The sequence below is a fragment of the uncultured Sphingomonas sp. genome (assembly GCF_964250165.1).
Classification (GTDB): domain Bacteria; phylum Pseudomonadota; class Alphaproteobacteria; order Sphingomonadales; family Sphingomonadaceae; genus Sphingomonas.
This window is the reverse complement of the sequence record NZ_CAXUEK010000005.1, coordinates 1-55,091: the sequence shown is the minus strand read 5'-3', so window position 1 is coordinate 55,091 and position 55,091 is coordinate 1. Positions and strand designations below refer to the sequence as shown.

Here is a 55,091-nt window from a genome sequence, read left to right as displayed (position 1 = left end):
AATGGGTGAAGCCGTGGCGGACGGTCGCGTCTAGCAGCCGCCAGTCGGCGGGGGCGGGCGCGCCGGCCAGGCCGGGCGGTGCGTCGATCCACGGCCCGGTCGGCAGCGCGCGCATTCCACCGAGCAGGCCCTTGGCGGGCCGGCGGACGAGCAGGACCTCGCGCCCGGCGGGATGGGCGGTCGGGCGCGTCAGCCAGAAGATCGTCCCATGACGCTGCCGCCGCGCCTTCTTCGCCGCTTTGACCGGCAGCCGCTCCGGCGCGCCTTCCGCATAGCCGCGGCACCGCTCGCGCAGCGGGCACAACAGGCAGCGGGGGGCACGCGGCGTGCAGATCGTCGCGCCCAGGTCCATCATGGCTTGCGCGAAGTCCCCCGCCCGCGCCGTCGGCGTGATCGCCGCCGCCGCCGCCCGGATCGCCGCGCGCGCGCCCGGCAGCGGCGCGGCAATCTCGGCGAGCCGCGCCACCACGCGCTCGACATTGGCGTCCACCACCACCGCGGCCTCGCCGAACGCGATCGCCGCCACCGCCGCTGCGGTATACTCGCCCAGCCCGGGCAGCCGCCGCAGCTCGGCCTCCGTTTGCGGAAAAGCGCCGCCATGCTCGGCCGTCACCGCCCGCGCCGTCTTCAGCAGGTTGCGGGCGCGGGCATAATAGCCCAGTCCTGCCCAGGCGGCCATCACGTCAGACTCGTTCGCTGCCGCCAGGCTGGCGACGTCGGGCCAGCGCGCCACCCAGGCCGCGAAGCGCGGCCGAACCGTCGCGACCGTGGTCTGCTGCAGCATCACTTCGGACAGCCACACCCGATACGGGTCGGCGGTCCCGTCCGGGACGCGCCACGGCAGCGCGCGGGCATGCGCGTCGTACCATGGCAGCAGTCGGTCTGCGACCGACGGGGCGGGCAGGCGATCGGCGGCCGATGAGCGCTTGGCGGGCACGGCCGCGCTATGGCATGAGCCGTCGGGTGAGCAAGCGCCCGCGTCCCCCCCAGCCTGAGCCGCAGCGCGCGAATCGCTCCCGCGCGGTCGCCGAGCTGCTGCCCGCGATCGGCGGCGCCGCCTTTCGCCGCTTCGGCTTCGTCCAGTCGGCGATCGTCAGCCGCTGGCCGGAGATCGTCGGCGAGCGCTGGGCCGGCATCAGCGCACCCGAATCGCTGCGCTTCCCGCCCGGCAAGAAAGCCGAGGGGGTGCTCAGCCTGCTGGTGAAGGGCGCGCACGCGTCGACCATGCAGCACATCACGCCCGAGATCACCGAGCGGGTGAACCGCTTCTTCGGCTACGCCGCGGTCGCGCGCGTGCAGATCCGGCAGGGCGAAGTGGCAGCGCGCGAGTCGCGTCGCGCGCCGCTCTCGCTCAAGCCCGCGCCCGCCGAGATGGGGCAGGGGCTGAAGGCGATTGTCGACCCGGAGCTGCGGGCCGTGCTCGAGTCGCTCGCCGCCGGCGTCGCCGCCACGGCCGGCCTCCCGCGGATCGGCTGACGCACATGCGCATGATCGCCGCCGTCGCCGCGCTGCTCGCGCTCGCCGCCGCCACCCCGGCGCGCGACTGGCGCGAGGCGGCGGTGAAGACGCCCGCCAGCGCCTACCTGATCGGCAACCCGGCCGCGCGCGTGAAGCTGGTCGAATATGCCAGCTACACCTGCCCGCACTGCGCCGCCTTCTCCGCCGAATCAGCGCCGGTGCTGAAGGACCAGATGGTGCGCTCCGGCGCGGTCAGCCTGGAGTATCGCCACCTGATCCGCGACGGGCTCGATCTCGGCGCGGCGATCCTGGCGCGCTGCACGGGGCCGCGCAACTTCGCGGCCACCACCGCCTATATCTTCGCCGCGCAGGACCAGTGGCTGACGCGCGGCATCGCCTTCCAGGAAACGAATGGGCAGCGCATCGTGCTCTACCCGCGCCTTGCGCAGCTGCGTGCGCTGGCGGACGGCGCGGGGCTGACCGCGATGATCCAGGCGCGCGGCCTTTCGCCCACCGCGACCGACGCCTGCTTCGCCGACGGGGCGGAGGTCGATCGCGTCCTGCGCCTGACGACGAGCGCGCCGGCAGGGGTCAACTCGACGCCGACCTTCTTCATCAACGGCAGGCAGACGCCCAATGTCGATTGGGCCAGGCTGGAGCCGCTGCTCCGCGCCGCCGGCGCGCGCTGACTTCCTTTGCGCGCGCCATCAGGATAGCGGGAGTATGAACATGGAGTGCCGCGTCCGATGAAAGCCTTTGCCCCCGCCCTCATGCTCGCCGTCTCGCTCGCCGCCTGCGGGAGCAAGGACGCCGGCCAGACCCAGGCCGCCCCGGTCAAGGCTGTCCTGGCGCCCGCCGGGCAGGACTGGACGCAGACGGTCAGCAAGACCGCCGAGGGCTATGTGATGGGCAACCCCAACGCGCCGATCAAGCTCGTGGAATACGGCTCGCGGCTGTGCCCCGTCTGCAAGGCGCTGGCCACTGACGGCTATCAGCCGCTCACCGACACTTATGTGAAGTCGGGCAAGGTCTCGTTCGAGTTCCGCGAGTTCCTGGTCCACGGCGCGCCCGACATGCCGCCGGCGCTGCTCGGCACCTGCGTCGGCCCGCAACCCTTTTTCCCGCTGCTGGAGCAGATGTTCGCCAACCAGGAGGCGTTCGAGGACGCGCTCCAGAAAGCCACCCCCGCGCAGCAGCAGGCGATCCAGGCGGCGCCGCCGGCGCAGCGCTTCCGGGTGATGGCCGAGGTCATGGGGCTGATCGACTTCGTCAAGCAGCGCGGCGTCCCCGCCCCGCAGGCCGACGGCTGCCTGACCAACATGGCCGAGATCGATCGCCTGACCAAGCAGACCCAGGACAAGGGCCCTGAGCAGGGCGGCGGCGACGGCACCGTCAGCGGCACGCCGACGCTGATCCTCAATGGTCGCAATCTCGGCACGCTAAGTTGGAACCAGCTGCAGCAGGCGCTGAAAACCGCGGGCGCCTGATCGATTCGCGCGTCAGCCGGCTGGTCTGGGTCGATCGCCGCACCGCGGAACATCTGCTGGCGGTCGAATAGGTCCGTCTTGGCTCAGTATGGCCGTTACGTTCGCCCGTTCACCGGCCATGTGGGTGCGGATGCGTGCGATCATCGTGTGTGCGGCCTGCTGATATTCGTCCCACTGCCCGCCGACGTCCGTTGCGCTCCATTTCTGAACGTACAGCCGGAATGCCTCGCCCATCGCGGTGCAGGTGCGCTTCATCTCGGCCAGCCGGTGCGCCTCCGCCGGTCGTGCCTTGGCGAGCATCGGATCGAAGACTTCGCGGTGCTTGAACAGCTGATAGGCGGTCAACGCGCGCACCAGCGCCCACCGGGCCCGTGCCAGGCCCGGCACGTCGCGCACATCATGTGCCAGCATCGCCTCGGACCGTCGAATGATGCCGAGAATCTCGGCTTGGTGCTGGAGCAAACGTTCAAGCGCCCGCCGGGATGTTATGCCTGTCACTGCGCTCTAATCTCGTAATCTATGTTACGCGTTAAACAGACAAGTGTCGGGAAGGCAATGCAATTTCACTCAGCGTTGCCTTTGGGCGGCAGGGTCGCTTGCCGGTCCAGGCGGCGGAACGTATATCGAACACATGGCGCAGCTCGACGTCCGTCGGAAATTGGCGATCCTGGCCGACGCGGCGAAATATGATGCGTCGTGCGCATCGTCCGGCACGGCGAAGCGCAACAGCCGCGACGGCACGGGGCTCGGCTCGACCGAGGGGATGGGCATCTGTCACGCCTATGCACCCGACGGACGCTGCATCAGCCTGCTGAAGATCCTTCTGACGAACAGCTGTGTCTTCGACTGCCACTATTGCATCAACCGCAAGAGCTCCAACGTCCGCCGCGCACGCTTCACCGCCGCGGAGGTCGTGCAGCTGACGCTCTCCTTCTACCGTCGCAACTACATCGAGGGTCTGTTTCTCTCGTCCGGCATCATCCACTCCTCGAATTACACGATGGAGCAGCTGGTGGAGGTCGCGCGCGCGTTGCGCGAAGATCACCAGTTCCGCGGCTATATCCACCTCAAGACCATCCCCGACGCCGACCCGGAGCTGGTTCACCAGGCCGGCCTCTTCGCCGATCGCGTGTCGATCAACGTCGAGCTACCCACGGTCGCCGGCCTGGCGCGGCTCGCCCCCGAAAAGTCCGCGCCGCGGATCGAAGGCGCGATGGCAGCGAACAAGGTAGCGATCGCGGACAATGCCGACGCGGCGAAGCGCTACAGATCGGCCCCGCGCTTCGCCCCCGCCGGGCAGTCGACGCAGATGATCGTCGGCGCGGACGCGGCGACCGACGGCGACATCATCGGCCGCGCCGCCTCGCTCTACGACCGGTTCGGGCTGCGTCGCGTCTATTATTCCGCCTTCAGCCCGATCCCCGACGCGTCGGCGGTGCTGCCGCTCCAGCGCCCGCCGCTGATGCGCGAGCATCGGCTCTACCAGTCCGACTGGCTGATGCGCTTTTATGATTATCAGCCCGCGGAGGTCGCCGCCGCCGCCGATCCGGGCACCGGCATGCTGCCGCTCGACATCGATCCGAAGCTCGCCTGGGCGCTCCGGTTCCGCGAGCGCTTTCCCGTCGACGTCAACCGCGCGCCGCGCGAGGCGCTGCTGCGCGTGCCCGGCCTGGGGGTGAAGGCGGTGAACGCGATCTTGGCGAGCCGCCGCTGGCGTCGCCTGCGCCTCGCCGACGTGGCGCGGCTGACGGTCTCGATCGCCAAGCTGCGCCCGTTCATCGTCGCCGAGGACTGGCGGCCGGTGGCGTTGGCCGATAAGCTCGACGTGAAGCCGTTGGCAGCGCCGAAGCAGGAGCAGATGGAGCTGTTCGCCGCGTGACGCACTTGAGCGTAGGATGGGGGTGACATGAACGTCGTTACCCTCCCGGCTCCCGACGATTTCGACGCCTGGCGGGACGCCGCCCGCGCGCTGGCCGCCGCCGAGGTACCATCCGACGCCGTGATCTGGCAGGTCGGCGACGCGCCGGCTGACCTGTTCGCCGCGGCAGACGTGCTTGCCTCGCCTGCCGCTGCGCTCTCCTCGCCCGGCTTTTCGGTTCCCCGCGCGTTCCTGGACCTGGCCCGCGACGTCGTCCTTGCCGCCGATCCGGAGCGCTTCTCGCTGCTCTACCTGCTCCTCACCCGCTTGCGCCGCGAGCCGAAGCTGCTGGAGGATCGCGCCGACCCGCTCGTCCGCCGCCTCGAAACCATCGCCAAGGCTGTCCGCCGCGACATCCACAAGATGCGCGCGTTCCTGCGCTTCCGCGAAGTGACCGACGACGGGGGCAGCCGCTACGTCGCCTGGTTCGAGCCCGAACACCACATCGTCCGCGCCAACGCCGCCTTCTTCGTCAACCGCTTTGCGTCGATGCGCTGGTCGATCCTGACGCCCGAGGTGTCGCTGCACTGGGACGGCAAGGCGCTCAGCGAGGGTCCCGGTGCCGCCCGCGCCGATGCACCCAGCGGCGATCCGATCGAGGAGGTGTGGAAGACCTACTACGCCAGCATCTTCAATCCCGCCCGCGTCAAGGTCGGCGCGATGCTGAAGGAGATGCCGCGGAAATACTGGAAAAACATGCCCGAGACCGCGTTGGTCCCGCAGCTGATCGCAGGGGCGCAGGCGCGGGAGACAGGCATGATCGAGACGGCGCGCGCCAAGGATCACGGGGCAGTCGGCGGCAACAGCGCGATGGCGTGGGACGCGCTGCGCGAGGAGGCGGCCGCCTGCACCCGCTGCCCGCTCTACAAGCCCGCCACGCAGACCGTGTTCGGCGAAGGCCCGGTCAACGCGCAGCTGATGTTCGTCGGCGAGCAGCCCGGCGACCAGGAGGACCTGGCCGGCAAGCCGTTCGTCGGACCCGCCGGACAGGTGTTCAACCGCGCGCTCGCGGCCGCCGCGATCGATCGCAGCCGTGTCTACGTCACCAATGCCGTCAAGCACTTCAAGTTCGAGCAGCGCGGCAAGCGGCGCATCCACGCCAAGCCCGGTGCGGGCGAGATCGAGACGTGCCGCTGGTGGATCGAGCAGGAGCAGCTGCTGGTCAAGCCGGAGGTCTCGGTCGCGCTCGGCGCCACCGCCGCGCGCTCGCTGTTCAACCGGGTCGTGACGATCGGCCGCGAGCGCGGCCGCCCGCTACCCCTGCCCGAAGGCGGCCAGGCCTTCATCACCGTCCACCCCAGCTATCTGCTCCGCCTCCAGGACAAGGCGCAGGCGGAGGACGAGTTCGGCCGCTTCGTCGAGGATCTGAAGGCGGCGCAGGCGCTGCTGGGTGAGCCCGTCCGGCCCTTGAGCGACTAGCCGCCGACGATAGGGTTTGGAAACGCTCGGCTTTGGGATAACAGGCCGTTCACCCTCTGGGGGGGGAGCACAGCGCGGGGCTGGCGCATGACGAAGAGGCTTCACCATGATTCGCACCGTTTGGATCGGGGCGCTGATCGCGCTCGCCACGACGACATCGGCTCACGCGGCCACGACCCTGAGTTGGTCGTTCGCGGGGACCAACACCGGCTCCGGCCAACTCACCTATGATGATCCGACGGACGTAGTGACTGCGTTCTCGGGCGCCTATGCCGGCGGCAGCGTAGCATTGGTGAGCTTCACCAGCGACCCGAACAATCCCGGCGCGCAGATCGAGCCCAATGGCGGCGGCCTCTACACCTATCGGGCAGTCCCGAACACGGGCGGGGCCAACTACACGTTCGATGGCCTGTTCCACCAGACCTACGCCAATCGGGGCTATCTCGTGAGCACGGGTACGGGCGCGAACGAGCGCGTCTATGTGTTGAATGTCGACCACAACAGCGACGGCGCCGATCAGTTCAACTTCTTCAGCATCAATCCGGACGGCTCGTATCGTCAGGATTTCGGCACCTTCGCGACGTCCACGGTCACCGCCACGGGAGGCGTGCCGGAGGCGGCGACGTGGACGATGATGATCGCGGGCTTCGGCGTCATCGGCTTCTCCATGCGTCGTCGCACGACGCGGACGGTGGCTGCGGCCTGATCCGATCGGGGAGAGCCGTGAGTCTGACGCCAGCGGCTCTCCCACTCAGGCGGCTCTGCCGGCCATCTTGCTGTCGCTAGATCACATGGCCTGCGGATCAGGTCCGATCCGTGCTCCCGCATCCAATCCGTCGAGCGCGGCGATATCGTCCTCGTGCAGGGTCATCTCCTGCGCCGCGACATTCTCGCGCAGATGCTCCGGGCTCGACGCCTTGGGGATCACCGAATAGCCCTTCGCCAGATGCCAGGCGATCACCACCTGTGCGGGCGAGCGGCCGTGCTTGGCGGCCAGGCGCGTGATCGTCGCGTCGGTCAGCAGGCCCTTGCCCTGACCGATCGGGCTCCAGCTCTGCGTCACGATGCCGTGCGTCTCGTGATAGGCGACCTCGGCGCGGCGCTGGTGGCGCGGGTGCAGCTCGATCTGGTTGACCGCCGGGACCACGCCGGTCGCGTCGATGATGCGGTCGAGATGCTCGGGCAGGAAGTTGGACACGCCGATCGAGCGCGCCTTGCCGGCCGCGCGCAGGTCGATCAGCGCCTTCCATGCGTCTAGATACCGATCCTGCGCCGGCGACGGCCAGTGGATGAGGTAGAGGTCGACCGCGTCGACGCCGAGCAGCGCCAGGCTCTCGTCCAGCGCCGCCTCGGCGTCGCCTTGGCGGTCGTTCCACAATTTGGTGGTCAGGAACGCGCCGCTCGCCTTCACGCCCGCGCCGACGCCGCGCTCGTTGCCGTAGATCGCGGCGGTGTCGACAAGCCGGAAGCCGGCGTCCAGCCCGTCGCGCACGATCGCAGGCGCCTGAGCGTCCGCAATCTGCCAGGTGCCCATGCCGAGCTGCGGCATCGTGAAATCGTCGTTGAGCGTCAGGTCGGCCATGCCGCGCCCAACCGCCGGCCGTATCCGCCGGTTCCGACCGTCGCCGAGCATAGGAGCGCGCTGCCGGTTCGGCTATGGCCGGGACCGGGCGCCGGCAGGAGGGGCGGGTGATGGAAGAGCGTGAGGGTGAGTTGAGCCAGGCCGAGATGATGATCCGCCGCGTGTCGCCTGAAGGCCGCGCGGCCGCCCGGCGCGAAGCGGCGGCGCGGGCGCGGGCGCGGCGGCCGGCGACGCTCGCGGCGATGGTCTCGATCGTCCTGCTGATCGGGGCCGCGCTGGGCGGCGCGCCGCTCGCGGCGATCCTGCTCTCGGCGGCGGTGCTGGTTGCGCTGACGCTGCTGGTTCTGCATCAGACCCGGCCGGCGCGCGTCACCACCGAAGTGCTGGTCCGGCGCACGCCGCTGCCCGAGCTGCCCGCCCGCGCCGGCGCGTGGCTCGCCGACCAGCGCCGCGCGCTGCCCGCGCCCGCCGTGCAGCTGACGGACGCGCTCGCCCGTCGGCTCGACGAGCTCCAGCCTCAGCTCGCGCGCCTGTCGCCCGACGAGCCGGCGGGGGAGGCGGTGCGCAAGCTGCTGGCGACCGAGCTGCCCGGCCTGGTCGACGGCTGGCGCGCCATCCCGCCGAGCCTGCGCGCGCAGCCCCGCCCCGACGGCCGCACCGCCGACACCCATCTGGTCGACGGCCTCAAGCTGATCGACGGCGAGGTCGCGCGCATGACCGAGCAGCTCGCCCGCGGTGCGGTGGACGAGGTCGCGACCCAACGACGGTATCTGGAACTGAAATACAGCGGCGACGGATCTCTCTAACTCCTCCCCGCAAGCGGGGAGGAGTCAAGAATTGACCGACAGCACCAGCTTGGGGTCCGGCAGGTCCTCCGGCGTGTGCCCCTCGATCGGCGTCACCGCGGTGCCGATCGCGAAGAACTCGATCACGTGCGTCGACCAGCCGTGGCTGCCCTCGTGCAGGTCCGCGCCGACGACACCCTCCGCGCCCGCCTGCGTCGCCTCCATCTGCATCCGCTCCATCGCGATCTCGCGCGCCTCGTAGAGCGCGACCGAGAAGTTGGTCAGCTCCAGATTCTGTCCGATCGAGCCCAGCGAGGCGAACGGGCCCCGCCTCGCGACGTGGAACACGCAGGAGCCCATCACCATCTCCAGCGGCCGGTAGCCGGCCTGGAGCAGCGTCCAGAAATCCTGGCCGGACAGGGCACTGGTGAACGGCTCGCCGCGCGGGCCCTTGAAGCCCGGATGCCCGGCGGCGTGGACGATGCCGGTGCCGATCGCGACGAACTCCAGCACCTTGGAGTCCCACTCCATCCGCTTCACGGTCAGCCGCACGCCGACGATGCCGTCGGCGCCCATCTGCTTGGCCTCCGCGCGCATCCGCTCCATCGCCAGCGCGCGCGCCTCGTACATCGCGGTCGAGAGCACATCGAGCTCCACCGACGACGACCAGCCCGCCATCTGGAAACCGAGATGGTAGATGCACGACCCGACGCAGAGCCCGACCGGCTCGAACCCCGCCTTCCTGACCAGCAGGAACTCGTTGACCGAGAAATCGGAGGTGAACACCCCGTCCGGATGGCCGGCGCGGCGCAGCCCCGCGAGGCGCTGCAGCGCGTGTTCCGGTACCGGCATGCTGTTGTCGGCCATCAGATCGCTCCTTCCTCGTCCATGCCGTCGCCGTCGTAGACCGAATGGCGGTGCCCCGCGCCGCCGTTCAGCGGCGACAGCGCGTCGCGCATGTCGACCACCGGCTCGATCGCATGCGGCACCGGTGCGCCGCGTTGCGTGTCCACCACCGTGCCGATGACGATGTGCCGGCCCAGATAGGCGGGCGGCTGCTTGTCGCGCTCGCGGCGGATCAGCTGGCCGAACTGGGTGTGCGCCAGCACGCCGTTCCCCTGCCGCGCCGCCGCCTCGCGCAGGTCGGCGTGCGCGGCACGGCGGATCGCGTTCCAGAAGTCCATCAGGTCGGTGAGCGGCTGGTTGCCGCTGAACGCCTGCGTCGCCCATTGCGTCCGCCGGAGCGCGCCGGCGTCCGCCCACCCATAGCCGCCCCAGCCGCCGCCGCCCGACCACGGGTTGCCCAGCCACTCGTAGCGCGCGCCGACCGCCAGCCCGACCGGCACGATGTCCGCCTCCAGCAGGCGCACGAACTCCAGCGCCGGCACGGTCGCGATCACCGGGTGCGGCGCGGGCTTGAGGCCGTCGACCTTCACCGCCGTGCCGATCAGCGTGAAGTCCATGCTCGCGCCGATCCGGTGGCGCAGCGTCCGCAGCCGCACGTCGACCACTGCGTTCGCGCCCGCCGCCGCCGCCTCCAGCCCGATCCGGTGGAGCGCGTCGTGCCAGCCCTGCGCGTGGCCTTCCGTCCAGCTGCGGCCGTAGAAGAACCAGCAGGTGCCCGACACCGTCGCGACCGGCCGGATGCCGTGCGTCCTCGCCAGCAGCAGCTCGGCCGGCGTCATCGTCGCCACCCACGCGCCCCCACCCGCTTGAACGCCGGCCGCCGCACCGGCGAGCCGCGCGGTCACGAACCGCGGCAGCCCGTCATGCTCCAGCGCCACCGTCCAGGCGTCGGCGCGCGCGGCGTGGTCGATCCGGGCGGGCGGCTGCGGCATCGCTGCGGTGCTTGCCGCATCGCCGGCGGAAACGCCAGCACGCCCGCGCGTTGCCCCGTCCATGAGTAAATCTCCTGCAAGCCGACGTGTCGTCATCACCGGCGCGTCGAGCGGCATCGGCGCCGCGACCGCGGCAGCCTTCGCGGTCAGCGGCGCGCACCTCGTCCTCGCCGCGCGCGGGGCGGACGGGCTGGAGGCGGTGGCGGCGCGCTGCCGGGCCGCGGGCGGCGAGGCCTGGGTCTTTCCCGCCGACGTCACCGACGCCGCGCAGAGCCTGGCGCTCGCGCATGAGGCCGAGGCGCGGCTGGGCGGCATCGACCTGTGGTTCAGCGACGTCGGCATCGGCGCGGTGGGCAAGTATCAGGACGTGCCGATCGCGGCGCACGCCCGCGTGATCGAAGCCAATCTGCTGGGCCACATGAACGACGCGCACGCGGCGCTGCCCGTCTTCCTCCGGCAGGGCCACGGCATCTTCGTCAACATGATCTCGGTCGGCGGCTTCGTCGCGACGCCGTTCGCGGCCGCCTACGCCGCCAGCAAGTTCGGCCTGCGCGGCTTCTCGCAGGCGTTGCGCGGCGAACTGTCGCTGCATCCGCGCATCCATGTCTGCGACGTCTATCCCACCTTCGTCGACACGCCGGGGCTCGATCATGCCGGCAACTATGCGGGCCGGCGGCTGACCACGCCGCCCGGCACGCTTGCGCCCGAGACGGTGGCGAGGGCGGTGGTCCGCCTTGCCGACCGGCCGCGCAACACTACGGTAGTGGGCGCGCCCGCGCCGCTGTTCGTGCTGGCGCAGGCGTTCGCGCCCAACCTGTCTGCGGCGATCATCAACAGCTTCTTCGGGACGTATTTCGCGTCCGCCGAGCGGGTGCAGCCGACCGCGGGCGCGCTGTTCGCGCCCGGCGAACCGGCCGGCGAAGCGGCGGGCGGGCTGCGCCGGCCGGATCAGCGGGTGAAGGCGGCGGTTGCGGGCGGGCTCGGCGCGGCGGCGGTGGCTGCGCTCGGCCTGGCCTGGTGGGCGACGCGCCGACCCCGGGCGTGAGGATCGCCACCTTCAACGTCAACGGCGTCAACGGCCGGTTGCCCGTCCTGCTCCGCTGGCTGGCGGAAACGCAGCCCGACGCGGCCGTGCTGCAGGAGCTGAAGGCGCCCGACGACAAGTTCCCCGAAGCGGCCATCCGCGCCGCCGGCTACGATCCGATCTGGCATGGCCAGCCGCGCTGGAACGGCGTCGCGCTGCTCTCGCGCGTCGGCGCGCCGGTCGAGACCCGCCGCGAGCTGCCGGGCGATCCCGATCCGACGCAGAGCCGCTACATCGAGGCGGCGGTGAACGGCATCCTGATCGCCGGGCTGTATCTGCCCAACGGCAACCCGCGCCCGGGGCCGAAGTTCGCCTACAAGATCGCCTGGTTCGACGCCCTCCTCGCGCACGCCGCCGATCTCGTCGCGAGCGGCGCGCCGGTGATCCTGCTGGGTGATTTCAACGTGATGCCGACCGACCTCGACGTCTACAAGCCCGAGCGCTGGAAGGACGACGCGCTGTTCGCCCCCGAGGTCCGCGAACGCTACGCCCGGCTGCTCGCGCAGGGCTGGACCGACGCGATCCGCGCGCTGCATCCCGGCGAGCGGGTCTACACCTTCTGGGATTATTTCCGGAACGCCTGGGGCCGCGACGCGGGCCTCCGGCTCGATCACCTGCTGCTCAGCCCGTCGCTCGCGCCCCGGCTGCGTGCTGCCGGCGTCGATCGGGCCGTGCGCGGGCAGGACAAGACGAGCGACCACGCGCCCGCCTGGGTGGAGCTCGGGCCGGGATAGCGCTCCAGCGATCTGGGCGGTCATCGTGCGGAACGGATGTCGGACCGAGGGTCCGGGGGAAGTTGGGGGACGTATCATGAAGGCCATTCATCGGTGGAGCGCGCTCGCGCTCGTCGCACCGATCGCGCCCGCCGCGGCGACGACGGTGATCGTCGACGCCAAGCTACAAGGCCGACGGCAGCACCTCAGACGGTTTGGCGCCGCTGGTCATCGACCTCGGCAATGCGACGTCGATCACCTTCAGCGTGGTGGCAACCGACGTCAGCGTCAATAGCCGCGGTAATCCCAACGACGCCGACGGCGTGGGCAATCCCAATGGTGAGATCAACAGCGGCACGACGAACTTCTCGGGCATCAAGGCGTCCAATGCGGGATTCCTCGCCGGCGTGTTCACGTCGAGCGCACAGCGGGCAACGCAGCAGACCGGCCTGGACTTCACGAACGCGGGCGTGGGCACCAATTTTGCCAGCCTGAGTCCGCTGAATTATCAGGTGTTCTTCATCGGCGACGGTAGCACCAACACCGGGGTGACGCAGGTGTTCACCATTCCGACCGCCGGGCGTGCCGGCTCGCACCAGCTGGTGCTCGGCCTGACCGACGCGTGCGGCTATAACGGCGCGCCTGGCTGCTATGGCGATAACACCGGGTTCTTCACCATCAACTACACGCTGAACGCGCCCACGGCCGCGGGCGTGCCCGAGCCGGCAAGCTGGGCGATGATGCTGGCGGGCTTCGGCGCGGTCGGCGTCGCGATGCGGCGTCGCAAGGTGAGCGCGGCCGTCAAGCTCGCCTGAAGCACGGCGTCTGATGCAGCAATGGCCGTCGCTCCCGGGAGCGACGGCGGTCGGCCCATGCGCCCGGTTGCGCGGTGCGCGCCGTCCTGTGCGCGCCGCCGCTTCCCACCCCGTCCGGAAAACGGGATCGGGCCCGGCGCTAACCTTCGGCAAGTGCCCTCAGCTCACGATCCACGAGGGCCGTGAGCGCCTGGAGCACCGGCGCGATGTCGCGCTCGGGCGCGATGAAGCCGTACTGGAACATGCCCAACGACAGCGCCATCAGCGCCTCGACCGCCACCACCCGCCGGCCCGCGCGCTCGGGGCCTGGCGCGAGCAGCGCCAGCGCGGCGCGCAGGTGCTCGCGCAGCTGGTCATGCAGCGTGCGGAAGATCGCCGCGATGCGCGGGTTGCGCCCCGATTCGGCGACGATCTCCGCGAACAGCCGCGCATCGTCGCGCTCGTCGCCGGGATCGAGGAAGTCGCCCAGCCACGCCCGCACCGCGCCCGAGTCGCCGGCGCGGATCGCCGACTCCAGCTCCTCATACATCATCAGCCGCCCGCAATCGGCCGTCACCAGCGCCGCGACGATTTCTTCCTTGGAGTCGAAATCACGATAGATCTGGCCGATCGCGACGCCGGATTCGCGTGCCAGCTGCGCCATCCCGGTCGCGTGGAAACCATTTAGGACGAATAGTTTGCGCGCCGCGTCGGTGATCCGCCGCCGACGCTGCTCCGCTCGGCTGAATCCATCCTGCGTCTCGATCGCGACCGTGGCCATCCGCTCCGCTCCATTCCGCCGCTTGACCGTCCGCCCGGTTCGGCGCTACTTGATATGTGAGTGAGCGTTCACTCCCACTTTCAGCCGGCGGATTCAAGTATGATATCAACGCGCCTTGTTGTCGCGGCGCTACTGATTGCGCTGGCGGGATGCGGTGGCAAGAGCGACCAGCCGGCGGCGCCGCCGCCGACGCCGGTGTCGTTCATCGTCCTCCGCGAGCAACCGGTGAGCCTGTCGACCGAGCTACCCGGCCGCACCGCACCATTCGAGACGTCGGACGTCAGGCCGCAGGTCGACGGGCTGATCCAGGCGCGGTTGTTCACCGAGGGCGACATGGTGCGCGCCGGCCAGCCGCTTTATCGGATCGATGCCGCCCCCTATCAGGCGCGGGTGGCGAGCGCGCGCGCGGCGCTGGCCCGGGCGCGCGCCGCGATCGCCTCGTCGGCGGCGCTGGCGCGGCGCTACGGCGAGTTGGTCAAGATCAACGCCATCGCGCGCCAGGAATATGAGAATTCGCAGACCTCGGCCGCCCAGGCGCGTGCCGACGTGGCGGCACAGATAGCGGCGCTGCGCTCGGCGGAGATCGACCTGGCGCGCACCACCATCCGCGCCCCGATCGCGGGGCGGATCGGCCGTTCGGTGTTCACCACCGGCGCGCTGGTCACCGCATCCCAGACCGACGCGCTCGCCACCATCCAGCGGCTGGACCCGATCTATGTCGACATCCAGCAGCCGAGCGCCGACCTGCTGCGGCTGCGCGAGCAGATGATGGCGGGTCAGGTGACCGGCGGCGGGACGGCGCGGGTGCGCCTGCTGCTCGAATCCGGCTCGGCCTATCCGCAGGAGGCGACGCTGCGCTTCGCCGACGTGACGGTTGACCCCACCACCGGTACCCAGACGATCCGCGCGGTCGCGCCCAACCCGGCGGGGCTGCTGCTGCCCGGCATGTTCGTGCGCGCGGTGCTGCCGCAGGGCACGCAGGCGCGCGCGCTGCTGGTCCCGCAGCGTGCGGTCGGGCGCGACGATCGCGGCCACGCCACGGCGATGGTAGTGGGCGCGGGCAACAAGGCGGAGCAGCGCGTGCTCACCACCGTCCGGACCCAAGGCGACGACTGGATCGTCACCGCGGGCGTCAAGCCGGGCGACCGGGTGATCGTGGAGGGCGGCATGCTGCTGCGCCCCGGCAGTCAGGTGAACCCCCAGCCGCTCGGCGCGAAGCCGGCGCCGGCGTCTGCCCAGCAGCAGGGGCGCTGAGCCACCCATGTCCCGCTATTTCATCGAGCGCCCGATCTTCGCCTGGGTCTTGGCGACGCTGGTGATGATCGCCGGCGCGCTGGCGATCCGCACGCTGCCGATCGCGCAGTTTCCCGCCATCGCGCCCCCCGCGGTGGCGATCACGGCCACGTATCCGGGCGCCGATGCCGAGACGCTGGAACGCACCACCACGCAGATCATCGAGCAGCAGCTCAAGGGCATCGACCACCTGCGCTATTTCTCCTCCTCGTCCAGCGCGGCGGGAACGGCGACGATCACGCTCACCTTCGAGCAGGGCACCGATCCCGATACCGCGCAGGTGCAGGTGCAGAACAAGCTACAATCGGCGACGCCGCTCCTGCCGCAGGAGGTCCAGCGCCAGGGCGTGCTGGTCGCCAAGGCGACGCAGAACTTCCTGCTCGTCATCGGCCTCTACTCGGCCGACGGCAGCCACGACGGCGTCGACATGGCCGATTACCTCGTGTCGAAGATCCAGGACCCGCTCAGCCGGGTCAGCGGCGTCGGCGATACACAGGTGTTCGGCTCGCAATACGCGATGCGCATCTGGGTCGATCCGCTGAAGCTCACCGGCTACCAATTGACGCTGGCCGACGTGACGGCCGCGGTGCAGGCGCAGAATGCGCAGGTATCCGCCGGGCAGATCGGCGCTCTTCCGGCGCCGGCCGGTCAGATGCTCAACGCCACCGTCTCGGTCCAGTCGCGGCTGCAGACGCCGGCCGAGTTTGCGGCGATCCGGCTGAAGAGCAACACCGACGGCTCGGTGGTACGGCTGGGCGATGTCGCGCGCGTCGAACTCGGCGCCGAGAATTACGGCTATTCGTCGCTCTGGAACGGCAAGCCCGCCGCCGGCATGGCCATCAAGCTCGCGCCGGGCGCCAACGCGCTCACCACCGTCAAGCTGGTCAAGGACAGGGTGGCCGAGATCGCTCGCCAGTTCCCGCCCGACGTGAAGGTCGTCTATCCCTACGACACCACCCCCTTCGTGCGCCTGTCGGTGCGGCAGGTGGTGGAGACGCTCCTCGAAGCGATCGTGCTCGTCTTCCTGGTCATGTTCCTGTTCCTGCAGAATTTTCGCGCGACGCTGATTCCCACCATCGCCGTGCCCGTCGTGCTGCTGGGCACCTTCGCGGTGCTGGCGGTCGCGGGCTATTCGATCAACACGCTGACCCTGTTCGGCATGGTGCTGGCAATCGGCCTGCTGGTCGACGACGCCATCGTCGTCGTCGAGAATGTCGAACGGCTGATCGCGACCGAGCACCTCACGCCGCGCCAGGCCGCGCGCAAGTCGATGGACGAGATCACCGGCGCGCTGGTCGGCATCGCGCTGGTGCTGACCGCGGTGTTCCTGCCGATGGCGTTCTTCGGCGGGTCGACCGGCGTCATCTATCGCCAGTTCTCGATCACCATCGTCTCGGCGATGATCCTGTCGATCATCGTCGCGCTGATCCTCACCCCGGCGCTCGCCGCCACCATCCTGAAGCCGCACGATCCGGCCAAGGCGGAGGGCAAAGGCCCGCTGGCGCGCTTCTTCCGCTGGTTCAACGAGCGCTTCGAGCGCGGCCGCGAGCGCTACGGGAACGGCATCCAGCGCGTCGCCCGATCGCGCGGGCGCTCGATGGGGGTGTATCTGCTGATCGTGCTGCTGCTCGGGGTCCTGTTCTACCGGCTGCCGACCGGCTTCCTGCCCGACGAGGACCAGGGATTCGCGGTCGCCGTGGTGCAGGCGCCGGCCGGGGCGACGGCGTCGCGCACGGAAAAGGCGCTGACGCAGGTCCGCGACCACTTCCTGCAGCAGGAGGGCGGCAACGTCCGCGGCGTGTTCACCGTCAACGGGTTCAGCTTCGCCGGCGTCGGCCAGAACAGCGGCATCGCCTTTATCCCGTTGAAGGACTGGGCGGACCGCAAGGGCAAGGACAACCGCGCCTTCGCGATCACCGGCCGCGCCTTCGGCGCCTTCCAGCAGTTCCACGACGCGCTGATCTTCGCGATCGTGCCGCCGGCGGTGCAGGAACTGGGCAATGCGACGGGCTTCGACCTGCAGCTGGTCGACACCGGTGGCATCGGCCATGCGGCGCTGGTCGCCGCGCGCAACCAGCTGATGGGCATGGCAGCGCAGGACAAGCGCGTCGCGGGCGTGCGGCCCAATTCGCTCGACGACGCGCCCGCGCTCAGGATCATCGTCGATCAGGACAAGGCGCGCGCGCTCGGGCTCGATCTCGGCCAGGTCAACCAGATCATCTCCGGCGCCTGGGGCGGGCAGTACATCAACGACTTCATCGATCGTGGCCGGGTGAAGCGCGTCTATGTTCAGGCCGATGCGCCCTTCCGCCTGCGGCCCGAGGACCTGGGCAAGTTCTACGTCCGCGGTGCGAACGGCGCGATGGCGCCGTACACCGCCTTCACCACGCTGGCCTGGGATCAGGCGCCGGTGCAGCTGACCCGCTACAACGGCCAGCCGGCGATGGAGCTGCTCGGCGTGCCCGCGCCCGGCCAGTCGTCCGGCACCGCGCTCCAGGCGATGCAGGAGCTGCAGGCCAAGCTGCCGCCCGGCACATCGCTGGAGTGGACCGGCCTTTCCTACGAGGAGAAGCTGTCGGGCGGCCAGGCGCCGGCGCTGTTCGGGCTGTCGCTGCTGATCGTCTTCCTGTGCCTGGCGGCGCTGTACGAGAGCTGGTCGATCCCGATCTCGGTCATGCTGGTGGTGCCGCTCGGCGTAGTCGGCGCGGTGCTGGCGGCGACGCTGACCGGGCTGAACAACGACATCTACCTGCAGGTCGGGCTCATCACCACGATCGGCGTCTCCGCCAAGAACGCGATCCTGATCGTCGAGTTCGCGGAGGAGCGCATCCGCGAGGGCATGGCGCCGTTCGAGGCGGCGGTGGCGGCGGCGAAGCTCCGGCTGCGCCCGATCCTGATGACCAGCCTCGCCTTCATCTTCGGCGTCTTCCCGCTCGCGATCGCCACCGGGGCGGGTGCGGGGGGGCAGAACGCGATCGGGCGCGCGGTGATCGGCGGCATGCTCTCGGCGACGGTGCTGGCGATCTTCTTCGTGCCGCTGTTCTTCGTGCTGGTCGTCGGGCTGTTCGGACAGCGCGGCAAGCCCGCGGGTGAGCCTGCGTCCGAAGGCGCCCCGGCGGGGAAGGCGGCATGATGGCCCGCACCCTCCCGCTCGCGGCCGCGCTCCTGCTCGCCGGCTGCAACTTCGCCCCTGATTACGACCGTCCGACGGGCGAGGTGCCGCCGGCGTTGCCGCAGGGCGGCGTCTACCCGCCCGCCGTCACCGACGCGCCGGACGTGACCGCGATCGGCTGGCGCGATTTCTTCACCGACCCGCGGCTGCGCGAGGTGATCGCGGCGGGGCTGGAGAACAACCGCGACCTGCGCCTCGCCGCCGCCAACGTCCTCCAGGCCCGCGCCCGCTACCGCATCCAGCGCGCCGATCTGGTCCCCACCACCGGCCTGAGCGCGTCGGCGACCTATACCAACAATCCCGTGAGCGCGACCGGCGCGACGGCTGGCCCCGGCGCGGCCACGGGCGGGACCACCGGCACGGGCACCGGCGTCGGCACCGATGCCGGCAACCTGCAATATTACTCGCTTACTGCAGGTTTCTCGAACTTCGAGCTCGACCTGTTCGGGCGCGTCCGCAATCTCACCCGCGCCGCGCAGGAGCGATATTTCGCCAGCGAGGAGGCGCAGCGCTCCACCCGCATCAGCCTGATCGCCGAGATCGCGACCGCCTGGCTGCAGCTCGCCGCCGATCAGGATCAGCTCCAGCTGTCCCGCTCGACGCTGCAGACGTTCGGCCAGACCCGCACGCTGACCGAGGCGCAGTTCCGCATCGGCGTTGCCTCCGAGCTGGAGGCGCGCCAGGCCGACACCAATTACCAGGCTGCGCTCAACGACATCGCGGTGCTGGAAACGCGCGTCGCGCAGGACAGGAACGCGCTCGACCTGCTGGTCGGCGCGCCGGTCGCAACGCCGCAGCTGCCGACCGGCCTGGGCGAGGGGCAGGCGACCCTGGCGCAGCTGCCGCCCGGTCTCTCGTCCGCCGTGCTGCTTCGCCGTCCCGACGTGCTCGACGCCGAGCACCAGCTGATCGCCGAGCACGCCGATATCGGCGCGGCGCGGGCGGCACGCTTCCCGACGATCTCGCTGACGGCGACGGTGGGCACGATCTCGGCCGCGCTCTCCGGCCTCTTCGCGGGCGGCAGCTTCACCTATACCGGCGCGCCGGCGGCGACGCTGCCGATCTTCGACGGGGGGCGCATCTCCGGCAATATCCGGCTGGCGGAGGCCGACCGGCAGGCGGCGCTCGCCACCTATGAGCGCACGGTGCAGGTCGCCTTCCGCGAGGTCGCCGATGCGCTGGCGCAGCGCGGCACGATCGACCGGCAGATCGACGCGCAGACGATCCGGGCCCGCTCCGCGGAGATCGCGGCGCGGCTGGCGGACGCGCGCTACCGCTCCGGCGTCGATTCGTTCCTCACCGCGCTCGACGCGCAGCGCACGGCCTATGCGGCCGATCAGCAGCTGGTCACCACCCGGCAGGCGCGCGCGGCCAACCTGGTGGAACTGTACCGTTCGCTCGGCGGTGGTCTGCGCTGAACCGCTCTTGCCAAGCGGCGGAATCGGCGTAGTTTCCTCCCGAAGAGAGAGGAGAGGAAGACGATGGCCACCATCGCGCCTCCGGCCGCCGGCACCGGCGAGGAGAGCCTGATTATCCTGCAGAGCCTGTTGTGCCTGCTGCGCGAGCGCAACATCCTGAGTCGCGCCGACATCGAGGAGCTGTGCCGCAAGGTGGAGGCCCGCGCCGGCCCGCTCTCCTGCTGCGCGGAAACGGCGATGGCCGCTTCGGCCGACATGCACCGGATGGGCAGCTATATCGGCCAGCAATATGGCGGCAAACACCTGCGATCGCGATAACCCTAAGCCGTCATGCCGGCCTCGTGCCGGCATCCACGTTCGTCCTCGCCCTCTGCTCAGCCTCGCGGCGTCGGCTCGAATTGCCGTCGATGCCGGCATGACGACGGAATCACATCAGCCGCGGCGCGATCAGCCTTGCCGCCCGATCGCCAGCGCGATCCGGTCCGCCAGCGGTCCGAGCAGCGTGCTCCACGCCGCCGCCTGCGCGACCGGCGTGTCGGCGGTCAACGGCGCGCGCAGCGTGACCGGGACCGGCGCGGCCGTCCCGCCGGGGTGCACCAGCCGCCAGCTCACGTCCATCACCGCCTCGCCGCCCTCCGCGTGGAAGCGCGTCACCGTCGCCTCGACGCGGACCTCCGGCACGGCCGGGCCGGCGTCGGGCGGCAGCACCGCGCCCGCGGGCAGCCGCACCTGCAGGTCGCCGATCAGCGCGTCGCGCGCGAGCCGACCGAGCGGCGCCGCCCAGCGGTCGAAATCCGACACGGCGATCGTGCCGGCCACCTCGCGCGAACTCCGGCCGGTCAAGCGTGACGGGCACGGGCAGGAACGGCACGCGCACGGGTGGCCCGCGATAGTCTGCGGCAGCCGTGGCGGCCGGCGCCGGATCGATCGCCAGAAAGGTGGTGGCAGGGCTCCACCCGCAGGCGGTGACCGCCCGAACGCCAACGGCAGACCCAGCAGGGCGCGGACCCGCATCATTTTTCCTTTGCCTTGCCGCGCAGCAGCGCGTCGGGGTGGCGGCCCGAGATAGTCGGCGAGCGAGCGGATCGAGCGCGCGGCATCGGTCAGCTGCCGCACCGCCTCGGGCAGGCTCGCATCCTGGTTCACGCCTTCGCCCGCCAAGGTGCCGCGTGCCGCGGCGGCGGTCGCCTGCAGCTCCCCTGCGGCGGCACCGCATTGGCCTTGTCGATCAGGCCGCCAGGATCGTCTGGGCCAGCGTCGCGCGATAGCCTTGCCCAGCAACCGCCGGACCGCCGCGTCGGTCGCCCCGCGCCAGTCCGCCGGGGTGGCGGCGGTCGGCTCGGCCACGTCCAGCTTGGCGCGGTCGAGCGCGACGGTCGCCGCCGTGTAGGGCTGGCGCGAGCCCGGCGACGAGGCTGGTAAGGAGCCCGGCAAGGGGCCTGACAAGGCGGCGGCCGTCGTCACGGGCGGGCAATGCGCCGGCTGTCGCGGGGTTCCGGGCCGATCCAACGGCGCACCGGCTCAGCTCCCCGCAAACGCGAACGCCGAGGCCCCGCGCTCGCGATCGTTGACCAGCAGGGCGCGACCCGCGGGCGCGGCCGAGCGTTGGGGACACTCCTCGCGCAGGCACGCCGCGCAGCCGAGCCCGACCGGCGTCGCCGCGCCGCCGAGATCGATCCCCCGCGCGGCGGCGATCGCGCGCGCCTGATCCGCCGGCACGCCGATCCCGATCGCGAACTCGGCCGCCACGTCCGCCCGCGATCCGCCGGCGGGCGCGCCCGACGCCTGGACGACCCGCGCCTGGGTGAACCAGCGCGACCCGTCCTCCAGCTCCAGCAGCTGCAACGCTTCGCCCGCGGGCCGGTCGAACGCGTGGTGCAGCCGCCACAAGGGGCAGCGCCCTTCCGCCTCGATCAGCATCGCCCCGCTCGCCCCCGCGAACCGCTTGGAGCATTGTCCGGCGCGGTCGACCCGGATCATGAAGAAGCCGAGGCCGCGCGCACCGACGCGCCCGAGCGTGGTCATCCGGTGCGCGACCTGCTCGAAGCTCGCGCCGAAGCGTCGCTGGAGCACGTCGACGTCATACCCCGTCGTCTCGCACGCGCGCAGGAAACGGGCATAGGGCATCATCGCCGCGGCCGCGAAATAGCCGTGCAGGTGGCGGCGGAACAGCCGCTCGGCGGTGCGATCGGCGAAGCCGCCGCCGCGCGCGAGCGCATCAACCTCCCCGCGCGCCTCCAACTGCGCGATCTGGAAGGCGAGCGCGAAGGTGCGCCCGGCCGCGTCCAGCATCTCGCTGACCTGCAACTGGCGGGCGTGAAGGTCGAGGCGGCGCAGGACGCCCGCGAGCACGTCGACCGGCAGAATGCGCAGCGAGATGCCGTGGCGGACGCGCAGCCGGTCGACCAGCGCACCGAACAGGTCGGCGCCGACCAGCCGCAGCTCGTCGGCCAGCGCCTCGGCGGCGGCATCGAGATCGGGGAAATGGTTCCGCCACCGCTCGATCTCACGGCGCGCTACCGTCATCGGGTCGCCGGCACCGGCCGCGCCGGGGGTGCCGGCGCGGTCAAAGGCGCGCGCGAACGCCTCCGCCCCGCCGGGCGCGGCGGCGAGCCACTCGGCGACTTCGTGCCGGTCGATCTCCAGGTCGGCGAACAGCGGGTCGGCGAGCCGACGGCGGAGCGCCTCCGCCCCGCCGCCCGGCTCGCCCGCCGCCAAGGCGCGCGGATCGAAGTCGAACCGCTCGGCGAGCGTGACCAGCAGGCGCGCCGGCAGCGCGCGCTGGTCACGCTCGATCAGGTTGAGATAACTGGGCGAAACCTCCAGCATTTCAGCCATCGCCGCCTGGGTCAGCCCCACCCGCCGCCGCAGACGCCGGACGGCATGTCCCGCGAGGAGCTTTTCCTTCATCCGCTATTCCACTGTAAAGATATTCACAATATCGCCGGAATACACAAGTACGTGCTACCGCACGACACGATTAAGCATCTTCCGCGCGTGACGGGCGGCGAGGCGACGACGTAGGACGATCCCGACGCCGCGCAGGCGAGCAAGGAGCAAAGTCATGCACACCGAGACACGCGAACCGCCGCGCAGCCGCCCGGTCTTCACCACCGAGGATTTCGGCCTGATGAAGGAAGCCGTGGCGAGCTACGTCAAGCAGATCGCCGATGATCCCCGCTCCGCCAAGTTCTCCAGCCTCTACCACCGCCTCGGCCGTCTCGGCTGAACGCGATCCCCCTTTCCTGGGGAGGGAAGGTGACCGCCGGTGCGGCTTCGGCCCGCCGGCGGTCATTTCGTCCCCGATCCTCCTGCAGCAAGGATTGACACCGTGACCTATCAGGACAGCATCGCCAAGGTCGGCCAGCTGATCGGCCGCCACCAGGGCGCCTGGGACGGGATCGACGCCGAGTCGGTTGCGCGGATGCAGCTGCAGAACCGTTTCCGCACCGGCCTCGACATCGCCCGCTACACCGCCGGGCTGATGCGCCGCGACATGGCCGCCTATGATGCCGATCCGGCCGCCTACACCCAGTCGCTGGGGTGCTGGCACGGCTTCATCGGCCAGCAGAAGCTGATCAGCATCAAGAAGCATTTCGGCTCCACCAAGGGGCGGTACCTGTATCTCTCCGGCTGGATGGTGGCCGCGCTCCGGTCCGAGTTCGGCCCGCTGCCCGATCAGTCGATGCACGAGAAGACCAGCGTGCCGGCGCTGATCGAGGAGCTATACACCTTCCTGAAGCAGGCCGATGCGCGTGAGCTGGGCATGATGTTCCGCGACCTCGACAAGGCGCGCGAGAGCGGCAACGCGGTGGAGGCGCAGCGGCTGGCTAACGCGATCGAGGGCTATGAGACGCACGTTGTCCCCGTAATTGCCGACATCGACGCGGGCTTCGGCAACGCCGAGGCGACCTACCTGCTCGCCAAGAAGATGATCGAGGCGGGCGCCTGCGCGCTCCAGATCGAGAACCAGGTCTCCGACGAGAAGCAGTGCGGGCACCAGGACGGCAAGGTCACCGTCCCGCACGAGGACTTCCTCGCCAAGGTGCGCGCCTGCCGCTACGCCTTTCTTGAGCTGGGCGTCGACGACGGCGTGATCGTCACCCGCACCGATTCGCTCGGCGCCGGCCTCACCAAGCAGATCGCCTACTCCAAAGAAGCGGGCGATCTCGGCGACCAGTATAATGCGTTCCTCGACTGCGAGGAGGTGACCGACTTCGCGTCGCTGCGCGGGGACGTGGTGATCGAGCGCGACGGCAGGCTGGTGCGCCCCAAGCGCCTGCCGTCCAACCTGTTCCAGTTCCGCGAAGGCACGGGCGCCGACCGCTGCGTGCTGGACTGCATCACGTCGCTCCGGAACGGCGCCGACCTGCTGTGGATCGAGACCGAGAAGCCGCACATCGAGCAGATCGCCGCGATGGTGGACCGCATCCGCGCGGCGGTGCCCAACGCCAAGCTGGTCTACAACAATTCGCCGAGCTTCAACTGGACGCTCAACTTCCGCCAGCAGGTGTTCGACGCCTGGGCCGAGCAGGGCCGCGACGTCGCCGGCTATGACCGCGCCCGGCTGATGAGCGCCGATTACGACGAGACGGCGCTGGGCCGCGAGGCGGACGAGCGCATCCGCACCTTCCAGAAGGACGCCGCCGCGCGAGCCGGCATCTTCCATCACCTCATCACGCTGCCGACCTATCACACCGCGGCGTTGTCCACCGACAATCTCGCCAAGGAGTATTTCGGCGAGGCGGGCATGCTCGGCTACGTCAAGGGTGTCCAGCGCAAGGAGATCCGCGAGGGGATCGCCTGCGTGAAGCACCAGAACATGTCCGGCTCCGACATGGGCGACGACCACAAGGAGTATTTCGCGGGCGAGGCGGCGCTGAAGGCGGGCGGCGCCCACAACACGATGAACCAGTTCGCGGCGTGACGCACCCGGGTGCAGCGGCAGCTGCGCCCGCGATGCACGCGCTCGGCCCGACGACACGGCTTGGCCGCGTCGCCCAGGCCCCGACCTTGCCACCGCCGGCGCGCCTCGCCATGCGCACGACCGATCATCAGTGGAGTGCCCATGACCGACCTGTTCACGCCGTTCAGCTACAAGTCGCTGCAGCTCGCCAACCGGATCGTGATGGCGCCGATGACGCGCTCGCATTCGCCCGGCGGCGTGCCGACCGACGAGGTCGCCGCCTATTACCGCCGGCGCGCCGCGGCGGATGTCGGGCTGATCGTGTCGGAGGGGACGGGGGTCGATCGTCCGGCGTCGCTCAACGATCCCGACGTGCCGCGCTTCCATGGGCAGGCGGAGCTGGCCGGCTGGGGCCGCGTCATCGACGAGGTCCACGCGGCCGGCGGGGTCATGGCGCCGCAGCTCTGGCACGTCGGTGGCGTGAAGACCCGCCACGAGAGCTGGTCGCCGCCCGGCCCCTATGACAGCCCGTCCGGCCTCTCGCGCCCGGGCAAGGCGTTCGGCGATCCGATGGCGGACCACGAGGTCGCCGACGCGATCGCGGCCTTCGCCCGCGCCGCCGCCGACGCGCAGCGGCTCGGCTTCGATGCGGTGGAACTGCACGGCGCGCACGGCTATCTGATCGACCAGTTCTTCTGGGAAGGCACCAACGAGCGCGACGACCCCTATGGCGGCCCGTCGCTGGTCGAGCGGTCGCGCTTCGCCGCCGCCATCCTCGCGGCGGTGCGCGAGGCGGTCGGGCCCGACTATCCGATCATCATCCGGCTGAGCCAGTGGAAGCAGCAGGACTATGCCGTCCGCCTGGCGCATACGCCCGACGAGATGCAGGCCTGGCTGGGCGCGCTGATCGACGCCGGCGCCGACATCCTCCATTGCTCGCAGCGTCGCTTCTGGGAGCCCGAGTTTCCGGACGACGGGTCGGACCTCAACTTCGCCGGCTGGGCGAAGCGGCTGACGGGGCGACCGACCATCACCGTCGGCTCGGTCGGCCTGTCGGGCGACTTCATCGCCGCGTTCGGCGGCGAGACGTCGGACCCCGCGTCGCTCGACGAGCTGCTGCGCCGGCTCGATCGCGGCGACTTCGACCTGGTCGGCGTCGGCCGCGCGCTGCTCCAGGACCCGCTCTGGGCCAGCAAGGTGAAGGCGGGGCGCAGCGACGAACTGCAACCCTTCCGCCGCGAGGCGCTCGCTACCCTGTCCTGACCGGCGCGGCCGCGGTCATCCTGACCGGTTTCGATTGTCCGGTATGGAATAATTCCGGCCCGAACCGTCACTTGGGCTGGACTTTCGACGGCCGGGGTTCCAGCCTGTCCTCAACGAACCGGCAACGGCCGGTCACGAGAGGATGAGCTATGAGCGGTCGTTCGCTTTCTCTGGCCGGCACGGGCCGCGCCTCGGCATCCACCCCGTCCGCGGCGACGACGCCGAGGCGACCATCGGTGGCGCTGACGTTTCCGACGCGGTTCGCCTTCGCGCTGACCGGCCTGCCCGTGGCGGCCGTGCTGCTGGCGGTGAGCGTCTACCTGCCCCGCCACATCGCCGGCCATCTCGGGCTCAACCTGGCCCTGGTCGGCGGCGCCTTCTTCGCCGTGCGGATGATCGACATTCCGGTGGAGGGGCTGCTGGGCTGGATGATGGACGCGACGCGGACGCGGATCGGTCGTTACCGGCCATGGATCATCGCCGGGGTGCCGCTGCTGATGCTGGGCGTCAGCTTCGTCTTCCTCGCCGATCCCGGCATCACCCAGGGTTACCTGATCGGCTGGCTGCTGGTGCTGTATCTCGGCATGTCGGTCCTGACGGTCGCGCACCTCGCCTGGGCGTCGACGCTGGCGCCGCGCTACGACCAGCGCTCTCGCCTGTTCGGTCTGGTCACCGCGGTCAGCGTGATCGGGGCGGCGGCGATCATCGTCATCACCGTCGTCAACTCGGCGCACCATGCCGACGCCGGCGCCGTCCCGGCGATGGGCTGGTTCGTGCTGGCGGCGACGCCGATCGCGGTCGGGATCATGCTGTGGCGCACGCCCGAGCGGATCGCGCCGGATGCCGGCACGCACCGTTTCCGGTTCCGGGACTATGCCGCGCTGCTCGCCCGGCCGTCGTTCGCGCGCCTGCTGCTCGCCGATCTGTGCGTCTCGCTCGGGCCGGGCTGGATGGCGGCGACCTATCTGTTCTTCTTCACCGCCAGCCGCGGCTTCACCACCGCCCAGGCGAGCATGTTGCTGGGCGCGTACATCATCGCTGGCATCGCCGGCGCGCCGGCGATGGCGAAGCTGGCCGTGCGCCTGTCCAAGCACCGCGCGCTGATCGTGGGCTGCATCGGCTTTTCCCTGGTGCAGGTCAGCTTCATGCTGCTGCCGCGCGGCAACATGGCCGCGTTCGGCCTGATGCTGTTCCTGGCGGGGTTCTTCGCCTCCAGCTTCACCGCGACCACCCGGGCGATGACCGCCGACATCGCCGACGAGGTCCGGCTCGAGCGCGGACGCGAGTGCGCCGGGCTGCTCTATGCGATGACGACGATGACCAACAAGATCACCGGCGCCCTGTCGATCGGCCTGTCCTTCTCCGTCCTGGCGCACGTCGGCTATGTGGCGAAGGAGGGCGCGGTCAATACGCCCGCGGCGATCCATCGGCTGGAGCTGGTCTATCTGGTCGGCCCGATCTCGTTCGTCCTGCTCGGCGCGGTCTGCATGATCGGCTACTCGCTCAATGCCGAGCGGCATGCCGACATCCGTCGCCGGCTCGACGAGCGCGACGCCGTGCTCGACGCCGAGGCCGATCGGGCCGCCTCGCTCGAGACGCTCACGGGCGATGCCCGCCTCCCCACGGTTTGACCGCGCTTCGCTCGCCCGGGCCGGCCGATCCTGACCGATGCCGCTCTTGCAGCCGGCCCCGCGCGGGTCGTTGCGATCGTTCAGCCACGCCACTTGCCGCGAGCGGCGGCGACCGGCGTCCGGGAAGCTTGATGGCGAGGTTTGGCCATGTCGCCGACCGACACCGGCGCGTTTCCGTCCGTCTCGAAGGAGCCCGTCATGGCGCATGAACGACCGATCATCCGGACTGCCGACGGAGAATGCCCGACCCACCTGTTCACGCCATCGAGCGGGCAGGGGCCGTGGCCGGGGGTGATCCTGTACATGGATGCGGGCGGCATCCGGCCGGCGGTGATCGACATGGCGCAGCGGCTGGCCGACGGCGGCTATGTCGCGCTGCTGCCCGACCTGTTCTACCGGCACGGCCCCTATGGCCCGTTCGTGCCCAAGGAGGTGTTCGCGGGCGATTTCCGCGCAACGCTGGGGCCACTGATCGCCACGACGGGCAACGACAAGGCGGCCGCGGACACGGCGGCGTTCCTCGCGTATCTGGACGGCCGCGATGACGTCGCCGGCGATCGGGTGGGAGCGGTCGGCTTCTGCATGGGCGGTGGCATGGCGATCGCGGCGGCAGGCACCTATCCGGACCGGTTCGCCGCGGTGGCGAGCTTCCATGGCGGCCGGCTGGCGACCGACGCCCCCACCAGCCCGCACCTGCTGGCGCCCAGGCTACAGGCCGAGCTGTATATCGCCGCCGCGCAGGACGACGCCAGCTATCCGCCCGACATGGCGGCCCGGTTCGAGGCCGCGCTCGATGCCGCCGGTGTGCCTTACCGCGCCGAGACCTATCCCGCCGCGCACGGCTGGATGAAGCCGGATTTCGCGGTGTACGATCAGGTTCAGGCCGAACGGGGATGGGCGGAGCTGTTCACGCTGTTCGACCGCACCCTGCATGTCCGGGGCTGAACCGGCGCTGTTCGACCAACCCGCGTCGGGTCGTGCAGTCGGGGACTATTTATCCCGGCCGCAATGGGTTAGCGATCGCCGATGCTCGACAGACGGTTTTCCCACCTGCATCCGGGCGAGGGGCTCACGCCGGCGCAGGAGCTGGCGCGGGTGATGGCGGAGGTCGTCGGAGCGCTGGGCGGCACGGGATCCGTCCTCACGCTTCATCCCACCGGGCGTCCGGCAGAGGTGCTCTACGCGGACGGCGACGAACTGGCGCAGATCACGATCGGCCTGCTGCTGGCCGGATCGCTGGACTGGCGACATGATCATCCCGACCATCACATCTGGGTGATGGGCGGGCTGGAGCCGGGCGCGTATCACGGCATCGCGATGCCGGTGCGACAGGTGCCCGGCCACAGCCGGCTGGTGATAACGGTGTTCTTCGCGACGCTCGACGACGAGGCGCGGGCGGTCGCCGAAGCCGCGTATCTCGCGCGCAGGCCCTTCGCGATCGGCTATTTCCGCTTATGGCAGCAGGACCGGCTGTACCGGCGGGACGTCGAGATCCTGCGGACGGCGCTCGACCGTGTCGGTCTGGCCATTTTCCTGGTGACCAAGGCCGGCGAGCTCGCCTTCGCCAACACCGCCGGGCGCGGGCTGCTGGAAAAGCGCGATGGCCTGTATGAGCACCGGCGGCGGCTGCACGCGAGCGGCCGTGCCGACAACGTGGCGCTGGAAGCGGCGCTGGATCACGTCATCGATGCCGGCGGCGACAACAAGACCCTGCCGCTGCTGATCGTCGAGCGCGAGGGTGCCGCGCCGCTCACGATCTCCATCGTCCCCTCGCCGTTCACCACCACCGAGCAAGGCGAGGTCGGCGCGATCGTCTTCGCGGTCGATCCCGACATGGACATCAAGGACCTGACAGCCGCGGTGTGCCGCGCCTACGGGCTGACGCGCGTCGAGACGGAACTCGCTTATCAGCTTGCCTCGGGACGCACCCTGCAGGAGGCCACGACCAGCATGCGGCTGAAGAGCGAGACCGCCAAAGGCTATCTGCGCTCGGTGTTCTCGAAGATGGGCGTAAGCCGACAGCCGGACCTGATCCGGCTCATCCTGGTCAGCCTGATGCGCACGTCCGACGATCTGGAGTTTGAGCTGGCCAATCCTAAGGATCGATCAAGCCCGATACGGTTCTCAGCGGTTCAGGGGTAATCGCTCAGGATCCAGGAAGCTTGAAGGCCGAACGCGCCAGTTTTTCCTGGCCTGATACGGGTCCGCACAGGCCGTGGACCTGCCGTGGATCATTGCTGCAGGATGTTGTTGACGATGAGGGCGGCACCGGTCTGTGCCCACCAATTGTCGAGCGCGATGCGACTATCCTGTCCGACATCCTGCAACAGCGTTTGGCTGTACTGATCGGTCATGCTTTTGGACGTCCTGGTGACCGGCAGGGCTCGTGCGGTTTGCGCATCGAGCGCACCATCGTCCAATGCCGTGATGCCGAACTCGCCGGCCGTCGCGGCTAACGACCGATCGGGCCCGTAAGGCGTGGCAGTTGATGGTACGGCGATCGCAAGACCAGCACCAAGGAACAGCAATGTTGACCATCGCGTCATGAGAATACCTCTCGCGCTTAGGACAACTTAACGGACAAAAGTTAAAATAGTTCCTATCCTGATAATTACGTGGATCCATCGAGAAGATGCTTAACGGCAGGTTAACGACTTCGTTGCGGGCCTCACGATATATACCAGCATTCACTCGTTGAATTAGGTCTACGCGGCCGATCAACCAACCGACTGGACAGCACAATTGCTGTCTCGACGCTTCGCCCGGAGATTACCTGCCGATCCAATGCCGGAAACCAGCGGCCGGCGGCGGACGCCGACCGTCAGGCCGTCGCTCGTCGCGCCGGCATCGCGGCGGTGACCGCCGGCCGCTCCGTCCGCAAGCTGTCGGACAATCGTCGATAGGTTGCGAGCGCCTGACCGACCACCTGGTCCATGTTGTAGTAGCGGTAGGTGGCCAGCCTGCCCACGAAGCTCACGTCCGGCTCGGCGAGCGCCAGCGCCTCGTAGCGTTTGTACAACGCCTGGTTCTCGTCGCGCGGGATCGGGTAATAGGGATCGCCCGTCGCGCTCGGAAACTCGTAGGTGACGCTGGTGCGGGGCGCGGTTTGTCCGGTCAGGTGCTTGTACTCGGTCACTCGCGTGAAGGCGGTGGCCTCATCGGGATAATTCACCACCGCGACCGGCTGGTGCCACTCCTCAGCCAGTGTCCGGTGCTCGAAGCGGAGCGAGCGATAGGGCAGCCGGCCGTAACGATGGTCGAAATACTCGTCGATCGGCCCGGTGAAGACGAGATGATCGTGCGGATAGGCGTCCCGCACGTCGGCATAGTCGACCCCCAGCAGCAGATCGATGTTGGGGTGATCGAGCATGCGCTCGAACATGCGCGTGAACCCGTCGCGCGGCATCGCCTGAAAGCGGTCGGTGAAGTAGCGGTCGTCGGCATTCGTGCGCGTCGGCACGCGCGCCGTGACCGACTTGTCGAGCTCCGACGGGTCCATGCCCCATTGCTTGCGGGTATAGCCCTGGAAGAACGTCTCGTAGAGGTCGCGGCCGACCTGGGAGATGACCACGTCGGCCGAGGTGCGGATCGGGTCGACCGGTTCGGCGCGGGCGGCGAGGAAGGCTTCGACTTGCGCCTCCGTCTCCAGGTCGAGCCCGTACAGCGCGTTCAGCGTCGTGCGGTTGATCGGCATCGGCACTCGCAGCCCCGCCACATCGGCCAGCACGCGATGCTCGTAAGGACGCCATTCGGTGAAGCGGGACAGGTAATCGAAAATATCGGCCGAATTGGTGTGGAAAATGTGCGGCCCATATTGGTGGATGAGGATGCCCGCCGCGTCGTGATGGTCGTAGGCGTTGCCCGCGATATGGGGCCGTCGGTCGACGACCAGCACGCGCTTGTTCCCGTCGGACGCCAGCCGCTCGGCCATCACCGCGCCGGCGAAGCCCGCGCCGACCACCATCACGTCATAGCGATCGCGCACCGGAGGCCAGCTGGTGGGCGACACGACGCGTTCGTGGCGGCCCCGCCCGGCGATCGCGGCGTCGACCAGCGCCGCCATCTCCAGCGCCGTGCTGTTCCACGATCCCCGCGCCAGCTGCGCGTCGGCCGCGCCCCGCCAGGCGAGGCCTTCACGACGCATGTCGAGCGCCCGTTCGCAGGCGGCCACGAACGCGTCGGCGGTATCGGCGATCATGACCGCGTCGAGCTCGCCGTAATGCCGCACCACGTCGATGACCGGGGTGGACACCACCGGGCAGCCGGCGGCCAGATATTCCGGCGTCTTGGTCGGGCTGATGAAGCGCGTCGCCTCGTTCATCGCGAACGGCATCAGCGCGACGTCCCAGCCGGCCATATAGTCGGGCAGCGCCGCATAGGGCCGACCGCCGAGATAGTGGATGTTGGCGCGGTGCGGCAATTCGTCCTCGCCGATCTTCACCACCGGACCGATCACGACGATCGACCATCCGGGCCGCGCATCGGCCAGCTCGGCGAGGAGCGCCAGATCCATCCGCTCGTCGACCACGCCGGCGAAGCCTAGCCGCGGGCCGGGGATCGCCGCCTGGTCGGCGGGTGCGTTCACGGCGCCTCGCGCGCGCGCGAAGTGGGCGGCGTCGATGCTCGACGGAAAGGCATGGACGTTGGAATGACGACGGCGCTTCGCCTCATACAGGCTGGTGCCGCCGGTGAAGACGAGATCGGCGCGCTCGATCAGCCGCTGCTCGTGCGCGAGCAGCTCGGGCGGCGCATTCTTGAAGGCCGACAGCTCGTCCATGCAGTCGTAGACGATGCAATCGGCGCGCAGATGGTCCGACCATGACAGCATCATCGGCGTGTAATACCAGCGGACCAGCGTTCCCCGCACGGCTGCCGTCGCTTCGTCGAGCAGCCGGGCCAGCGTCTCGTCCTCGCACCCGCGCAACCGCTCGTCCAACTCCGGCGTCAGCACCACGACGCCGCTGTGAGGGCAGACGTGCCGGCGCAGACGCGCCTCTCCCAGTCCCGCCCGGAACTCGGGCTCCTCCCAGAAGATCACGTCGTTGGCGAGGGCGAACCGCGTCATCAGGTGCTGCGGCCGCTGGAACACGAAAGCCCAGCGCAGATGGCTGAAACAGATCAGGGTCGGACGGTCGCGGCGTTGAGTGGGGAAACGCGGATCGACCGATGTCGGCAGCTGATCTTTCACTCTGTCCCTCTTCATCATTGCTCAGAAAGGAAAACAGAAGCATCACCGTCTTGTTCCGGCAAGCGGTTGATCTACAACATGGATCAGCACCGTCCTCGGGGAGCATGATGCGGGGATGACAGAAATGGAACTCTGGGGCGGTCCGGAATGCACCGTCAACCGCGTCGGCGGCAGCTATGTCGATCAGTGCCGCTTGAGCGGTCATCAGGACCGGGCGGACGATCTCGACCTGTTCGCCGGCTTGGGTCTCGCCGCCGTCCGCTATCCGATCGTGTGGGAGCGGGTGGCGCCTGCCGATCCCGACCGGCCCGACTGGCGGTGGTGCGACGAACGCCTCCGGCGGCTCCGGGAGCTCGGCATCCGGACCATCGCCGGGCTGGTCCATCACGGCAGCGGCCCGCGCCATACCGACCTGCTGGACGACGCGTTCGCCGCGAAGCTGGGGCGCTATGCCGGCCAGGTCGCCGCGCGATATCCCTGGATCGAGGAGTGGACGCCGATCAACGAACCGCTGACGACGGCCCGGTTTTCGGCTCTGTACGGGCATTGGTACCCCCACGGTCGCAGCGAGCCCGGCTTCTGGCGGGCGCTGCTCAACCAGGTGGACGGTACGCGGCTGGCGATGCGCGCCGTGCGGCGGGTCAATCCGGCGTCGCGCCTGATCCAGACCGACGATCTCGGCCGTACCTACGCCACCGCGCCCCTGGCTGGCCAGGCGGCGTTCGACAATCTGCGCCGTTGGGCGGGATGGGACCTGCTGTTCGGACGGGTGACGCGCGCGCACCCGCTGTGGGAGCGGCTCGATCGCTTCGGGTTGGGCGACCGGCTGCGCGCCATCGCCGACGATCCTTGCCCGCCCGACATCGTCGGGGTGAACCATTATCTCACGAGCGATCGCTTCCTCGATCACCGGCTCCAGCATTATCCGCCGCAGACGCACGGCGGCAATGGGCGTACCGCCTATGCGGATGTGGAGGCCGTTCGGGTGCTCGATCCACCACCCGCCGGCGTGGCCGGCGCGCTGCGCGAGGCGTGGCAGCGCTACGCGGTGCCGCTGGCGCTGACCGAGTTGCACAACGGTTCGACGCGCGAGGAACAACTGCGCTGGGTCGCGGAAGGCTGGGATGCCGCGACGGCGCTGCGCGCCGAGGGCGTCGATGTGCGCGCGGTGACCGCCTGGTCGCTGCTCGGCAGCCATGGCTGGAACACGCTGTTGACCGGCGGGGGGACCTACGAACCCGGCGTGTTCGACGCGAGCACCGGCGCGCCGCGTCCGACCGCGCTGGCCACCCTATGGCGCGGGCTGCCCGGCGGAGCGCCGCGCCATCCCGTCACCGCCGAGCCCGGCTGGTGGCGGCGGCCGGACCGCCTGATCTATCGGCCGCTGGCGCGACCGGCGGGCGCGGCGCAAACCAGGGCGGACGGCACGGAGCCGACCCTGCTCATCTGTGGCGCGACCGGCACGCTGGGAAGGGCGTTGGCGCGGGGATGCCTGGCCCGCGGTATCCGCCATCGGCTCGTCGGCCGCGACACGCTCGATCTGGAACGCCCCGCCACGCTGGCGGACACGCTCGCCGCGCTGCAGCCCTGGGGCGTGGTCAACGCCGCCGGCTGGGTGCGGGTGGACGATGCCGAGCGCGAGGAGGCGGCCTGCCATCGCGTCAACGCGACGGGGGCGGTGGCGCTGGCCGAGGCGTGCGCGGCCAGGGGCATCGCCTGCCTGAACGTCTCGAGCGATCTGGTGTTCGACGGCACGGCATCGCGCGCCTATGTCGAGAGCGACCCGCCGCGCCCGCTCAACGCCTATGGCCGCAGCAAGGCGGCGCTGGAGGCGGGCTGCGCGGGGCTGCCGGGATCGCTGATCGTGCGCACCGCCGCCTTCTTCTCACCCCATGATGCCCATAATTTCGCGATGGGCGTGGTCGAGGCGCTGGCGCAAGGGCGATCCTTCGCCGCCGCGGCCGATCATATCGTCACGCCGACCTTCGTGCCGGCGCTGGTCGAGGCCGCGCTCGACCTGCTGATCGACGGCGCCGAGGGCATCTGGCACCTGTCCGGCGGCGAGGCGGTCAGCTGGAGCGAGTTCGCGGTCCGCATCGCCACGGCGTGCGGCCTGGCCCCCGACCTGATCGAGCCGACGCCGGGGGCCGCGCTCGGCTGGCTCGCGCCGCGCCCCCGTTTCGCCGCGCTGGCCAGCGGACGGGGGGCATTGCCGCGATCGCTCGATGCCGCGATCGAACGGTTCGCTCACGATTGCCGCCAGGTCGGCGTGCGTTCCCGCGCAGCGTAGATCGGGGGGCTTGCAGCATTGTGCTCGGCCGGCCCTCGCCGGGTGTTTTCCGTCGCTGCCGGGCTCGACGCGGACGTAGCCTGACTGTCTCAGCGGCGCCGGGAGAACCAGACCAGGATCAGGCCGACGATTGCGAGCACGAGACCGCGGATCGCCCAGGGCCGCTGATCGATCATGAAGCTGGAGGCGGGCCATCTCACCACGCCCGTGCCCTGGCCGATCCAGAGCAGGCCGATGAGAATGGCGGCCGCACCAAGCACCTGCAGAACTACCTTCATGTGCGTCTCCATCGATGCACCAGGGTTCGACTACCCCATCTTGAAACGTGAGAACACGGCCGGTCAGCTCGGGTGAGCCCCGCTGTCGATTTCACCGTTTCGGGCGGCGAGCCGTTTCTCGGCCTCCGCAGCGGCCTGCGCGACCTGGACGTCGGGAACGCCGGCGTCGCGCTCGGCCTGCGCCAGACGAACGATGTCGTCGTCGCTCGGAACGGTGGGATCGGTTGCGGACATTGTGACCTCCTCGTGCGGACACAACGCCGTACCACGCCGATCGGGCACATCATCGTCGTCCGAATGGCCCAAGGTTCGACGCGATCGACCGTTCCTCGCGAAGCCCGCCGAGCGCCATCGCATCGGGAGGGCGGGTCAGGCGATCCCGCCGGCAGGCACCTTGCGCAGTTCGGCCAGGACCGTGTTCAGGCCGTCCTCGCCGTTGACCGCCAGATCGAGAGGCCGGCCACCGAGCCGTTCGTCGACGGTGTTCAGGAACGCGATCATCGGATCGCGCGCGCCGAACGTCTTCCAGGCCGCCGCCGTGACGCTCGCCTGGCGACGCTTCTGATCCACGCTCAGCACGGGACCACCGTTCCTGCGGAACCGCTGTGTGTGCGATGGGGAGCGGTTCGCTCCGGCCGACGGCGCCGCGTCGCTCACGAAAGCGGCACCAGCGGGGTGCTCGTCGACCGCTTCTTGCGAACGAGCTCGTCGATCTGTTGGGCATAGCCGGTGACGAGACCACGGTGGCTGATCCGCGCTTCGCCGGACGCCGCCGCATCGGCGTTCATCAGGGAAACCTGATGGCGATGCAGAAGATAGTTCAGGCCCATATCCGGCTCCTCGGTCGTAAGCGGGAGCACTCCGGGTCTCTCAGTCGCGGCCGCCTACGGACCTCTGGCAGCGATGGTCGTGATATAGGCATTGCGCGATGAAATGCCACCGCCGTCGGGATGGCACGGCCCGCTCCATGGGTTGTGCCATGGTCTCCGCCTGACCATCTATATGCCTTCATGTCCCTTCCGCAGATCCCGCAGCCCTTGGCCGAGGCGCTCGCCGCGCGCGGCTATGACACGCTCACCCCGGTCCAGGCGGCCGTGCTCGCCCCGGAGGCGAACGGGCGCGATCTGGTCGTGTCGGCGCGGACGGGATCGGGCAAGACCATCGCCTTCGGGCTCGGCTTTGCGGACCAGCTGCTCGAAGACGGGGCGCTGCCGCGGGCGGAGCGGCCGCTCGCGCTCGTCGTCGCCCCGACCCGCGAGCTGGCGCTGCAGGTCAGTCGCGAGCTGGCCTGGCTCTACGCGCCGGCGCGCGCGCGGATCGCCACCTGCGTCGGCGGCATGGACGCCGCCAAGGAGCGGCGCGCGCTGGGGCAGGGCGCTCATGTCGTGGTCGGCACGCCCGGCCGGCTGCGCGACCATCTGGAGCGGGGCGCGCTCGACCTCTCCGGCCTGCGGGTCGCCGTGCTCGACGAGGCGGACGAGATGCTCGACATGGGCTTCCGCGAGGATCTGGAAGAGATCCTGGATGCGACGCCGGGCGAGCGGCGGACGCTGTTGTTCTCGGCGACGATTCCCAAGCCGATCGTCGCGCTGGCCCGGCGCTACCAGCGCGACGCGCTCCGCCTCTCGACGGTGGGCGAAGATCGCGGGCATGGCGACATCGCCTATCAGGCGGTCACGGTGGCGCCGGCCGACATCGAGAACGCGGCGATCAACCTGCTGCGGCTCCACGAGGCGGACACGGCCATGCTGTTCTGCGCCACGCGCGACAATGTGCGTCATCTCCATGCGAGCCTGGTCGAACGCGGGTTCGCCGCGGTCGCGCTGTCGGGCGAGCACAGCCAGAACGAGCGCAACGCGGCGCTGCAGGCGCTGCGCGACGGCCGCGCGCGCGTGTGCGTCGCGACCGACGTCGCCGCTCGCGGCATCGACCTGCCGACGCTCAGCCTGGTCGTCCATGTCGAGCTGCCGCGCGACGCCGAGACGCTCCAGCACCGGTCGGGCCGCACCGGCCGGGCGGGCAACAAGGGCACGGCCGTGCTGATCGTGCCCTATCCCCGCCGCCGCCGCGTCGAGGCGACGCTGCGCGGCGCGCGCATCGAGGCGGAATGGATCGATGTGCCGACCCCGGCGGATATCCGCGCCCGCGATCGCGAGCGGCTGCTGACGACGCTGCTCGCCCCGGTCGAGACGGAGGAGGAGGATCGCGCCCTGGGCGCGCGCCTGCTCGCCGAGCGGACGCCGGAGGAGATCGCGGCCGCCCTCGTCCGCGCCCACCGCGCCGCGCTTCCCGCCGCCGAGGAGCTGATCGAGGCGACGCCGGACGTGCGTCGCGCGGCGCCGGCGGAAGGGCACCGGCCCGGCTTCGACGATGCCGTGTGGTTCCGCATGGACATCGGGCGGCGGCAGAATGCCGATCCGCGCTGGCTGCTGCCCCTGCTCTGCCGCCGGGGTCACATCACCCGCAACGAGGTGGGCGCGATCCGCATCGGCCCGGGCGAGACCCGCTTCCAGATCCCCGTGGCGATCGCGGGCAGGTTCGACGCCGCGGTGGCGCGCACCGCCAAGGCGGGCAACGACGACGGCAGCAACGTCCGGATCGAACGGGTCGTCGAGGGCGCCACGCCTGCCGCGCCGCGGGCCACCGGCAAGCAGCAGCGGCCGCATCAGCATCGCCGGTGAGCGGCGTGCGCATCCTGGTCGACGCCGACGCCTGCCCGGTGAAGGACGAGATCTACAAGGTCGCGCTCCGCCGCGACACGCCGGTGACGATCGTCAGCAACAGCCCGTTCCGCGTCCTCGCGCACCCGCTGGTCGATCGCGTGGTGGTGGGCGATGCGTTCGACGCCGCCGACGACTGGATCGCCGCGCGTGCGGGTGCCGGCGTGCTGGTCGTCACCGCCGACATCCTGCTGGCGGACCGCTGCATCAAATCAGGTGCGACGGTGCTCTCGCCCAACGGCAGGCCGTTCACCGCCAGCTCGATCGGCGCGGCGATCGCGACCCGGGCGATCATGGCGGACCTGCGCGCGGGCGGCGACCAGCTGGGCGGCCCGCCGCCGTTCACCAAGGCCGATCGGTCCCGGTTCCTGCAGGCTCTCGATACGGCGCTGGACCGGCTTGCCCGGCAGTGACCGCAGGCCGCCCGGTGCGCGTCGCGTCGGCCTAATTCTTGACGAGCCCGATCTCCCTCAGCCGCTCGTGGAGATAATCGTGGGCGGTGATCGGCTGCGGATAGCGATCCGGGTTCTCGGGCGTGATCGTGTCCCGCAGTGTCTCGATCAGGAAGTCGGGCGCGGGATGGAGGAAGAACGGCATGGAATAGCGCGAGTGGCCGCGGCGCTCGGGCGGCGGGTTCACGACGCGATGCGTGGTGGAGGGCAGGACGTGGTTGGTCAGCCGCTGGAGCATGTCGCCGACGTTCACGACCATCGCGCCCTCGGGCGGCTTGATCGCGAGCCAGCGGCCGGAGTCGCGGTCGAGCAGTTCCAGCCCCGCCTCCTCGGCGCCGAGCAGCAGGGTGATGAGGTTGATGTCCTCGTGCGCGCCGGCGCGCACGCCTGCCGCGTCGGCCGGGATCGGCGGGTAATGGAGCAGGCGCAGCACCGAATTGCCGTCCCGCACCGCCGCGTCGAACCAGTCCGGCGCGAGGCCGAGATGGCGGGCGATGGCGGACAGCAGCTGGTCGCCCGCCCGGTCGAACGCGGCGAACAGCTCGGTGAAGGTCTGGCGAAAGCCTTCGGGGTGGTCGGGCCAGACGTTCGGCGCCATCGCGTCGGCGAAGCGATGCTCGGCCGGCAGCTCGCGGCCGACATGCCAGAACTCCTTCAGGTCGACATGATCGGCGCCCTTGGCGATCTCCGTCTTGAACGGCGTGTAGCCGCGCGCGCCGCCGCCGCCCGCGACGAAGTAGCGGCGCTTCTCCTCGTCGGGCAAGGCGAACAACGCCGCGGTGGCGGCCCAGGCGCGGTCGATCAGGCCCTGGCTGACGCCGTGATCGGCGACGACCGCGAAGCCGAAGCGGCGGAACGAGCCGCCCAGATCCGCGGCGAACGCGTCCGGATCGCGGAGCTGGTCGGCGAGGCTGAGCGCGGGAACTTCGGCGAGGGGTGTATCGAGCATAGGGAAGATCATACGCCCGCCGCTCCCCGGCGTCACCCCGGCCGGAGCGTCGGGTCCAACTCCGGCCTCGTCATGACCCCGATGGTCGTCACGCCGGTGCGGTGTCGGATGCCGGCTCAAGGCGGCATGACGCCGGAGGGTTGAGCCGCTAAGCACGATGGCGTGACCTCCGACGCCACTCCCCCGCTCACCAGCGCGCCGATCGGGTTCGCCGAGTTCGTGGCGATGATCGCCTCGCTGATGGCGCTCGGCGCGCTCGGCATCGACACCATGCTCCCGGCCCTCCCGGCGATCGGCCAGGCGCTGGGAGTGGCGGCCGAGAACCGTCGCCAGTTCGTCATCACCGCGTTCCTGCTCGGCTTCGGCGTCGGCCAGCTCCTGCATGGGCCGCTGGCGGATCGCTTCGGGCGGCGGCCGGTGCTGACCGGCGCGCTGGTGGCGTATGCGGCGGCCAATCTCGTCTGCGCGGCCTCGGGGAGCTTCTCGGCGCTGCTCGCCGCGCGGGTGCTGGGCGGGATGGCGGCTGCGGCCACCCGCGTCGTGCCGGTCGCGATCGTCCGCGACCGGTTCGAGGGCCGTGCGATGGCGCGGGTGATGTCGACCGCGTTCATCATGTTCATGATCGTGCCGGTGCTCGCGCCCACGCTCGGGGCGGGGCTGCTGCTGGTCAGCGACTGGCGCTTCATCTTCGCGACCATCGCCGCGCTCGCGACCGCCGTCGCCGCCTGGTTCTGGCTGCGCATGCCCGAGACCCAGCATCCCGAGGACCGCCTGCCGCTGTCGCCGCAGCGGATCGCCGGCGGGTGGCGGACGACCGTGTCAGACCGGCTGTCGCTCGGCTACATGCTCGCGGCGGGGGCGATGCAGGGCGGCATCTACGGTTATCTCAATTCCATCGGGCAGGTGGTCGGCGACAGCTTCGGCCGGCCGAAGCTGCTGCCGCTCGTCTTCGCGCTGACCGCCGGCTTCATCGCGGCGAGCAACTTCGCCAATGCGCGGCTGGTGATGCGACTGGGCCAGCGACTGTTGTCCCATGCGGCGGTATGTGCGGTGCTGGTGATCGCGGCCGTCCACCTCGCCGTCTACCAGGCCGGGCTGGAGACGCTGACCGTCTTTATCGTGCTCCAGGCGCTGACGCTCGGCTGCTTCGGCATGATCGGCACCAACTTCTCGACCATGGCGATGCAGCACATGGGTCACATCGCCGGAACCGCTTCCAGCGTGCAGGGCTTCGCCAGCGTCATGCTCGGCTCGCTGATCGGCGCGCTGATCGGGCAGGCGTTCGACGGTACGCCGGCGCCGATGATCGCCGGCTTCATCGGGGTGTCGCTGCTGGCACTCGCCTTGGCGGCGGTGACGGAGCGGGGCCGCCTGTTCCAGCCGCTGCCCGCGGGTAGCTGATATCTCGCGCAGCCGTCACGGGAGCAAGTCCCGCGAGCTGCGCTGGTCTGCGTGCCGCCTCCGGCGGAACTTGGGTCGCCGCTCCACCGTTCGCGCGTCGAGCAAGTGGATGGAGGCGTTGATGAGCGGTGTAAAAGGGCCGGATGACGACGGCTATGACGAGGAAGGCTATGACGAGAGCCAGCGCGCCGAGATCCTGGAGGCGACCCGCAACGGGCCGAGCGACGGCAACCTGCTGACCGATCTCAACCCCGACCTGGGCGGCGACGCCGAGGAAGAGGATATCGACGATCTCGACATGGAGGACGACGAGGTCGGCGAGGAGGACGCCACCGTCGCGATGGACAAGGACGATGCCGACGAGGACGACGCGCAGGATGCGTTCGACGACGGCGACGAACTGGACAGCGACGACGACGACAGCGAGGCGGACGACGCCGACGACGTGGCGACGCGGCCCTAGCCGCGGATCGGCGCGTCAGCGCGAAGCGTTGGCGAGCACCTCCAGCGCCGCCCGATCGACCGGCTCGCCCAGCGCGTCGGTCGGCGCGGCGGCATTGGCGGGCGTCGACGCCGGTGCGGCGCCCGCCACGTCATAGGCGGTCCACACCACGCCCGCCGCCCAGAACAGCGCCGCCCAGCGGCTCCGGAACAGGCGTGCGAACATGCCGCGCCATCGGGCTGCCGCCCTTACCGAGAGGTGAGCGGGCGGGGTTAACGCAGGCGTTGAAGAGTGCGATCGTCGATCGCAGGCCCACGCCGGCACGCTATATCGCGGCAGTGGCAGGTCGGGTGAAGCGCAAGACGGGGCTGGCCGCGGCGATGGCGCGTGCGATCCGCGAGGATGTCTCGCCGCTGTCCTGCGCCCTGTGCGAGCGGCCGCTCGGCGCGCGGGTCGAATGGCACCATCTGGTGCCCAGAAGCGAGGGCGGGCGGGAGACCGCGCCGGTCCACCCGATCTGCCATCGCACGATCTACGTCACCGTGCCCAATCCCGAGCTGGCGCGCCTTTATGCCGATCCGGCGGCGCTGCGGGCGCGGCCAGACATCGCACGTTTCCTCCGCTGGATCGCGGACAAGCCGCCGGACTTCCACGTGCCCGTCAGGCGCGGACGGACCTGAAGCGCAGTGTCCGAACCGTCCCGATGCGGGTCGATCTTTACCTTGTATCAATAAGATAGGTCGGCATTATGCCCGAAACAGGACGGTCCGGCCGGGGGCGGCCGGAGGCCAGGGACGGGGTCGCGAAGCTATGCAACCATGTGCGGGAAGCGGAGCCGGCGGCGGCTCGACAGTGTCGGTCAGCATTCACCGGCCGGCGCCACGGCTGGAAGGCTATATCACCTTCTTCTACTTCGTCGCGGTGGCCGAGCCGCTGAGCGACTTCCTCTACCCGGAATGGGGCAATGTCCGCTTCGCCACCGCCGGTCGCTGGGACGTGGCGATGCAGGGCTTCGAGATGCCGACCCCGGAGAGCGGCGCCCTGTTCGGGCCGACCGACCGGCCCGGCCGTATCGCGACGCCGGGCGGGCGCTGCATCGGCTTCGGCATGACGCCGATCGGTTGGCATCGATTGATCGGCGGCGACGCGGGCGCGATGGCGAATCGGATCGCGCCGCTCGACGAGCGGCTCGGCTGCGACGGCATGGCCCTGCATCGGTGGCTGTGCGCGCACGAGCGGGACGAGCAGGCGTGCGTGGCGCGGCTGGAGGCGATGATCGACGCGCGGCTGGCGACCCGGCCGGCCGTGAGCGAGCCGGTGCTGGCGATCGACCGCGCGCTCAGGATGCGACCCGCCCAGGTGCCGCAGCTGGCCGCGCTGGCGGGCGTGTCCGAGCGCACGCTGCACCGGCTGTGCCTGCACACCTTCGGCTTTGCGCCCAAGCGGCTGATGCGGCTGCAGCGGTTCCTCGATACGCTCGGACAGGTGCGCAGCGCGATCGGCGGGGCAGTCGGCGAAGCCATCCAGGGCTATTTCGACCAGGCTCATTTCTATCGCGATTTCCGCGAGTTCATGGGCATGAGCCCGCGCGCCTATTTCCGGGACCCGCGCCGGCTCATGAGCGCGGCGGCCGCCGAGCAGCAGCGCGCCGGCGTCACCCTATCGTTCCGCTTGCCGCCCCAGCCTGCCGACCGGGAGACGCCGTCGACAGCCTGAGGCGGAGCGTCGCCGCCGACTCCGCTCCCCCAGCGGCATCGGTTGACGTCGTGGTCTCGCCTTGGGCTAGGATCGGGCGGGCGTATTGGAAAACTTCGCCAAGGGCCGATGCGATGGAGCGATCAGGCCGTTTCACGCGGTCGCCGCCCTGCTCGCCGCTGCGTAGAGGGCGATGGCGGCGGCGTTGCTGACGTTCAGGCTTTCGACCTTGGCCGAAATCGGCAGCCTGGCCAGTTCGTCGCAATGCGCCTCGGTGTTCTGGCGCAGGCCCTCGCCTTCGGCGCCGAGCACGATCGCGAGCCGCTGCCGGCCCATCGCCTGGGCGAGCGTCTGCGACGCGTGGCCGGTCAGGCCGACGCGCCAGAAGCCTGCCTCGGCGATCTCCTCCAGCGCGCGGGCGAGATTGACGACGCGGACCCAGGGCACCGTCTCCAGCGCGCCCGACGCGGCGCGTGCCACCGTGCCGCTCTCGGGCGGGGCATGGCGATCCTGCGTCACCAGCCCGAGCGCGTCGAAGGCCGCGGCGGAGCGCAGGATGGCGCCGAGATTATGTGGGTCGGTGACCTGATCGAGGACGACGAGGGGGCGGCCATCCTCCCGGCCGCGCTCCAGCAGCTCGCCGAGCCAGATGTCCTCCAGCGGCTCGACCTCCGCGACGAGGCCCTGGTGCGGCGCGTCGGCGGGGACGAGGCGGCCGAGATCGGCGACGTCGGCATAGGTGACGGGCAGGACAGGCGGCAGATTCAGTGCCTGGAGCGCCTCGCGCGTGCCCCACAGCTTGCGCACCGTGCGCTCGGGATTGGCGAGCGCGGCGATGACGGCGTGGCGACCCCATAAACGGGGACGGCCGGCGGTGCCGGTGGAGGGGCGGTGCGGGCGGCGGGCCATCTCAGATCCTTCCCGGGACGGGGAGGGGGACCATCGGCGCCAGCCGATGGTGGAGGGAGCTCGGCGATGCGCGGGTCGCCCGGACCGGAGCCCCCGCCACCCCGCGCTTGCGCGCGCGGTTCCCCTCCCCGTCCCGGGGAGGAGTGAGGACGGCCCTACTCCCCCGCATCGTACGCGAACGGGTCAAGTTTCGTCCCCTTGGTCGGCAGCGGCGTCCTCGGCAGCGGCTTGTCCGCGTTTGCCGCATCGACCAGCAGCGCCGCGAGGATGGTCGCGCCCTGGCGCATGTCGTCGGCCTTGAGGTGATCGTAGGTATCGGCCGACGTGTGATGCGTCCGGCTCTCGTAATCGAGTGGGTCCTGGATGAACTGGAAGCCCGGTGCGCCGACCTGCTGCATCGACCAGTGATCGGTCGAGCCGGTGCGGCGCATCACGACGTTGCCCGCGCCGAACGCCGCGAACGGCGCCAGCCACTCCTTGAAGATCGGCACCACCGCCGGATTGTCCTCGGCATAGAGGCCGCGCAGCTTGCCCGAGCCGTTGTCGATGTTGAAATAGGCGGCGAGCTCGCCCCAGCCGGGCTTCGGCACCACCGGCCAGTCCTGCGCGAAGCCGAGATAGCGGGCGAACCCGGTCTTGGCCGGCGCGCCGGGATCGCCGCGGGTGGCGAGGTGCGCCTCCGTCCACGCGATCGAGCCGAGCAGCCCCTGCTCCTCCCCCTGCCACAGCGCGAAGCGGATCGTGCGGCGTGGCCGGATGCCGGTAGCGGCGATGATCCGCGCGGCCTCCATCACCATCGCCGAGCCCGCGCCGTTGTCGGTCGCGCCGTCGCCCGCCACCCAGCTGTCGAGATGCGCGCCGGCCATGACATAGCCCGCGCGCGGGTCCGTGCCGGGGATCTCGGCCAGGATGTTGTACGCATTGGGATCGGCATCCTCATAATGGACCTGGGCGACCAACTCCACCGTGGGCGGGTCGCCCGCCATCGCGAGGCGGGCGAGGCGGCGGTAATCCTCGGCCGCCAGCTCGAAGCCGGGCAGTGCAGGGCTGTTGCCCGTCTCGTACTGATAGCCCTCGCCATGGACGAGCTTGCCGTCCGAGCGCGACTGGGTGAGGTAGGCGACCGCACCCTCCGCCTTGAGGAACGTGCCCAAATCCCTGGCGAAACCGATGCGCTTCAGCGTCGAGGCCAGGTTCCCCGGGTCGCGCGGCAGCTGGTAGGTGTCGAGCTTGCTGATCTCCGCGTCGTCCAATCGGCGAAAGGCGGCCGCGTTCGGCTCCGATCCTGCGTCGGGCAATGAGACGAGCACGATCCTGCCGGCGAGCTTGCCCTTCCACCTGTCGAAATCGGCCGCCGATTTGATCGGCGCGAGCACGACGGGCGCGGTGACGGGGCCGCCGGTCGGCGGCGTCCAGGCGATCGGGATGGCGACGAGGTCGACCGGGCGCGGGCTGACCATCCGCGCCGACGCATGCTCGATCCACCAGCCGCGGCCGAAGGCGAAGGGCTCCTTGTGGACGTTCTTCAGGTTCCACCGGCGATACTGGTCCTGCGTCCAGGCTTCGGCTGCGTGGGCGGCGGGCGAGCCGGTGAGGCGCGGCCCGATCCGGTCGGAGAGATAGGCCGCGGTCGCCATCACCTGGCTGTGGTTGATGCCCTGGTCGATGATGCGGTTGAGCTGGTCCGCCTTCTCCTGCGCCAGCGCCGGCGCGGCGGCGGTGAGCAAGGCGGCGGCGAGCAACAGGCGACGCATGCGGTTCCCTTCTTCGTGCCCGCCGCTGCTATGCGGCCCGGAAGGCGAGAGCAACCGGCACGCGCGTTGACTTGGCTCCGCGGCTTCGCCATGGAGCCGCCTCGCTCCGGCGGCCGGGTCTGGAAGGGTGGCCGAGTGGTTAAAGGCAGCAGACTGTAAATCTGCCCACGCAAGTGTACGCTGGTTCGAATCCAGCCCCTTCCACCATCGCTCGATCCGCGACCCGCTAACGCCCGCGCCAGCAGGGCGCACGGCGGCCTGACGCCTTAACTGAACCGTGATGAGCCGGGAGCGGGTGAGGGGAATCGAACCCCCGTCGTAAGCTTGGAAGGCTTCTGCTCTACCATTGAGCTACACCCGCGCGGGCATTGGGGTAGCTCAAGCCGGCCGCCCTGCGCAATGGTTCACGGCTTGCTTACCACCACCGGGCTAGGCGTCGAGCGGATGTTCCACGATCCCGCCCTCGCGCGCGCCGTCGCGACGGACCCGCGGCCCGCGTCGGCGGTCAGTACGGGCGCGGGACTGGCGGGGCTCATGGGGATCGCCGGCTGGATCGCGGCCTGCCGCGCGGCGGGAATGGACGGGCCCTATGCGGCGCTGGTCGATCTCGTCGCCTGTGCGCTGCCGATGGTCGGCTGGTCGCTGCTGGTCGACAAGGTGCATCGGCGGCCGTCCACCGGGATCGACTGGGCGAAGCCGCGGCCCTGGCGGGCAACGCTGGACGACAGCCTGCTCAAGCTCGTCGGGCTGTGGGCGACCTGGGGCGCGATCGCGCTGATCTATGCGACCGGGCGCTTCTACTGGCAGGGCAATTTCGCGTTCGCGATGTGGTGCTTCACCCGCGCCGTGCCGGCGGTGCTGGCGCTGTCGATTCCCTATGTGCTGTGGCTCGATCGCTACCTCGTCCAGCTGCGCGACGGCGCGTGGCACCTCGGCGCGTGGCTGGCGGGACAGCCCGGGGCGGCACGCGACGCGATTCACGCGCATCTGCGCGCCTGGGGGGTCAAGGCGTTCTTCCTCGCCTTCATGCTGGCGATCGTGCCGCCCGGCTTCGGCGACGTCGTCCGGCGCGACATGGCGGGGCGCTGGGGTGACCCGATCGCGCTGACCGCCTGGCTGGTCGCCGTCATGTTCACGATCGACGTCGCGTTCGCGACGGTGGGATATGTCCTGACCTTCCGGCCGCTCGACAGCCACATCCGCTCGGCCAACCCGTTCGCGGCGGCGTGGGCGGCGGCGCTGATCTGCTACCCGCCCCTCATCCTGATGAGCGACGGCGGGCCGCTCGATTATCACCCGGGCACGGCCGACTGGAGCCACTGGCTCGCCGGCCATCCGCTGCTGCTCTGGCCGGTGGGCGCCGCGCTGGTGGTGCTGACCGCAATCTACGCGCTCGCGACGGTGGCGTTCGGGCCGCGCTTCTCGAACCTGACGCACCGCGGCATCGTGACGCACGGGCCGTATGCGTGGTCGCGGCACCCGGCGTATCTGGCGAAGAACCTGTTCTGGTGGCTGTCGACGTTGCCGGTGCTGTCGACGGGCAGCTGGCGCGATGCCGCGCGTGCGACGCTGATCCTGGCGGCGGTGAGCGGGGTGTATTGGTGGCGCGCGCAGACGGAGGAGCGGCATCTGCGGCGCGATCCGGATTATGTCGCGTATTGGGAATGGATGGAGCGCAACGGGCCGGTGCCGCGGTTATGGCGGTGGATGGCGGGGCGGTCCCGAGCCCGCCGGGGCTGAGCCGCGTCGTCGGTCGTCGCTTCGCGACGCCGGCCGTTGCGCCTAGAAGCTGAACTCCTCGTAAACCCGCGACACATCGCCGTTCCAGGCGCCGTGGTATCGCTCCAGCAGTACCTCGGCGGGCGTCTTGCCCGCGCGGACGATCTCGCGCAGCGGATCGAGGAAGCCGGTCTCATCGTCGCCCGCGGCGTTGGTGCGCGCGCGGGCGGCAAGGCCGGCATGGGCGATGTCGAGCACCGCGCCGGCGATGTCGCGCAGCTTCCCGCCGTCCGGCAGCGGCGCGTCGAGCGCCAGCTTCGGCACGGCGTCGCGCAGCGCCTGGCGGTCATCGAGCGACCAGTCCTGCACCAGGTCCCACGCCGCATCCAGCGCCGCAGGATCGTAGAGCAGCCCCACCCACAGCGCCGGCAGCGCGCAGATGCGGTTCCAGGGTCCGCCGTCGGCGCCGCGCATCTCCAGGAAGGTCTTCAGCCGGACCTCGGGGAAGGCGGTGGAGAGATGGTCGTTCCAGTCGTCCAGCGTCGGCATCTCGCCGGGCAGGACGGACAATTCGCCCTTCAGGAAGTCGCGAAACGACAGGCCGGCGGCGTCGATGTAGCGCCCGTCGCGATAGACGAAGTACATCGGCACATCGAGCATGTAGTCGGCATAACGCTCATAGCCGAAGCCGTCCTCGAACACGAAGGGCAGCATGCCGGTGCGCTGCGGATCGGTATCCGACCAGATATGGCTGCGGAACGAGAGGAACCCGTTGGGCCTGCCTTCGGTGAAGGGCGAGTTGGCGAACAGGGCGGTGGCCAGCGGCTGCAGCGCCAGGCCGACCCGGAACTTCTTCACCATGTCGGCTTCGGATCGGTAGTCCAGATTGACCTGGATGGTGCAGGTCCGCAGCATCATGTCGAGCCCGAGGCTGCCGACGCGCGGCATGTGCCGGCGCATGATGTCGTAGCGGCCCTTGGGCATCACGGGAAGGTCGCTCCGCGCCTTGTCCGGCCACATGCCGAGCCCGAGGAAGCCGAGGCCCAGCCGTTCGCCCGCCGCCTTCACCTGATCGAGGTGCCGCCCGGTCTCGGCGCAGGTCTGGTGGAGGTTTTCCAGCGGCGCGCCCGACAGCTCGAACTGCCCGGCGGGCTCCAGGCTGACCGAGCCGTCCGCGCCGGCCAGCGCGATCACCTTGGGTCCATCGGGGCCGTTCTCCTCCACCGGCCGCCAGCCATGGTCGGTGAGCGCCGTCAGCAGGTCGCGGATGCCGCCCGGCTCGTCCCAGGACGGCGCGTGGTGATCGGCGCGGGCGTAGACGAACTTCTCGTGCTCGGTGCCGATCCGCCACCGCTCGGCCGGTTTCTCGCCGCACGCGAAATGCCCGATCAGCTGGTCGCGCGACTCGATGACGCGGGCGTGTGGCGTCAACTCCGTCTCCGTCGTCATGCGCGGGCGCTTAGGCGGGCGGCCGCGCGCGCGCCAGAGGCAAACGTCAGCGGCTCCCCGGCCGTCGCTGCGCGGCGGCGAATCGGTCGTGCATGCCGTCGATCTCGGCTCGGACCCGCTCCGCGGTGAGACTGGCGGGAAAGCCGGGCGCGATAAAGTCGGCAGAGTCGGGATCGGTCCCGATCACCAGCATCTGCGGATGGGTCATGGCGTTCACCTCCCAACCTACGTCCAGTCGCCAGCCGCCGCCATCCACAGGGCCACGGCGGCGGCGGCGGCGGTGTCGGCGCGCAGGATGCGCGGGCCGAGCCCGATGCCCACCGCGTCGGGCAGCGCGCGGATCGCATCGCGCTCGGCCGCGTCGAAGCCGCCCTCCGGCCCGATCAGCACGGCCGCCGGCCCCGGCCGGGCCTGCATCGCCCACAGCGCCGGCACGCCGCCGGTCTCGTCGGCGAAGAACAGCGCGCGGCCCGCCGGCCAGGCGGCGAGCAGCGCGTCGAGCTTCACCGGCGCGGCCAACTCGGGCAGCGCGGTGCGGCCGCACTGCTCGGCGGCCTCCACCATGTGCGCGCGCAGCCGATCGGTGTTGGGCTTGTCGACGACGGTGCGACGGGTGAGCACGATCGCGAGCCGCGCGACGCCCAGCTCGCACGCCTTTTCCGCCAGCCAGTCGATCCGCCCCTTCTTGAGCGGCGCGGCGCAGAGCCACAGGTCGGGCGCGGTCTCCCGCGGGCGAAGCTGCGTCGCGACGTCGACCACGAGGTCGCGCTTGCCGGCGGCGGCGACGGTCGCCATCCACTCGCCGGTGCGGTCGTCGAACAGCTTCACCGGATCGCCGGCCTTCAGCCGCATGACCGACAGCAGATAATGCGCGGGCGGGCCGTCGAGCGCCAGCGGCCCGGGCGCGAGCGGCCGATCGACGAACAGCCGCGGCGTCGACCGCGGCGGCCAGGCGGGAGTGGCGGGCACCTAGCTCCGGCGCTTCCGCCAGACGTGGCGGAGCAGGAGCATGACGGCAGCGAGTGCGATCAGGCCCGCCACCGCCGCGGCCGTCACCGTGCCCGCGACGCGCAGGATCGCCCAGAACAGCGCCTCGACGAACCGTCCGACGGCGACCGACAGGCCGATCATGTTGCGAAGGCGCTTTGCACGCGAGCGGGATACGCGCTGCGCCCTCTCCCGTCACCCCGGCCTTGACCCGAGGTCCCGCTGCCTTACTCGCGGATGAAGCGCGGGACCCCGGCTCACGGCCGGGGTGACGGGGAGGTATTCATGCCAGAACAGGCGGGGGCCGTCCCCGACTCCCAGCATCCCGGCCTGGTCGGCCGGCTGCCCGGCCCGGTGCGCGGGCTGGCGCTGCTCGCGCGGTTCGACCGGCCGATCGGCTGGCAGCTGCTGTTCTGGCCGGGCGCGTGGGGCGTGGCGCTGGCGGGCGGAGTCTTCACGCGCTGGCCGCTGCTGCTGTGGCTGGCGCTCGGCAGCGTGGCGATGCGCGGCGCGGGCTGCACGTATAACGACATCGTCGACCGCGACCTGGACGCGCAGGTCGCCCGCACCCGCGGCCGCCCGATCCCCGGCGGGCTGGTGTCGGTGCGCGCGGCCTGGGGCTGGCTGCTGGTGCTGGGCCTGATCGGGCTGGTCGTGCTGCTCCAGCTGCACCCGCTTGCCGCCGCCGTGGCCATCGCGAGCCTCGCGCCGGTGGCGGCCTATCCCTTCATGAAGCGGATCACCTGGTGGCCGCAGGCGTGGCTTGGCCTGGTCTTCTCCTGGGCGGCCCTGGTCGGCTGGGTCGAGGTGGCGGGTGGGTTCGGCTGGCCGGTGGCGCTGCTCTATGCGGGTTCGGTTGCCTGGGTGATCGGCTATGACACCATCTACGCGCTGCAGGACCGCGAGGACGACGCGCTGGTCGGCGTGCGCTCGTCGGCGTTGCGGCTCGGCCGCCAGGTGCGGGGCGGGTTGGCGCTGTTCTACCTGGCGGCGGTGACGCTGTGGGCGGGCGCGTTGTGGCTGGCGCGCGCCGACCCGCTGGCGCTGGTCGCGCTGACGCCCGCGGCCGGGCACCTTGCCTGGCAGGTGGCGACGCTCCGGCCCGACGACGGCGCGGTGGCGCTGGCGCGGTTTCGGAGCAACCGGTTCACGGGGCTGCTGGTGTTCCTGGCCTGCGTGGTGGTGGGCAGCTGAACTCCTCCCCGGGACGGGGAGGATCAGGGTGGCGTCACGCGCCTTGCATCCCTAAGTCCGCCGCCATGCTGACCCCCGACCAGGCGCGCGAGCGCGCCGCCGATATCGTCGCGCGCGCTCAGGCCGCGGGCGCCGATGCCGCCGATGCGGTGTTCGCGGCCGACGCCTCGGCCGACCTCTCCGTCCGCCTCGGCAAGCTGGAGGATGTCGGCCGGTCGGAGGGGGCGGAGCTGGGCCTGCGCGTGTTCGTCGGCCGCCGCTCGGCGAGCGTCAGCACCTCCGATCTGAGCCCCGCCGCGCTCGACGAGGCGGCGGCGCGCGCGGTGGCGATGGCGCGCGAGGCGCCGGAGGACCCCTATGCCGGCCTCGCGCCTGCCGACCGGCTGCTGCACGGCACGCCGCCCCAGCTGGACATCGACGACGGCGGCGAGGCCTCGCCCGATGGGCTCAAGGAGCTGGCCCTCGCCGCCGAGGACGCCGCGCGCGCGGTCGCCGGCGTCACCAACAGCGAGGGCGGCGGCGCCAGCGCCTCGCGCCATCTATGGGCGCTCGCCACCTCGACCGGCTTCGCGCAGGGCTATGCCGCGACCGCCTATGGCGTGTCCGCGAGCGTGCTGGCGGGCGAGGGCGGCGCGATGGAGCGTGACTATGCGCACCATGCCGCGCGCAAGCGCCGCCACCTCGACGACCCCGAGGAGGTCGGCCGCCGCGCCGGCGAGCGCGCGGTGGCGCGGCTCAACCCCGGCCGCATCGCCAGCGGCGCGATGCCCGTGGTGTTCGATCCGCGCGTGTCCCCGTCGCTGCTCGGCCATCTGATCGGCGCGATCACCGGCGCGGCGATCGCGCGCAAGACCAGCTTCCTGCTCGACGCGCTGGGCGGGCAGGTGTTCGCGCCCGGCATCCGCATCGAGGACGATCCGCATCGCCCGCACGGCCTGCGCTCGCGGCCGTTCGATGGCGAGGGGCTGCCGGTCTCGCCGATAGCGATCGTCGCGGACGGGATGCTCGAGACCTGGCTGCTCGACAGCGCGTCTGCCCGCCAGCTCGGGCTGGCGCCGACCGGCCATGCCGCGCGCGGCGGCGGCGGCGCGCCGGGTGCGGCGGTCGCCAACCTGCATCTGTGCGCGGGCGTCGACCCGGTCGAGACGCTGCTCGCGGAGGTGGGCGAGGGCGTCTATGTCACCGAGCTGATCGGCCAGGGGGTGAACGGCCTGACCGGCGATTACAGCCGCGGCGCGGCCGGCTTCCGCATCGCCGGCGGCGCGCTCGCCGGGCCGGTCGCGGAGTTCACGATCGCGGGCAACCTGAAGGCCATGTTCCGCCAGCTGACGCCCGCCAACGACCTCGACTTCCGCTACGGGATCAACGCGCCGACGCTGCGGATCGACGGGATGACGGTGGCGAGTGGGTGATCTGCTCGACGCGGTCGCCGCGGTCGCGGCCGAGGCGGGGCGGCTGGCGATGGGGCGCTGGCGGGGCAGCTTCGACCAGTGGGAGAAGACGGCCGGCGAGCCGGTCTGCGAGATGGACCTGGCGGTCGACGCGCTGTTGAAGGAGCGGCTTGCCGCCCTCGCGCCCGACGCCGGCTGGCTATCGGAGGAGACCGCCGACGCGCCCGATCGCCTTGCCCGGTCGCGCGTGTGGATCGTGGATCCGATCGACGGCACGCGCGACTATATCCGCGGGCGCGAGGGCTGGTGCGTGTCGGTCGCGCTCGTCGAGCATGGCCGCGCGGCGCTCGGCGTGCTCGACGCGCCGGCGCGCGGCGAGCAGTGGCGCGCCGCCATCGGCGCGGGCGCCTGGCGCAACGGCGCGCGGCTCCGTGCCAGCGACCGGCAAGAACTCGTCGGCGCACGCATCCCCACCGATGCGCTGTCCAAGGCGGACCGGCTGTTCGCGACCGTCGCCAAGCCCAATTCGATCGCGCTGCGCATGGCGATGGTCGCGGCGGGCGAGGCCGACCTGGTCGCGACGCTGCGCTGGGGCAACGAGTGGGACATCGCCGCCGCCGCGCTGATCGGGACGGAGGCGGGCGCGCGCGTCACCGACGCGCTCGGCCTCCCGCTCCAGTACAACAAGGCACGCCCGCGCGCGTTCGGCGTGCTGGCGACCGCGCCGGGCCTGCACCGCGCCGCCGTGGCGCATCTGGCCGAACGTGCGGAGCTTCTGGCCAGTAAAGTTTAAGAACGGGGTTAACGTCGCAAAGTAGACGACCCCAATCCGTTAAGTATCAATCGGCGGTGTTAAGCACGAACTACTCTGGCGGGATCGTGAACGGCAAGTTAATTGCCGCTTCGCACAATAAAGAGGGTCCCAGCCAATGAAGATGATCTACACGGCGACACTGCTCGCCGCCGCCTGCGCCGCAACTCAGCCGGCCTTCGCCACGACCACCTTCGGCGTCTACGGCGACTCCGCCACCCAGGCGAAGGCCGTGGCGTCCGCGGGCGGCTACAATGCCTCGGTGCTCAGCGACCTTACCGCCACGAACCTCGCGGGCATCAACGTGCTCTGGGTCCTCAACGGCGATAACGGCGCGCAGAACAACGGGCTGGTCGCGAACACCGCCGCCGTCGCCGATTTCGTCCGCGGTGGCGGCGTGCTGGTCTATAACGATCGCTCGGTGCCCGGCGCCGGGTCGGTGCTGCCCGGGTCCGCCGGCGTCAGCTTCGTCCAGGAATACACCGCCAACATCGACGTCCAGACGCCGGGCACGCCGCTGACCAACGGCTTGACGAACAGCACGCTCGATGGCGGCACCTCTTCCGCGCACGGCTACATCGACGGCGCTACGCTTCCGGCGGGCGGCGTCGGGCTCCTGAACGACGGCACGTCGGGGCATCTCGTCGACAGCTATTACAGCTACGGCGCGGGCAAGGTCTATTTCTCCGGCGTCCCGCTCGACTATTATCTCGGCGGCAACGGCTCGGTCGCCGCATTCCAGACGACCTACGCGCGCAATCTGGTCACCGATGCCGCGGCCCTCGCCACGCCGGCGGTGCCGGAGCCCGCCAGCTGGGCGATGATGATCGCGGGCTTCGGCGCGGTCGGCTTCGCGATGCGCCGCCGGCAGCGCGTCGCGACCCGCGTCGCCTTCGCCTGACGCCTTCCGCCAGAGTACGGCGGAGGCCGCCGGTCGCGAAGGGGGCGACCGGCGGCCGCTTCGCGCGTCAGCCGGTCGTCTCGCCGTCCTTGTACCGCATCTCGAGATACCGCCCGCGGGTCGCGAGCTGATCGAGGTCCCCCGCCGCCAGCCGCTCGGTCATCTCGCCGATCTCCTGCTCGATCAGCTTGAGGCCGTCGACCAGCTCCATGTCCGGCGTGCGGCCGTTGCGCTCCTGCGCGCGCAGCGACGGCGGCACGCGACCGTAATCGGCGAGAAAGGCGGGGAGCTGCTCGGCGACGAGCTTGCGGACTTCGCCCGCCTCGGGCGTGTCGGCGCCGACCCGGGCGAGCTGGGGCGACAGCGTGTCCAGCCGTCGGCCGATACGGTCGACCATCGCCGCGGCGGGCGCGGGCAGGGCGGGGCGCTGCTGCTGGAGCCAGCGTTCGGTCTGCGCCGGCAGCGTGCGGATGTCGCTCGCCGCCAGCCGCTCGGCGCGCACCGGCCGCTCGGCCGGGCGGCCCGCGAGCAGGACGGCGGCGGCGACCATCGCGAACACCACCAGCAGCACGCCGAACAACCCGATCGGGTGGACGAAGCCGATCACGATCGCCGCGACCAGGATCGCCGCCTCGACCGCGGCGATCCGCGTCAGCCGCCGCCCGTAATCCTGCACCTTGCGCCGCCGCGCCGGGCCGAAATCCGCGCCGCCGCCGCCGCGATAGTCCTCGGTGACGCGCTGCAGCGTCGCGCGCGCCCGCGCGATCTGATCGTCGACTTCGCTCACCGCCGGCTCACACCGACGTCAGCTGGAACTGATCGGGCTTCGGCCCGCCGATCTGGCCCCCCGCCTGACCTTGCGACGCGCCTTCGGCCCGCGCGATATAGCCGCGCGACTTCTCCACCTCGGTCCCGAGCGCGTTGACGGTGGTCTTCATCGAATCGAGCGCCTTCAGCTTGAAGGTGTCGATCGCGTCCATCGTGTCGTAGATGTTCTGGAACGCGCGCTGCAGCGTCTC

General features: G+C 70.6%; 56 protein-coding genes and 2 tRNA genes (1 of these 58 running past the window's edge). 33 read left to right on the top strand and 25 right to left on the bottom strand.

Annotated elements, in window-relative coordinates:
* On the bottom strand, positions 1-877 hold the 5' portion of the coding sequence (locus ACFE64_RS01960) for an A/G-specific adenine glycosylase (RefSeq protein ID WP_375390786.1). The gene continues 146 nt to the left of window position 1, outside the view; 877 of the gene's 1,023 nt are visible here — the first part of the coding sequence; the start codon lies at positions 875-877; its stop codon lies off the left edge, out of view.
* A gap of 74 nt (positions 878-951) precedes the next feature.
* On the opposite strand from ACFE64_RS01960, the gene ACFE64_RS01955 reads away from it, so the two are divergent.
* From ACFE64_RS01955 to ACFE64_RS01945, 3 genes are read left to right on the top strand one after another with little or no spacing between them, the layout of a single operon-like run.
* Positions 952-1,476 (top strand): DUF721 domain-containing protein, encoded by a 525-nt coding sequence (locus ACFE64_RS01955; RefSeq protein ID WP_375390785.1) that lies wholly within the window; start codon positions 952-954, stop codon positions 1,474-1,476.
* A 5-nt stretch (positions 1,477-1,481) separates the two neighbouring features.
* The gene (locus ACFE64_RS01950) at positions 1,482-2,147 is read left to right on the top strand and encodes a DsbA family protein (protein WP_375390764.1); all 666 of its coding nucleotides are present in this window, start codon (positions 1,482-1,484) and stop codon (positions 2,145-2,147) included.
* 57 nt (positions 2,148-2,204) lie between these two features.
* The gene (locus ACFE64_RS01945) at positions 2,205-2,945 is read left to right on the top strand and encodes a DsbA family protein (protein ID WP_375390763.1); all 741 of its coding nucleotides are present in this window, start codon (positions 2,205-2,207) and stop codon (positions 2,943-2,945) included.
* A gap of 12 nt (positions 2,946-2,957) precedes the next feature.
* Here the strand turns inward: ACFE64_RS01945 and ACFE64_RS01940 are convergent, their stop codons facing one another.
* Positions 2,958-3,407: a hypothetical protein gene (locus ACFE64_RS01940; RefSeq protein WP_375390762.1), complete on the bottom strand. Its 450-nt coding sequence runs from the start codon at positions 3,405-3,407 to the stop codon at positions 2,958-2,960.
* Between the two features lie 169 nt (positions 3,408-3,576).
* Between ACFE64_RS01940 and ACFE64_RS01935 the strand changes: the two genes are divergently transcribed.
* The 3 genes from ACFE64_RS01935 (at position 3,577) to ACFE64_RS01925 (ending at position 6,988) form a co-directional block, all read left to right on the top strand.
* Entirely contained in the window at positions 3,577-4,824 is a 1,248-nt protein-coding gene (locus ACFE64_RS01935) for a putative DNA modification/repair radical SAM protein (RefSeq protein ID WP_375390761.1), read from the top strand.
* A 27-nt stretch (positions 4,825-4,851) separates the two neighbouring features.
* A complete protein-coding gene (locus ACFE64_RS01930) occupies positions 4,852-6,282 on the top strand; it encodes a UdgX family uracil-DNA binding protein (protein WP_375390760.1) in 1,431 nt (476 codons plus the stop codon).
* Between the two features lie 106 nt (positions 6,283-6,388).
* Entirely contained in the window at positions 6,389-6,988 is a 600-nt protein-coding gene (locus tag ACFE64_RS01925; RefSeq protein WP_375390759.1) for a PEPxxWA-CTERM sorting domain-containing protein, read from the top strand.
* A gap of 81 nt (positions 6,989-7,069) precedes the next feature.
* On the opposite strand, the gene ACFE64_RS01920 is transcribed toward ACFE64_RS01925, so the two are convergent.
* Positions 7,070-7,864 (bottom strand): aldo/keto reductase, encoded by a 795-nt coding sequence (locus tag ACFE64_RS01920; protein WP_375390758.1) that lies wholly within the window; start codon positions 7,862-7,864, stop codon positions 7,070-7,072.
* 107 nt (positions 7,865-7,971) lie between these two features.
* On the opposite strand from ACFE64_RS01920, the gene ACFE64_RS01915 reads away from it, so the two are divergent.
* Complete coding sequence (locus ACFE64_RS01915; RefSeq protein WP_375390757.1) at positions 7,972-8,670, top strand: hypothetical protein; 699 nt, start codon at positions 7,972-7,974, stop codon at positions 8,668-8,670.
* A gap of 24 nt (positions 8,671-8,694) precedes the next feature.
* Here ACFE64_RS01915 and ACFE64_RS01910 read toward each other — a convergent pair whose 3' ends face one another.
* Together ACFE64_RS01910 and ACFE64_RS01905 are read right to left on the bottom strand one after the other, a co-directional pair.
* Positions 8,695-9,516: a heavy metal-binding domain-containing protein gene (locus ACFE64_RS01910; protein WP_375390756.1), complete on the bottom strand. Its 822-nt coding sequence runs from the start codon at positions 9,514-9,516 to the stop codon at positions 8,695-8,697.
* Positions 9,516-10,550: a heavy metal-binding domain-containing protein gene (locus ACFE64_RS01905; RefSeq protein ID WP_375390755.1), complete on the bottom strand. Its 1,035-nt coding sequence runs from the start codon at positions 10,548-10,550 to the stop codon at positions 9,516-9,518. Before ACFE64_RS01905 ends, ACFE64_RS01910 begins: the two co-directional genes overlap by 1 nt.
* Here ACFE64_RS01905 and ACFE64_RS01900 point away from each other — a divergent pair.
* From ACFE64_RS01900 to ACFE64_RS01890, 3 genes are all read left to right on the top strand, one after another.
* Positions 10,549-11,532, top strand: coding sequence for an SDR family oxidoreductase (locus tag ACFE64_RS01900; RefSeq protein ID WP_375390754.1), 984 nt, complete (start codon positions 10,549-10,551; stop codon positions 11,530-11,532). The two genes, ACFE64_RS01905 and ACFE64_RS01900, sit on opposite strands and share 2 nt — an antisense overlap.
* A complete protein-coding gene (locus ACFE64_RS01895; protein WP_375390753.1) occupies positions 11,529-12,305 on the top strand; it encodes an exodeoxyribonuclease III in 777 nt (258 codons plus the stop codon). The genes ACFE64_RS01900 and ACFE64_RS01895 overlap by 4 nt, the downstream gene beginning before the upstream one ends.
* 194 nt (positions 12,306-12,499) lie before the next feature.
* A complete protein-coding gene (locus ACFE64_RS01890; protein ID WP_375390752.1) occupies positions 12,500-13,099 on the top strand; it encodes a PEPxxWA-CTERM sorting domain-containing protein in 600 nt (199 codons plus the stop codon).
* Positions 13,100-13,238: 139 nt separating this feature from the next.
* On the opposite strand, the gene ACFE64_RS01885 is transcribed toward ACFE64_RS01890, so the two are convergent.
* Positions 13,239-13,859 carry a TetR/AcrR family transcriptional regulator gene (locus ACFE64_RS01885; RefSeq protein WP_375390751.1) on the bottom strand — a complete coding sequence of 207 codons (621 nt, stop codon included), beginning with the start codon at positions 13,857-13,859 and terminating at the stop codon, positions 13,239-13,241.
* A gap of 99 nt (positions 13,860-13,958) precedes the next feature.
* On the opposite strand from ACFE64_RS01885, the gene ACFE64_RS01880 reads away from it, so the two are divergent.
* The 4 genes from ACFE64_RS01880 (at position 13,959) to ACFE64_RS01865 (ending at position 20,060) form a co-directional block, all read left to right on the top strand.
* A complete protein-coding gene (locus tag ACFE64_RS01880) occupies positions 13,959-15,113 on the top strand; it encodes an efflux RND transporter periplasmic adaptor subunit (RefSeq protein ID WP_375390750.1) in 1,155 nt (384 codons plus the stop codon).
* A gap of 7 nt (positions 15,114-15,120) precedes the next feature.
* On the top strand, positions 15,121-18,285 hold the full coding sequence (locus ACFE64_RS01875) for an efflux RND transporter permease subunit (RefSeq protein WP_375390749.1): 3,165 nt from the start codon (positions 15,121-15,123) through the stop codon (positions 18,283-18,285).
* Entirely contained in the window at positions 18,285-19,742 is a 1,458-nt protein-coding gene (locus ACFE64_RS01870; protein ID WP_375390748.1) for an efflux transporter outer membrane subunit, read from the top strand. Before ACFE64_RS01875 ends, ACFE64_RS01870 begins: the two co-directional genes overlap by 1 nt.
* Before the next feature lie 63 nt (positions 19,743-19,805).
* Complete coding sequence (locus ACFE64_RS01865) at positions 19,806-20,060, top strand: hypothetical protein (protein ID WP_375390747.1); 255 nt, start codon at positions 19,806-19,808, stop codon at positions 20,058-20,060.
* A 129-nt stretch (positions 20,061-20,189) separates the two neighbouring features.
* Here the strand turns inward: ACFE64_RS01865 and ACFE64_RS01860 are convergent, their stop codons facing one another.
* Both ACFE64_RS01860 and ACFE64_RS01855 read right to left on the bottom strand, forming a co-directional pair.
* Positions 20,190-21,206, bottom strand: coding sequence for an ABC-type transport auxiliary lipoprotein family protein (locus tag ACFE64_RS01860; protein ID WP_375390746.1), 1,017 nt, complete (start codon positions 21,204-21,206; stop codon positions 20,190-20,192).
* 57 nt (positions 21,207-21,263) lie between these two features.
* Complete coding sequence (locus ACFE64_RS01855) at positions 21,264-22,652, bottom strand: short-chain fatty acyl-CoA regulator family protein (protein ID WP_375390745.1); 1,389 nt, start codon at positions 22,650-22,652, stop codon at positions 21,264-21,266.
* A gap of 154 nt (positions 22,653-22,806) precedes the next feature.
* Here ACFE64_RS01855 and ACFE64_RS01850 point away from each other — a divergent pair, with 154 nt between their 5' ends.
* From ACFE64_RS01850 to ACFE64_RS01825, 6 genes are all read left to right on the top strand, one after another.
* Positions 22,807-22,971: a hypothetical protein gene (locus ACFE64_RS01850; protein ID WP_375390744.1), complete on the top strand. Its 165-nt coding sequence runs from the start codon at positions 22,807-22,809 to the stop codon at positions 22,969-22,971.
* Between the two features lie 102 nt (positions 22,972-23,073).
* Positions 23,074-24,669: an isocitrate lyase gene (locus tag ACFE64_RS01845; protein ID WP_375390743.1), complete on the top strand. Its 1,596-nt coding sequence runs from the start codon at positions 23,074-23,076 to the stop codon at positions 24,667-24,669.
* A 141-nt stretch (positions 24,670-24,810) separates the two neighbouring features.
* On the top strand, positions 24,811-25,911 hold the full coding sequence (locus tag ACFE64_RS01840; protein ID WP_375390742.1) for an NADH:flavin oxidoreductase: 1,101 nt from the start codon (positions 24,811-24,813) through the stop codon (positions 25,909-25,911).
* A 236-nt stretch (positions 25,912-26,147) separates the two neighbouring features.
* Entirely contained in the window at positions 26,148-27,542 is a 1,395-nt protein-coding gene (locus ACFE64_RS01835; protein ID WP_375390741.1) for an MFS transporter, read from the top strand.
* 198 nt (positions 27,543-27,740) lie between these two features.
* Positions 27,741-28,487 (top strand): dienelactone hydrolase family protein, encoded by a 747-nt coding sequence (locus tag ACFE64_RS01830; RefSeq protein ID WP_375390740.1) that lies wholly within the window; start codon positions 27,741-27,743, stop codon positions 28,485-28,487.
* Between the two features lie 81 nt (positions 28,488-28,568).
* Complete coding sequence (locus ACFE64_RS01825) at positions 28,569-29,684, top strand: helix-turn-helix transcriptional regulator (protein WP_375390739.1); 1,116 nt, start codon at positions 28,569-28,571, stop codon at positions 29,682-29,684.
* 89 nt (positions 29,685-29,773) lie between these two features.
* Here ACFE64_RS01825 and ACFE64_RS01820 read toward each other — a convergent pair whose 3' ends face one another.
* A complete protein-coding gene (locus ACFE64_RS01820) occupies positions 29,774-30,070 on the bottom strand; it encodes a hypothetical protein (RefSeq protein WP_375390738.1) in 297 nt (98 codons plus the stop codon).
* 293 nt (positions 30,071-30,363) lie between these two features.
* Positions 30,364-32,745: a UDP-galactopyranose mutase gene (glf, locus tag ACFE64_RS01815; protein ID WP_375390737.1), complete on the bottom strand. Its 2,382-nt coding sequence runs from the start codon at positions 32,743-32,745 to the stop codon at positions 30,364-30,366.
* A gap of 109 nt (positions 32,746-32,854) precedes the next feature.
* On the opposite strand from glf, the gene ACFE64_RS01810 reads away from it, so the two are divergent.
* Complete coding sequence (locus ACFE64_RS01810) at positions 32,855-35,020, top strand: sugar nucleotide-binding protein (RefSeq protein ID WP_375390736.1); 2,166 nt, start codon at positions 32,855-32,857, stop codon at positions 35,018-35,020.
* Between the two features lie 89 nt (positions 35,021-35,109).
* On the opposite strand, the gene ACFE64_RS01805 is transcribed toward ACFE64_RS01810, so the two are convergent.
* The 4 genes from ACFE64_RS01805 to ACFE64_RS01790 all read right to left on the bottom strand — a co-directional run bounded on the left by ACFE64_RS01805 (position 35,110) and on the right by ACFE64_RS01790 (position 36,128).
* Positions 35,110-35,298, bottom strand: coding sequence for a hypothetical protein (locus tag ACFE64_RS01805; protein WP_375390735.1), 189 nt, complete (start codon positions 35,296-35,298; stop codon positions 35,110-35,112).
* 63 nt (positions 35,299-35,361) lie between these two features.
* A complete protein-coding gene (locus ACFE64_RS01800) occupies positions 35,362-35,532 on the bottom strand; it encodes a hypothetical protein (protein WP_375390734.1) in 171 nt (56 codons plus the stop codon).
* A 135-nt stretch (positions 35,533-35,667) separates the two neighbouring features.
* Positions 35,668-35,955, bottom strand: coding sequence for a hypothetical protein (locus ACFE64_RS01795; protein ID WP_375390733.1), 288 nt, complete (start codon positions 35,953-35,955; stop codon positions 35,668-35,670).
* Positions 35,952-36,128, bottom strand: a complete 177-nt coding sequence (locus tag ACFE64_RS01790) for a hypothetical protein (RefSeq protein ID WP_375390732.1) — start codon at positions 36,126-36,128, stop codon at positions 35,952-35,954. Before ACFE64_RS01790 ends, ACFE64_RS01795 begins: the two co-directional genes overlap by 4 nt.
* A 180-nt stretch (positions 36,129-36,308) precedes the next feature.
* On the opposite strand from ACFE64_RS01790, the gene ACFE64_RS01785 reads away from it, so the two are divergent.
* The gene (locus ACFE64_RS01785) at positions 36,309-37,979 is read left to right on the top strand and encodes a DEAD/DEAH box helicase (RefSeq protein ID WP_375390731.1); all 1,671 of its coding nucleotides are present in this window, start codon (positions 36,309-36,311) and stop codon (positions 37,977-37,979) included.
* A gap of 5 nt (positions 37,980-37,984) precedes the next feature.
* On the top strand, positions 37,985-38,431 hold the full coding sequence (locus ACFE64_RS01780; protein WP_375390784.1) for a YaiI/YqxD family protein: 447 nt from the start codon (positions 37,985-37,987) through the stop codon (positions 38,429-38,431).
* Between the two features lie 31 nt (positions 38,432-38,462).
* Here ACFE64_RS01780 and ACFE64_RS01775 read toward each other — a convergent pair whose 3' ends face one another.
* Positions 38,463-39,419 (bottom strand): isopenicillin N synthase family dioxygenase, encoded by a 957-nt coding sequence (locus ACFE64_RS01775; protein WP_375390730.1) that lies wholly within the window; start codon positions 39,417-39,419, stop codon positions 38,463-38,465.
* A 162-nt stretch (positions 39,420-39,581) separates the two neighbouring features.
* Between ACFE64_RS01775 and ACFE64_RS01770 the strand changes: the two genes are divergently transcribed.
* Complete coding sequence (locus ACFE64_RS01770) at positions 39,582-40,820, top strand: multidrug effflux MFS transporter (protein WP_375390729.1); 1,239 nt, start codon at positions 39,582-39,584, stop codon at positions 40,818-40,820.
* Between the two features lie 121 nt (positions 40,821-40,941).
* On the top strand, positions 40,942-41,283 hold the full coding sequence (locus tag ACFE64_RS01765; RefSeq protein WP_375390728.1) for a DNA primase: 342 nt from the start codon (positions 40,942-40,944) through the stop codon (positions 41,281-41,283).
* 15 nt (positions 41,284-41,298) lie between these two features.
* On the opposite strand, the gene ACFE64_RS01760 is transcribed toward ACFE64_RS01765, so the two are convergent.
* Positions 41,299-41,487, bottom strand: coding sequence for a hypothetical protein (locus ACFE64_RS01760; RefSeq protein ID WP_375390727.1), 189 nt, complete (start codon positions 41,485-41,487; stop codon positions 41,299-41,301).
* 155 nt (positions 41,488-41,642) lie between these two features.
* Here ACFE64_RS01760 and ACFE64_RS01755 point away from each other — a divergent pair, with 155 nt between their 5' ends.
* Both ACFE64_RS01755 and ACFE64_RS01750 read left to right on the top strand, forming a co-directional pair.
* Positions 41,643-41,942, top strand: a complete 300-nt coding sequence (locus ACFE64_RS01755; protein WP_375390783.1) for an HNH endonuclease — start codon at positions 41,643-41,645, stop codon at positions 41,940-41,942.
* Between the two features lie 172 nt (positions 41,943-42,114).
* Positions 42,115-42,978, top strand: coding sequence for a helix-turn-helix domain-containing protein (locus tag ACFE64_RS01750; RefSeq protein WP_375390726.1), 864 nt, complete (start codon positions 42,115-42,117; stop codon positions 42,976-42,978).
* 132 nt (positions 42,979-43,110) lie between these two features.
* Here the strand turns inward: ACFE64_RS01750 and rlmB are convergent, their stop codons facing one another.
* Both rlmB and ACFE64_RS01740 read right to left on the bottom strand, forming a co-directional pair.
* The gene (gene rlmB, locus ACFE64_RS01745) at positions 43,111-43,866 is read right to left on the bottom strand and encodes a 23S rRNA (guanosine(2251)-2'-O)-methyltransferase RlmB (RefSeq protein ID WP_375390725.1); all 756 of its coding nucleotides are present in this window, start codon (positions 43,864-43,866) and stop codon (positions 43,111-43,113) included.
* Positions 43,867-44,021: 155 nt separating this feature from the next.
* Positions 44,022-45,620, bottom strand: a complete 1,599-nt coding sequence (locus ACFE64_RS01740; protein ID WP_375390724.1) for a M20/M25/M40 family metallo-hydrolase — start codon at positions 45,618-45,620, stop codon at positions 44,022-44,024.
* Positions 45,621-45,741: 121 nt separating this feature from the next.
* On the opposite strand from ACFE64_RS01740, the gene ACFE64_RS01735 reads away from it, so the two are divergent.
* Positions 45,742-45,827: transfer RNA gene (locus ACFE64_RS01735), tRNA-Tyr, on the top strand.
* 83 nt (positions 45,828-45,910) lie between these two features.
* Here the strand turns inward: ACFE64_RS01735 and ACFE64_RS01730 are convergent.
* A tRNA-Gly gene (locus ACFE64_RS01730) sits at positions 45,911-45,981 on the bottom strand.
* An 83-nt stretch (positions 45,982-46,064) separates the two neighbouring features.
* Between ACFE64_RS01730 and ACFE64_RS01725 the strand changes: the two genes are divergently transcribed.
* Positions 46,065-47,360, top strand: a complete 1,296-nt coding sequence (locus tag ACFE64_RS01725; protein ID WP_375390782.1) for a methyltransferase family protein — start codon at positions 46,065-46,067, stop codon at positions 47,358-47,360.
* Positions 47,361-47,402: 42 nt separating this feature from the next.
* On the opposite strand, the gene ACFE64_RS01720 is transcribed toward ACFE64_RS01725, so the two are convergent.
* The 4 genes from ACFE64_RS01720 to ACFE64_RS01705 are packed head-to-tail and all read right to left on the bottom strand — an operon-like array spanning position 47,403 to position 49,919.
* The gene (locus tag ACFE64_RS01720; RefSeq protein ID WP_375390723.1) at positions 47,403-48,788 is read right to left on the bottom strand and encodes a glutamate--cysteine ligase; all 1,386 of its coding nucleotides are present in this window, start codon (positions 48,786-48,788) and stop codon (positions 47,403-47,405) included.
* A gap of 46 nt (positions 48,789-48,834) precedes the next feature.
* The gene (locus tag ACFE64_RS01715) at positions 48,835-48,996 is read right to left on the bottom strand and encodes a hypothetical protein (RefSeq protein WP_375390722.1); all 162 of its coding nucleotides are present in this window, start codon (positions 48,994-48,996) and stop codon (positions 48,835-48,837) included.
* Positions 48,997-49,013: 17 nt separating this feature from the next.
* Positions 49,014-49,757: a 16S rRNA (uracil(1498)-N(3))-methyltransferase gene (locus tag ACFE64_RS01710; RefSeq protein ID WP_375390721.1), complete on the bottom strand. Its 744-nt coding sequence runs from the start codon at positions 49,755-49,757 to the stop codon at positions 49,014-49,016.
* The gene (locus ACFE64_RS01705) at positions 49,758-49,919 is read right to left on the bottom strand and encodes a hypothetical protein (protein WP_375390720.1); all 162 of its coding nucleotides are present in this window, start codon (positions 49,917-49,919) and stop codon (positions 49,758-49,760) included.
* 141 nt (positions 49,920-50,060) lie between these two features.
* Here ACFE64_RS01705 and ubiA point away from each other — a divergent pair, with 141 nt between their 5' ends.
* The 4 genes from ubiA to ACFE64_RS01685 all read left to right on the top strand — a co-directional run bounded on the left by ubiA (position 50,061) and on the right by ACFE64_RS01685 (position 54,072).
* Positions 50,061-50,969: a 4-hydroxybenzoate octaprenyltransferase gene (ubiA, locus tag ACFE64_RS01700; protein ID WP_375390719.1), complete on the top strand. Its 909-nt coding sequence runs from the start codon at positions 50,061-50,063 to the stop codon at positions 50,967-50,969.
* Positions 50,970-51,034: 65 nt separating this feature from the next.
* A complete protein-coding gene (locus tag ACFE64_RS01695) occupies positions 51,035-52,381 on the top strand; it encodes a TldD/PmbA family protein (RefSeq protein ID WP_375390718.1) in 1,347 nt (448 codons plus the stop codon).
* The gene (locus tag ACFE64_RS01690; protein ID WP_375390717.1) at positions 52,374-53,153 is read left to right on the top strand and encodes a 3'(2'),5'-bisphosphate nucleotidase CysQ; all 780 of its coding nucleotides are present in this window, start codon (positions 52,374-52,376) and stop codon (positions 53,151-53,153) included. The genes ACFE64_RS01695 and ACFE64_RS01690 overlap by 8 nt, the downstream gene beginning before the upstream one ends.
* Before the next feature lie 136 nt (positions 53,154-53,289).
* Positions 53,290-54,072, top strand: a complete 783-nt coding sequence (locus ACFE64_RS01685; protein ID WP_375390716.1) for a PEPxxWA-CTERM sorting domain-containing protein — start codon at positions 53,290-53,292, stop codon at positions 54,070-54,072.
* Positions 54,073-54,139: 67 nt separating this feature from the next.
* Here the strand turns inward: ACFE64_RS01685 and ACFE64_RS01680 are convergent, their stop codons facing one another.
* On the bottom strand, positions 54,140-54,859 hold the full coding sequence (locus ACFE64_RS01680; protein ID WP_375390715.1) for a hypothetical protein: 720 nt from the start codon (positions 54,857-54,859) through the stop codon (positions 54,140-54,142).
* Positions 54,860-54,866: 7 nt separating this feature from the next.
* Positions 54,867-55,091, bottom strand: a 225-nt coding sequence (locus ACFE64_RS01675) for a toxic anion resistance protein (RefSeq protein ID WP_375390714.1), incomplete at its 5' end; no start/stop codon positions are given.

Excerpts from the sequence above, each read along its gene's own strand:
- ACFE64_RS01785 (WP_375390731.1), top strand. The coding sequence starts at position 36,309 with ATGTCCCTTCCGCAGATCCCGCAGCCCTTGGCCGAGGCGCTCGCCGCG.
- ACFE64_RS01765 (WP_375390728.1), top strand. The coding sequence starts at position 40,942 with ATGAGCGGTGTAAAAGGGCCGGATGACGACGGCTATGACGAGGAAGGC.
- ACFE64_RS01740 (WP_375390724.1), bottom strand. The coding sequence starts at position 45,620 with ATGCGTCGCCTGTTGCTCGCCGCCGCCTTGCTCACCGCCGCCGCGCCG.
- ACFE64_RS01775 (WP_375390730.1), bottom strand. The coding sequence starts at position 39,419 with ATGCTCGATACACCCCTCGCCGAAGTTCCCGCGCTCAGCCTCGCCGAC.
- ACFE64_RS01790 (WP_375390732.1), bottom strand. The coding sequence starts at position 36,128 with ATGGGCCTGAACTATCTTCTGCATCGCCATCAGGTTTCCCTGATGAAC.
- glf (WP_375390737.1), bottom strand. The coding sequence starts at position 32,745 with ATGAAGAGGGACAGAGTGAAAGATCAGCTGCCGACATCGGTCGATCCG.
- ACFE64_RS01865 (WP_375390747.1), top strand. The coding sequence starts at position 19,806 with ATGGCCACCATCGCGCCTCCGGCCGCCGGCACCGGCGAGGAGAGCCTG.
- ACFE64_RS01885 (WP_375390751.1), bottom strand. The coding sequence starts at position 13,859 with ATGGCCACGGTCGCGATCGAGACGCAGGATGGATTCAGCCGAGCGGAG.
- ACFE64_RS01950 (WP_375390764.1), top strand. The coding sequence starts at position 1,482 with ATGCGCATGATCGCCGCCGTCGCCGCGCTGCTCGCGCTCGCCGCCGCC.
- ACFE64_RS01830 (WP_375390740.1), top strand. The coding sequence starts at position 27,741 with ATGGCGCATGAACGACCGATCATCCGGACTGCCGACGGAGAATGCCCG.
- ACFE64_RS01725 (WP_375390782.1), top strand. The coding sequence starts at position 46,065 with ATGTTCCACGATCCCGCCCTCGCGCGCGCCGTCGCGACGGACCCGCGG.
- ACFE64_RS01850 (WP_375390744.1), top strand. The coding sequence starts at position 22,807 with ATGCACACCGAGACACGCGAACCGCCGCGCAGCCGCCCGGTCTTCACC.
- ubiA (WP_375390719.1), top strand. The coding sequence starts at position 50,061 with ATGCCAGAACAGGCGGGGGCCGTCCCCGACTCCCAGCATCCCGGCCTG.
- ACFE64_RS01910 (WP_375390756.1), bottom strand. The coding sequence starts at position 9,516 with ATGGCCGACAACAGCATGCCGGTACCGGAACACGCGCTGCAGCGCCTC.
- ACFE64_RS01760 (WP_375390727.1), bottom strand. The coding sequence starts at position 41,487 with ATGTTCGCACGCCTGTTCCGGAGCCGCTGGGCGGCGCTGTTCTGGGCG.
- ACFE64_RS01685 (WP_375390716.1), top strand. The coding sequence starts at position 53,290 with ATGAAGATGATCTACACGGCGACACTGCTCGCCGCCGCCTGCGCCGCA.
- ACFE64_RS01945 (WP_375390763.1), top strand. The coding sequence starts at position 2,205 with ATGAAAGCCTTTGCCCCCGCCCTCATGCTCGCCGTCTCGCTCGCCGCC.
- ACFE64_RS01955 (WP_375390785.1), top strand. The coding sequence starts at position 952 with ATGAGCCGTCGGGTGAGCAAGCGCCCGCGTCCCCCCCAGCCTGAGCCG.
- ACFE64_RS01920 (WP_375390758.1), bottom strand. The coding sequence starts at position 7,864 with ATGGCCGACCTGACGCTCAACGACGATTTCACGATGCCGCAGCTCGGC.
- ACFE64_RS01855 (WP_375390745.1), bottom strand. The coding sequence starts at position 22,652 with ATGAAGGAAAAGCTCCTCGCGGGACATGCCGTCCGGCGTCTGCGGCGG.
- ACFE64_RS01825 (WP_375390739.1), top strand. The coding sequence starts at position 28,569 with ATGCTCGACAGACGGTTTTCCCACCTGCATCCGGGCGAGGGGCTCACG.
- ACFE64_RS01805 (WP_375390735.1), bottom strand. The coding sequence starts at position 35,298 with ATGAAGGTAGTTCTGCAGGTGCTTGGTGCGGCCGCCATTCTCATCGGC.
- ACFE64_RS01925 (WP_375390759.1), top strand. The coding sequence starts at position 6,389 with ATGATTCGCACCGTTTGGATCGGGGCGCTGATCGCGCTCGCCACGACG.
- ACFE64_RS01800 (WP_375390734.1), bottom strand. The coding sequence starts at position 35,532 with ATGTCCGCAACCGATCCCACCGTTCCGAGCGACGACGACATCGTTCGT.
- ACFE64_RS01880 (WP_375390750.1), top strand. The coding sequence starts at position 13,959 with ATGATATCAACGCGCCTTGTTGTCGCGGCGCTACTGATTGCGCTGGCG.
- ACFE64_RS01935 (WP_375390761.1), top strand. The coding sequence starts at position 3,577 with ATGGCGCAGCTCGACGTCCGTCGGAAATTGGCGATCCTGGCCGACGCG.
- ACFE64_RS01900 (WP_375390754.1), top strand. The coding sequence starts at position 10,549 with ATGAGTAAATCTCCTGCAAGCCGACGTGTCGTCATCACCGGCGCGTCG.
- rlmB (WP_375390725.1), bottom strand. The coding sequence starts at position 43,866 with ATGGCCCGCCGCCCGCACCGCCCCTCCACCGGCACCGCCGGCCGTCCC.
- ACFE64_RS01720 (WP_375390723.1), bottom strand. The coding sequence starts at position 48,788 with ATGACGACGGAGACGGAGTTGACGCCACACGCCCGCGTCATCGAGTCG.
- ACFE64_RS01810 (WP_375390736.1), top strand. The coding sequence starts at position 32,855 with ATGGAACTCTGGGGCGGTCCGGAATGCACCGTCAACCGCGTCGGCGGC.
- ACFE64_RS01715 (WP_375390722.1), bottom strand. The coding sequence starts at position 48,996 with ATGACCCATCCGCAGATGCTGGTGATCGGGACCGATCCCGACTCTGCC.
- ACFE64_RS01705 (WP_375390720.1), bottom strand. The coding sequence starts at position 49,919 with ATGATCGGCCTGTCGGTCGCCGTCGGACGGTTCGTCGAGGCGCTGTTC.
- ACFE64_RS01905 (WP_375390755.1), bottom strand. The coding sequence starts at position 10,550 with ATGGACGGGGCAACGCGCGGGCGTGCTGGCGTTTCCGCCGGCGATGCG.
- ACFE64_RS01930 (WP_375390760.1), top strand. The coding sequence starts at position 4,852 with ATGAACGTCGTTACCCTCCCGGCTCCCGACGATTTCGACGCCTGGCGG.
- ACFE64_RS01840 (WP_375390742.1), top strand. The coding sequence starts at position 24,811 with ATGACCGACCTGTTCACGCCGTTCAGCTACAAGTCGCTGCAGCTCGCC.
- ACFE64_RS01875 (WP_375390749.1), top strand. The coding sequence starts at position 15,121 with ATGTCCCGCTATTTCATCGAGCGCCCGATCTTCGCCTGGGTCTTGGCG.
- ACFE64_RS01695 (WP_375390718.1), top strand. The coding sequence starts at position 51,035 with ATGCTGACCCCCGACCAGGCGCGCGAGCGCGCCGCCGATATCGTCGCG.
- ACFE64_RS01870 (WP_375390748.1), top strand. The coding sequence starts at position 18,285 with ATGGCCCGCACCCTCCCGCTCGCGGCCGCGCTCCTGCTCGCCGGCTGC.
- ACFE64_RS01755 (WP_375390783.1), top strand. The coding sequence starts at position 41,643 with ATGGCGCGTGCGATCCGCGAGGATGTCTCGCCGCTGTCCTGCGCCCTG.